This is a genomic window from Amycolatopsis sp. NPDC004625 (genome assembly GCF_040609695.1).
Taxonomy (GTDB): domain Bacteria; phylum Actinomycetota; class Actinomycetes; order Mycobacteriales; family Pseudonocardiaceae; genus Amycolatopsis.
Map to the genome: position 1 here is coordinate 1 of NZ_JBEXKX010000063.1, position 42,728 is coordinate 42,728.

41 protein-coding genes and 1 pseudogene are annotated in these 42,728 nt (G+C 69.1%); 20 read left to right on the plus strand and 22 right to left on the minus strand.

The genetic code is table 11. The features are described from left to right. Window positions 1-112 precede the first annotated feature (112 nt). The gene (locus ABZW17_RS41155; RefSeq protein WP_354826714.1) at window positions 113-952 is read right to left on the minus strand and encodes a hypothetical protein; all 840 of its coding nucleotides are present in this window, start codon (window positions 950-952) and stop codon (window positions 113-115) included. Between the two features lie 13 nt (window positions 953-965). Continuing rightward, window positions 966-1,625, minus strand: coding sequence for a hypothetical protein (locus ABZW17_RS41160; RefSeq protein ID WP_354826717.1), 660 nt, complete (start codon window positions 1,623-1,625; stop codon window positions 966-968). A gap of 902 nt (window positions 1,626-2,527) precedes the next feature. Here ABZW17_RS41160 and ABZW17_RS41165 point away from each other — a divergent pair. The 3 genes from ABZW17_RS41165 to ABZW17_RS41175 all read left to right on the plus strand — a co-directional run bounded on the left by ABZW17_RS41165 (window position 2,528) and on the right by ABZW17_RS41175 (window position 4,168). Further along, window positions 2,528-2,878 carry a response regulator transcription factor gene (locus ABZW17_RS41165; protein ID WP_354826720.1) on the plus strand — a complete coding sequence of 117 codons (351 nt, stop codon included), beginning with the start codon at window positions 2,528-2,530 and terminating at the stop codon, window positions 2,876-2,878. Window positions 2,879-2,926: 48 nt separating this feature from the next. Next, the gene (locus ABZW17_RS41170; RefSeq protein ID WP_354826723.1) at window positions 2,927-3,457 is read left to right on the plus strand and encodes a YrhB domain-containing protein; all 531 of its coding nucleotides are present in this window, start codon (window positions 2,927-2,929) and stop codon (window positions 3,455-3,457) included. A 234-nt stretch (window positions 3,458-3,691) separates the two neighbouring features. Further along, window positions 3,692-4,168 carry a hypothetical protein gene (locus ABZW17_RS41175; protein ID WP_354826726.1) on the plus strand — a complete coding sequence of 159 codons (477 nt, stop codon included), beginning with the start codon at window positions 3,692-3,694 and terminating at the stop codon, window positions 4,166-4,168. 176 nt (window positions 4,169-4,344) lie between these two features. Here the strand turns inward: ABZW17_RS41175 and ABZW17_RS41180 are convergent, their stop codons facing one another. Continuing rightward, window positions 4,345-5,091, minus strand: a complete 747-nt coding sequence (locus ABZW17_RS41180) for a helix-turn-helix domain-containing protein (protein ID WP_354826729.1) — start codon at window positions 5,089-5,091, stop codon at window positions 4,345-4,347. A gap of 184 nt (window positions 5,092-5,275) precedes the next feature. On the opposite strand from ABZW17_RS41180, the gene ABZW17_RS41185 reads away from it, so the two are divergent. Further along, entirely contained in the window at window positions 5,276-6,277 is a 1,002-nt protein-coding gene (locus ABZW17_RS41185; RefSeq protein WP_354826732.1) for a hypothetical protein, read from the plus strand. 143 nt (window positions 6,278-6,420) lie between these two features. After that, window positions 6,421-7,728: an acetylhydrolase gene (locus tag ABZW17_RS41190; RefSeq protein ID WP_354826735.1), complete on the plus strand. Its 1,308-nt coding sequence runs from the start codon at window positions 6,421-6,423 to the stop codon at window positions 7,726-7,728. 69 nt (window positions 7,729-7,797) lie between these two features. Here ABZW17_RS41190 and ABZW17_RS41195 read toward each other — a convergent pair whose 3' ends face one another. After that, a complete protein-coding gene (locus ABZW17_RS41195) occupies window positions 7,798-8,946 on the minus strand; it encodes a hypothetical protein (protein ID WP_354826738.1) in 1,149 nt (382 codons plus the stop codon). A 170-nt stretch (window positions 8,947-9,116) separates the two neighbouring features. Then, a complete protein-coding gene (locus tag ABZW17_RS41200; RefSeq protein ID WP_354826740.1) occupies window positions 9,117-9,791 on the minus strand; it encodes a hypothetical protein in 675 nt (224 codons plus the stop codon). Window positions 9,792-9,893: 102 nt separating this feature from the next. Between ABZW17_RS41200 and ABZW17_RS41205 the strand changes: the two genes are divergently transcribed. Then, window positions 9,894-10,520, plus strand: a complete 627-nt coding sequence (locus ABZW17_RS41205; protein WP_354826743.1) for a TetR/AcrR family transcriptional regulator — start codon at window positions 9,894-9,896, stop codon at window positions 10,518-10,520. A gap of 114 nt (window positions 10,521-10,634) precedes the next feature. Continuing rightward, complete coding sequence (locus ABZW17_RS41210) at window positions 10,635-11,195, plus strand: EF-hand domain-containing protein (RefSeq protein WP_354826746.1); 561 nt, start codon at window positions 10,635-10,637, stop codon at window positions 11,193-11,195. Between the two features lie 21 nt (window positions 11,196-11,216). Here the strand turns inward: ABZW17_RS41210 and ABZW17_RS41215 are convergent, their stop codons facing one another. The 3 genes from ABZW17_RS41215 to ABZW17_RS41225 form a co-directional block, all read right to left on the minus strand. After that, window positions 11,217-12,740 (minus strand): catalase, encoded by a 1,524-nt coding sequence (locus ABZW17_RS41215; RefSeq protein ID WP_354826749.1) that lies wholly within the window; start codon window positions 12,738-12,740, stop codon window positions 11,217-11,219. Window positions 12,741-12,908: 168 nt separating this feature from the next. Continuing rightward, window positions 12,909-13,949, minus strand: a complete 1,041-nt coding sequence (locus ABZW17_RS41220) for a hypothetical protein (protein WP_354826752.1) — start codon at window positions 13,947-13,949, stop codon at window positions 12,909-12,911. After that, a complete protein-coding gene (locus tag ABZW17_RS41225; protein ID WP_354826756.1) occupies window positions 13,949-14,449 on the minus strand; it encodes a SigE family RNA polymerase sigma factor in 501 nt (166 codons plus the stop codon). Before ABZW17_RS41225 ends, ABZW17_RS41220 begins: the two co-directional genes overlap by 1 nt. Window positions 14,450-14,617: 168 nt before the next feature. On the opposite strand from ABZW17_RS41225, the gene ABZW17_RS41230 reads away from it, so the two are divergent. Beyond that, on the plus strand, window positions 14,618-17,920 hold the full coding sequence (locus ABZW17_RS41230) for a hypothetical protein (RefSeq protein WP_354826760.1): 3,303 nt from the start codon (window positions 14,618-14,620) through the stop codon (window positions 17,918-17,920). A 78-nt stretch (window positions 17,921-17,998) separates the two neighbouring features. Here ABZW17_RS41230 and ABZW17_RS41235 read toward each other — a convergent pair whose 3' ends face one another. Continuing rightward, window positions 17,999-21,250 (minus strand): CHAT domain-containing protein, encoded by a 3,252-nt coding sequence (locus tag ABZW17_RS41235; RefSeq protein ID WP_354826763.1) that lies wholly within the window; start codon window positions 21,248-21,250, stop codon window positions 17,999-18,001. A 77-nt stretch (window positions 21,251-21,327) separates the two neighbouring features. Here ABZW17_RS41235 and ABZW17_RS41240 point away from each other — a divergent pair, with 77 nt between their 5' ends. The 3 genes from ABZW17_RS41240 to ABZW17_RS41250 all read left to right on the plus strand — a co-directional run bounded on the left by ABZW17_RS41240 (window position 21,328) and on the right by ABZW17_RS41250 (window position 23,066). Beyond that, the gene (locus tag ABZW17_RS41240) at window positions 21,328-21,678 is read left to right on the plus strand and encodes a hypothetical protein (protein ID WP_354826765.1); all 351 of its coding nucleotides are present in this window, start codon (window positions 21,328-21,330) and stop codon (window positions 21,676-21,678) included. After that, window positions 21,675-22,568, plus strand: coding sequence for a hypothetical protein (locus ABZW17_RS41245; protein WP_354826767.1), 894 nt, complete (start codon window positions 21,675-21,677; stop codon window positions 22,566-22,568). Before ABZW17_RS41240 ends, ABZW17_RS41245 begins: the two co-directional genes overlap by 4 nt. 81 nt (window positions 22,569-22,649) lie before the next feature. Beyond that, complete coding sequence (locus ABZW17_RS41250; protein WP_354826770.1) at window positions 22,650-23,066, plus strand: hypothetical protein; 417 nt, start codon at window positions 22,650-22,652, stop codon at window positions 23,064-23,066. A gap of 122 nt (window positions 23,067-23,188) precedes the next feature. On the opposite strand, the gene ABZW17_RS41255 is transcribed toward ABZW17_RS41250, so the two are convergent. The 8 genes from ABZW17_RS41255 to ABZW17_RS41290 all read right to left on the minus strand — a co-directional run bounded on the left by ABZW17_RS41255 (window position 23,189) and on the right by ABZW17_RS41290 (window position 29,142). Continuing rightward, window positions 23,189-23,965, minus strand: a complete 777-nt coding sequence (locus tag ABZW17_RS41255) for an SDR family oxidoreductase (protein WP_354826773.1) — start codon at window positions 23,963-23,965, stop codon at window positions 23,189-23,191. Window positions 23,966-24,043: 78 nt separating this feature from the next. Beyond that, window positions 24,044-24,616 carry a TetR/AcrR family transcriptional regulator gene (locus tag ABZW17_RS41260; RefSeq protein ID WP_354826777.1) on the minus strand — a complete coding sequence of 191 codons (573 nt, stop codon included), beginning with the start codon at window positions 24,614-24,616 and terminating at the stop codon, window positions 24,044-24,046. A gap of 552 nt (window positions 24,617-25,168) precedes the next feature. Continuing rightward, on the minus strand, window positions 25,169-25,564 hold the full coding sequence (locus ABZW17_RS41265) for a hypothetical protein (protein WP_354826781.1): 396 nt from the start codon (window positions 25,562-25,564) through the stop codon (window positions 25,169-25,171). A gap of 27 nt (window positions 25,565-25,591) precedes the next feature. Further along, window positions 25,592-26,110 (minus strand): hypothetical protein, encoded by a 519-nt coding sequence (locus tag ABZW17_RS41270; RefSeq protein WP_354826783.1) that lies wholly within the window; start codon window positions 26,108-26,110, stop codon window positions 25,592-25,594. A gap of 2 nt (window positions 26,111-26,112) precedes the next feature. Next, window positions 26,113-26,274, minus strand: a complete 162-nt coding sequence (locus tag ABZW17_RS41275; RefSeq protein WP_354826786.1) for a hypothetical protein — start codon at window positions 26,272-26,274, stop codon at window positions 26,113-26,115. After that, window positions 26,271-26,504: a hypothetical protein gene (locus ABZW17_RS41280; RefSeq protein ID WP_354826788.1), complete on the minus strand. Its 234-nt coding sequence runs from the start codon at window positions 26,502-26,504 to the stop codon at window positions 26,271-26,273. The genes ABZW17_RS41275 and ABZW17_RS41280 overlap by 4 nt, the downstream gene beginning before the upstream one ends. Window positions 26,505-26,818: 314 nt before the next feature. Then, a complete protein-coding gene (locus ABZW17_RS41285) occupies window positions 26,819-27,052 on the minus strand; it encodes a hypothetical protein (RefSeq protein WP_354826790.1) in 234 nt (77 codons plus the stop codon). 932 nt (window positions 27,053-27,984) lie between these two features. Beyond that, the gene (locus ABZW17_RS41290) at window positions 27,985-29,142 is read right to left on the minus strand and encodes a serine hydrolase domain-containing protein (RefSeq protein ID WP_354826791.1); all 1,158 of its coding nucleotides are present in this window, start codon (window positions 29,140-29,142) and stop codon (window positions 27,985-27,987) included. A gap of 86 nt (window positions 29,143-29,228) precedes the next feature. Here ABZW17_RS41290 and ABZW17_RS41295 point away from each other — a divergent pair, with 86 nt between their 5' ends. From ABZW17_RS41295 to ABZW17_RS41325, 7 genes are all read left to right on the plus strand, one after another. Further along, complete coding sequence (locus ABZW17_RS41295; protein ID WP_354826792.1) at window positions 29,229-29,885, plus strand: response regulator transcription factor; 657 nt, start codon at window positions 29,229-29,231, stop codon at window positions 29,883-29,885. Further along, window positions 29,882-30,991 carry an ATP-binding protein gene (locus tag ABZW17_RS41300; protein WP_354826794.1) on the plus strand — a complete coding sequence of 370 codons (1,110 nt, stop codon included), beginning with the start codon at window positions 29,882-29,884 and terminating at the stop codon, window positions 30,989-30,991. The genes ABZW17_RS41295 and ABZW17_RS41300 overlap by 4 nt, the downstream gene beginning before the upstream one ends. 130 nt (window positions 30,992-31,121) lie before the next feature. Further along, a protein-coding gene (locus tag ABZW17_RS41305) for an IS5 family transposase (RefSeq protein WP_354826795.1) occupies window positions 31,122-32,023 on the plus strand; the annotation gives its coding sequence in 2 pieces (ribosomal slippage) (window positions 31,122-31,707 and window positions 31,707-32,023; 903 coding nt in all). Window positions 32,024-32,294: 271 nt separating this feature from the next. Further along, a complete protein-coding gene (locus ABZW17_RS41310; protein ID WP_354826796.1) occupies window positions 32,295-33,038 on the plus strand; it encodes an SDR family oxidoreductase in 744 nt (247 codons plus the stop codon). Window positions 33,039-33,549: 511 nt separating this feature from the next. Continuing rightward, window positions 33,550-35,124, plus strand: coding sequence for an alpha-L-rhamnosidase C-terminal domain-containing protein (locus ABZW17_RS41315; protein WP_354826798.1), 1,575 nt, complete (start codon window positions 33,550-33,552; stop codon window positions 35,122-35,124). A 110-nt stretch (window positions 35,125-35,234) separates the two neighbouring features. Then, window positions 35,235-36,269 carry a hypothetical protein gene (locus ABZW17_RS41320; RefSeq protein ID WP_354826800.1) on the plus strand — a complete coding sequence of 345 codons (1,035 nt, stop codon included), beginning with the start codon at window positions 35,235-35,237 and terminating at the stop codon, window positions 36,267-36,269. A gap of 11 nt (window positions 36,270-36,280) precedes the next feature. Then, complete coding sequence (locus ABZW17_RS41325) at window positions 36,281-36,928, plus strand: hypothetical protein (RefSeq protein WP_354826802.1); 648 nt, start codon at window positions 36,281-36,283, stop codon at window positions 36,926-36,928. Between the two features lie 66 nt (window positions 36,929-36,994). On the opposite strand, the gene ABZW17_RS41330 is transcribed toward ABZW17_RS41325, so the two are convergent. Both ABZW17_RS41330 and ABZW17_RS41335 read right to left on the minus strand, forming a co-directional pair. Further along, entirely contained in the window at window positions 36,995-37,489 is a 495-nt protein-coding gene (locus ABZW17_RS41330) for an NUDIX domain-containing protein (protein WP_354826804.1), read from the minus strand. Between the two features lie 54 nt (window positions 37,490-37,543). Next, window positions 37,544-37,849 carry a hypothetical protein gene (locus tag ABZW17_RS41335; RefSeq protein WP_354826806.1) on the minus strand — a complete coding sequence of 102 codons (306 nt, stop codon included), beginning with the start codon at window positions 37,847-37,849 and terminating at the stop codon, window positions 37,544-37,546. Window positions 37,850-38,017: 168 nt separating this feature from the next. On the opposite strand from ABZW17_RS41335, the gene ABZW17_RS41340 reads away from it, so the two are divergent. Then, a complete protein-coding gene (locus ABZW17_RS41340; protein ID WP_354826808.1) occupies window positions 38,018-40,459 on the plus strand; it encodes a tetratricopeptide repeat protein in 2,442 nt (813 codons plus the stop codon). Window positions 40,460-40,929: 470 nt separating this feature from the next. Further along, window positions 40,930-41,123, plus strand: a pseudogene (locus ABZW17_RS41345) (hypothetical protein); the annotation flags it as partial. Between the two features lie 129 nt (window positions 41,124-41,252). On the opposite strand, the gene ABZW17_RS41350 reads toward ABZW17_RS41345, so the two are convergent. The 3 genes from ABZW17_RS41350 to ABZW17_RS41360 all read right to left on the minus strand — a co-directional run bounded on the left by ABZW17_RS41350 (window position 41,253) and on the right by ABZW17_RS41360 (window position 42,475). Next, window positions 41,253-41,411 (minus strand): hypothetical protein, encoded by a 159-nt coding sequence (locus tag ABZW17_RS41350; RefSeq protein WP_354826809.1) that lies wholly within the window; start codon window positions 41,409-41,411, stop codon window positions 41,253-41,255. Window positions 41,412-41,583: 172 nt separating this feature from the next. Further along, window positions 41,584-42,057, minus strand: coding sequence for a hypothetical protein (locus ABZW17_RS41355; protein WP_354826810.1), 474 nt, complete (start codon window positions 42,055-42,057; stop codon window positions 41,584-41,586). Between the two features lie 85 nt (window positions 42,058-42,142). Then, window positions 42,143-42,475, minus strand: a complete 333-nt coding sequence (locus ABZW17_RS41360) for a hypothetical protein (RefSeq protein ID WP_354826812.1) — start codon at window positions 42,473-42,475, stop codon at window positions 42,143-42,145. Window positions 42,476-42,728 lie beyond the last annotated feature (253 nt).

The following is a 42,728-nucleotide window of genomic DNA, read 5'->3' on the forward strand; positions in this document are numbered from 1 at the left end:
CCCCAACCCGTCGGGTTGCAATGTTTCGGGACCCCCCAACCCCACTGTGGCGGGGGGGGGCACCGGGCGTGGGGCCCCGCGTTTCCGGCCCCCCCACGGCCGGGCCTGCCGATCACTCGGCGATCGGCAGGTTTTCGATGTACTTCTTCGCCGCCTCCTCCGTCTTGGCTTCGACCGTCGCCTTGACCTTCGCGTAGTGGCTCATGTCGAGGGTCTGGTCGGAAGTCGCGTAGAACACCGACGTCTGGCTGGACTTCAGGGTGGCGAACAGGATGTTCACCGTCTCGGACTCGGCCGCGATCGCGAAGAACACCGGTTTGAACGTCGGCCAGCCGTGGTTGTCCTCGCCGACGACGCCGAGGTCGAAGTTGACCTCCTTGTCCGCCGCCTTGTCCTTGCCGAGCAGGCGGATCTGCTCGTTCGACGAGTAGGCCGTCTTCAGCACCGTCAGCGCCGTCTCCAGCAGCTCCAGCTGCGGGCCGACCAGCAGGCCCGTCAGCAGGTCGATGAGCACCCGGCTGATCTCGAGGCTGGAGTTCGACGACGTGTACTGCCGCCACTTGCTGTAGTTCTGCACCCAGCCGCAGTAGCCGAGGATTTCGATGTACTTCTGGTAGTACTTGTCGGTTTCGCGGTTGACGTCGAACGCGGTGCGCGCGCCCATCTGCGCCAGCAGTTTCGTGCGCATGACGGCCGTGTAGTTGGCGTCGCCCATCGCGTCGGGTACCAAGACCGTGTCCTGGGCTGCCGAGTTGCCGTTCACCGGGGTCACCTTCGAGGTACCGAATGTGTCACCGGTCGGCAGGTACAGGCCGCCCCGGCCGGGCTGGGATTCGACGTCGGAGGTGGCGAGCGGGAGGTTCTCCAGGTAGTCCACTGCGCGGTCGCGCTGGCCGGGGAGGGACGAGACGGCGTCGCTCAGGGGCGCGAAGGAAGCTTCCTTGGTGATCATCGGTTTCCTCGTTTCACTTGATCGGTGTGCGGTAGAGGTATTTCTCGACCCGGTCGCCGAGCGCTTTCGCGATCCGCTGCTGGATCGCGTTGTATCCCGCCTCCGTGGTATCGATCGTGTATTTCGACAGCCGCAGGAATGCGTCGTCCACTTCGGCCCAGGGGCGCGACGCAAGCGGATTGTCGACGCTCAGGTCGGATTTGAAGCGGTAGGCGACGGCACCCAGCACGACGGACAGCGCACCCGGCCGCGGCGTCACGTCCGCCACCGCGCACAGCACGGCGACGTCGGCGCTCGCCACGGCCCCGAACCGCAGCGCACCGCGCAGCGGGTAGTGCTCCGAGCGCACGGCGACCAGCGCCCGCTCGGTGTCCGCGGTGCCGTCCGGCAGGATCACGGCCAGGTCGAACGGGCTATCCGACCGGGTCACGCGCTTCCAGGTGCCCGCGTCGACGACCCACTCCGCGCCGGTCTGGATCGTGTCGTCGAACGTGCTGAACCACTCATCGCTCTGCAGGCCGATGTTGTACTTCGCGCCGGCGGCCAGCACCGCCAGCAGCAGCACGTTGTCGATCTGACCGCGGTTTTCCGCCGGCACGGCGACGGTGTGCCGGACCGCCGCCACGGACGCCACCACGGTCAACGTTTCGCCATCGATTCCGGTGTTCGTCACGATTCACCAGCTCCTGACAATGGTCTTCGGAACGTGACTGCTGGTGCGCACCAAGCGAACCGATGGTACCGAGGCGGCTACCTCGGACCGGCGCGATGACCTGAAGGTGTGGGAACGTGCGGAAACGGCGAAGAAAACCCGCTGGAGTGAACCCGGGAAACATCCAGGAAAATTCTTCAGGAATGACGGATCGTGTGGGCCTGCCGTATCGAGCGAACGCACTAGGCCGGGACGGTGAACGACCTCGCCGTCCATGATCACACACGGAAAGCCCGGCGGCGATCCGGAACCGTTCGGCGGCGCCGCCTGCCCCGTCGGAGGGCGGCGCATCGAAGACGTACGTGGTGATTGCCGCCTCGCACGATTGCCTCGACAGGTGGGCCGCACGAGCTCGAGGATGGGCGGGCCGTCCCTGGGAACGCCGCCTTTCGGGTGATCGAAGGGGCCGCGGGGCGGGAAACGCCGTTGGTCGAGCCGGAAGGCGGCGACGGCCACGGCCACGGTCGGCCCGCCCGCTTGACGGTTCGCGCATGCACTTGTGTGTGCGCGAAGGCTGAGCGAAATCGGGCGACAGACCTTCCGTCGGTTACTTCCGGGAGGTCGGTCGTGCGCATCTTTCCCACCTTGCGAAGGCTGGTCCTCCTGTCAGGGATCGTCGTGTTGTTGTGGTCGCTGGCGGTGCCGGTCGCGGTAACGACGGCTTCGGCGCGAACAGCGGGACGTCACACTGGGAGATGTTCGCGGTGGACTCGACCCCCGCGTCCGGCGCCATCGCCTGGTGGGCCGCCAACTCCGGCGGTTCGGGAGCCTCGGGACCACCTTCGATCTCGACGAGTGCGTGTACGGCGCGTTGCGCGGCGACCGGAGACGCGCTGATCTCCCCGTCCATCACCCTGCGGCTGTTGCGCCACGTCACCGCCACCGTGCCCCGCAGGGCCGGTGCTACGAAGTCGCTGTCCGAGCGGGAGATCGAAGTGGTCCGCGCTCTCGCACAGGGCCGTACCAACCAGGAAATCGCTGCGGAGCTGTTCATCTCCCTCAGCACCGTCAAGAGCCACCTGACCGGCATCCAGCACAAGCTCGGCCTGCGCAACCGCGTCGAAATAGTCACCTGGGCCTGGGAAAACCAGGTCGTGGCGACCCCGTGGCCGAACTCGGAGGCCGAGTCCTCTCCTCGGCAAGAGCGAGCACCAGACGCGATTCTGGGTGGATGCGCGCACGCCCGGCGTCCGCCAGTTGAGCCTCGGGGTTGATCGTGGCCGGGGCCGCGTCGCCCACAGTCTGTCTCATAGCCTGCTGCCATGGTGTCGAAAGCGTGGGCCGTCCAGATCGTGGAGCGGCATCTGGCCGGGTGGCCGGCACGGGGTCAGCCGAGGATGGTGATCATGGACGTCCGTCCACACCGGCTTGGCTGGCTGATCAGCAGCCAAAGTGAGCGCTATGTACGCACCCGCGAGTTCATTGACATGGTGGTGGGCCACGGGCCCTTCCTGGTCGACGGGGTGGACGGCAGCCTGCACACGGTGCATGCGACCGCTGACCTGGAGGGCGGTGAGTGGATCGAGGACTATCTCGAGCAGGTTCGCGGGCTCGAACGCGATGACTCCCTACGGTCTCGGATCACTGAGCTGCTCGGTTCCGGTCAGCGCCTCGACGCACTCCGGCTTGTGCGTGCGTCCGCACCCGACCTCGGAGCACAAGGCGCCAAGGCGTACATCGAGGCTGCCGCAGCCGGCGCGCAGGTCCCCGAGCACGTGCGCGCTCGCTTACCGCAACCGGCAGTCAGGCGCCGGGTGTGGTGGCGTCTGTCGGACCCGAACCCGGAGCCATGACTGCCTCGCGTGTGGGTCCAACAGGCGGGGGCGGGTGCTCATCGGCAGACCGGCCACGCTCAGCGATGCGACCGGCTGCGTCACTGAGCGGGTCAGCGGCATGAGCGGATGCCAGGCATCGACTCCTCCGGAGCGATAGTCCGTCTGGCTGAGCTCGTTCGTCCACAGTTGTCCGCGCGGCGCACACTGGGATATGCCCAGAGAGTCCGCTGAAGGTGAAGTCAAGGGAGCCAGGTGGCCGACGAAGGAAACGATCGCATCACCCGAACGCTGGAACTGGATCTGGAGTACCTTCATCGCACGATCGACAAGTTTGATAATCAGCCCTTCACAATTAGAAGCTGGTCGATTACCACCAGTGGGGCTTTGCTTGCGCTTGCAGTAACATCCAAGAACGGTTTGGTGCCGGCGGTCGGCTTCTTTGCCGTGCTTTTCTTTGCGTATCTGGAAATTGTATACATGGACATGCAGGCGCGAGTAATGCGCCGATGTATGGAGATAGGGGCGTTATTTCAATCGTCCATGCTGCATTCTCTGGCGACGCTGGACGAGGGATACACATTCGGCATCAAGGCGGCATTTGGGCCAGAACCTTTTCGGTGGTCGAGAGTGCGGCATATTCTTTCGTCTCGCCCTGAATTATACATGTTCTACATAGGGCTAGCGGCGATCATGTCCATCTCGACCTTGTTGATATGGCTGCTGAAGTAGCCGTTTATGCTGCATTGTGTCGATTCTCCCGGCGACTCCGCTGTGGAGGTACGCACGGAAGTCGTGCGGCTCGTCCAGGGCCGCGTGCCCGAACCGATGTCCGCTCGTCGGCATGAGCGCGCGTCAGGCGCTCGCCTCGCGGCATGACCGGATGTTCGGGTGCGGGTTGGCGGGGTTCATCGCGTGGGCGTTGTGTGGGTTGTCCGGTTGCGCTCGGGGCCGGCGGCTGGGGTGGCGCGTGCGTGCTTTTCGGCCGCGCGGAGGATGTCGTTGCCGAGTCGTTCGAGGAATTGGCCGGCGGTGGCGAGGCGGGTTCCGACAGTGGTGTCGGTGCCGAAGAGGCCGGCGCCGCGCAGCACGGTGCCGGCGAGTCGCTGGTTGGCGCGGACACCGGCCACCGCGGAGCGGACGCCCGCGTTCTCGTCGAGGAAGTACCGGTGGCGCCGGCTGTGCCCGTCGCGGCCGCGGCGGATCAGTCCGTGCTGGTGCAGCAGGGCGACCGCGTGCGAGATGGTCGCCGCGCTGACCCGCAGGTGCCTTGCCAGCTCGACGGCCGTGTGGCTGCCCGTCTCGGAGGTGAACAGCAAGGCCAGCACTCCGGCGGCGGTGCGCGGCATGCCGGTCTCGACGAGAGCCACGGTGAGGTCGGTGACGAACGCCGCTGTCGTGCCGGGACCGGGGCCGGCGGGCTCGCTGATTTCCGCCTTCGCGGGCGGGCGAGGCCGGCGCCGGGCGCGGTGGGTGGTCGCGAGCTGCGCCAGCTCCGCTCGGTAGCGGCCCGGCCCGCCGTTGCGGTTGACCTCGCGGCTCACCGTCGAGGTGGGACGGCCGAGGCGGCGGGCGATGACCGCGAAATCCAGGTCCCGCGCCAGGCCTTCGGCGATTCGTTGCCGGTCGGCGCCGGTCAGCCTGCGTCCTGGCATCCGGCCGGCTCCTCGGTTCGGTGGTGGGCCGCCAGTATGTGAGCCGGTCGCCGGTCTTTGCAATCCGGGTGCATTAGCTCGCAGTGTCATTGCAATGATCGTTGCGATGCTGAGCTGCAGAAACACCAGCGCCACCCGGCCTTCTCGTTGACCGGGGTTTCGCCTCGTTCCTAACGTTCCGGCCATGAGAGCTCGAGGCATCACGTACGACACCGGCTTCACGCCCGGCGGGCGGTGTTCGCGGCCCGTCTTCGACACCGACGCGGTGCGCCGGGAGATCCAGGTCATCGCCGAGGAACTGCACTGCGACGCGGTGCGGATCACCGGCGGCGACCTCGAGCGGCTGACCGTCGCGGCCCGGCACGCCGCCGATGCCGGGCTGGAGGTCTGGTTCTCCCCGTTCCCCTGCGAACTGCCTGCCGCAGAGCTGGTGCCGTACTTCGCCCGATGCGCGGACCGTGCCGAGGAAGCAGGGGCGGAGGTGTTCGTCACCGGCTGCGAACTGAGCCTGTTCATCCCCGGTTTCTTCCCCGGGCACGACAGCCTGGTCCGGATCGGCACCCTGGTGGGCGGCGCCCCCGAGGCGTTGGCCAAGGTCGCCGAGGTACCCGCGAAGCTGGACCCGCTGCTGGCGGACATCGCGGCCGCGGTGCGCACCCGCTTCCGCGGCAGAATCACCTACGCCTCCGGCACCTGGGAACAGATCGACTGGACACCGTTCGACATCGTCAGCGCCGACGCCTACGGCGATCCCGGGGACGCCCTTCGCCAGGGCCTGCGGGAGTACTCCCGGCACGGAAAGCCGCTCGCGGCGACCGAGTTCGGCTGCTGCACCTACCGGGGCGCCGCCGAGCGCGGCGGCGTGGGCTGGCTGGGCGTCGTCGACCACGACGCCGATCCGCCCCACGTCACGGCCGATTACGTCCGCGACGAGGAGGAACAGGCCCGCTACTTGCGCGAAATGCTCGCGGTCTTCGACGAGGAAGGGGTGGACACGGCGTTCTGGTTCACCTTCGCCGGCTACGAATACCCGCACAGCGCCGACCCGCGCTTCGACCTCGACCTGGCTTCCTACGGGGTCTGCAAGCTGATGCCCGACGGCAGCCTCACCCCCAAGCGGTCCTTCCACGCCATGGCCGGCGCGTACCGATCAAGCCCCGCACAGCGACCCGGCCGACAGCCATGACCGGGACACAAGCATGTTCGGTATCAAGTACCGGAGGCCGGCTCCGCAGCCGGCGGAGTCGTCGGCACGGCGTGGATGGCCGGGCAACGCCGGACGGGGGACCGCACCAGCGGCGTGCCACTCGTGCCGCCGTCGCGTCGAGCATGGCCTTCCCGGCGACCGCACCGCCCATCACCATCGACGGCCGCCGCTACCTCGACGGCGGCCTGTGGGAACTCGCCGCGGCCGCCGTCGTGGCGATCAACCCGGACCCGGCGGCGATGGCCGCTTTCGGGCCCGGCCTTTGCGACCGGGCGGCCTGCACACGCCGGCGGTGCCCGGCCCCTGACGAAAGCCGGGGGTGGTGCAGGCCGGACGGGCGATGTGCGGCCGACGGCTCGGTCACGACACTGTCCACCATGATCATGTCTCGCCTTTTGACCGTCGTGGCGGTGTTGTTGCTGGGACTGTCCGCACCGGCATCGGCCGCCGAGCCCACCGCGTTGCTCAGCCCTGATGGCAAGTACCCCATCGGGTTGCGCACCCTCCACCTGACCGACACCGGCCGGGCCGACCCCTGGGTCCCGTCCGAACGCCGGGAACTCATGGTTTCCCTGTGGTATCCCGCGTTTCCGGCCGGTGAACGGGCCGATTACCTGACCGCCGCCGAGTCCGCGGCGACGGTCAAGGGCCGTGGCCTGGACCTCCCGGCGGACACCCTGCAACGGATCGGCGTGCACGCGCGGAAGGACGCTCCCGCGCTGCCGTCCGCGGGCCGCGGCCGGCCGCTGGTGCTGCTGTCACCCGGCGCGGGCAACAGCCGCACGACGCTCACGACGCTGGCCGAGAACCTGGCCGCCAACGGGTTCGTCGTCGCGGCGGTCGACCACGCGTACGAGGCGTACAACGTCGAGTTCCCGGGCGGCCGGCTGCTGCCGTGCCTCGCGTGCCAGGCCCCCGGCGAGCCGTGGCCCGCGGCGGTGGAGAACCGTGCGGAGGACATGTCTTTCGTGGTGGACACGGTGCTCGGGCAACGCTCGCCGCGGATCGACCCGGCTCGCATCGGCATGGCCGGGCACTCCGCGGGCGGCGCGGCGACCGCGTTCACGATGGCCGCGGACCGGCGGGTCAAGGCGGGTGTTTCCCTGGACGGACCGCTCTACCGGCCGGTCGCCCTGGACCGGCCGTTCGCGCTGCTCACCAGCCCGGTCGGGGAACAGCAGTTCGGCGCGGGCTGGGACGCGGGCTGGCCGGCCCTGACCGGCTGGAAGGAACGCAGGCACCTGCCGCAGACCGGGCACTCGTCGTCGACCGACAACGGTTACCTGACGGTTGCGTTGCACCAGAAGGACAAGGTGCCGCCCGCCACCTGGGAACGGCAGTACGGCAGCGGGGACCCGACCGCGTCGCTCGAGTTCTTCCGTGACTACCTGGTCGGGTTCTTCCAGGCACGGCTCAACCCCGCCGGATGACCTCCGCCGACCCCGTGGCTTTCACCCGAAGATCGGGGGCCGGCGTGCGGCCGGCCCCCGAGGTGCGGATCACCGTGTGTCACACGCCGGGTAGCCGGTGGGGCAGGCCGTGAACCGGATCGGGTGGGCGTCGATCATCGCGGCGATCGTCGGCCAGTTGTTGGTCGGCCGTCCGATCAGGTAGGTCCATTCGAGGTGGCCCGCGTGCAGGTAGTCCTCGCCGTTGTTGTAGATGTCGAGCGGGGTGAAGGGAGCGCCGGCGCCCTGGAACTGGGTGCCGAGCAGTTCGGGCTCGTCGACGTTCTGGATGACGGCGATGCTGCCGGTGAGGTTGGCGCACCCGGTGCCGGGGTAGCCCGTCACGCACTGCTGGCCCCAGGTCAGCTCCTTGGGCGGTGAGGTCTTGTCCGCGGCGGTCTTGCCGAGCAGGTCCGGCCCGCCTTCGGCGACCCGGTGCGCGTTCTCGAACTGCACCAGCGCGCTGGTGTTGGCCTGGTTGCCGAGGAAGTTGTTCTGGATGGTGACGTTGGTGTTCGGGAACGCGGCGGTGGCGGCGGTCAGCATTCGTTCGAGCTGGCTCAGTTGCGTGTTGTCGTTGTAGCCGCCGCCGTCGGCGACCTGGGACGCGGTTTCGGTGAGCTCGATGCCTTCGACGTCGGGATTGCTGTTGTAGCGGGCCCCGAGGGCCTGCAGCAGCGCGATCAGGCGGTCGTTGACGGCGGGCCGCCACACGGCCGCGGTGATGGAGAAGCCGCTGCCGCCGTACCACCAGCCGCTGGTGCCGGTTTTGGGTGCGGAGCCGTAGGTGGCGGTGTCGGTGGTCAGGTAGCCGGGGAGCACGGTGCCGAGGAACCCGCCGGGGTCCTGGTGGGAGGTCCGCTGGAACCCGCTCGAGGAGACTTCGATGACCAGTTTCTTGCGGGGCACGGGGTTGCCCTGGTTGAGCTGCGCCAGTTCGGCGTCGATGGTCGAGAAGTTGTAGACGCCCTTCCCGGTTTCCAGGGCCGCCCAGTAGTAGTTGCCCTTCCAGCCGCGAACATTCGGCGAGGTGTTGACGACGTGGAGTTCACTGCTCGCCATGCTCGCCGGTGTACCGGCGGAGTGCCACCAGTCACTGGTCAGGTAGTGCCCCGGATGCCACTTGATGGCCGGCCCGGCGGCGGCCGACGGCCCGGCGGCCAGCAGACCGAGTGAAACGAGGATGCGTCCTGCTCTCATGAGCTCTCCCAACAGATCGGCTCGCGGGGTGCTGGTGATCGGCAGAATCGGCGTTCCACACGCCGTCGGGAGATAGGAGCGGGGGTTACACGCGGCCGGTCGGCTCGGCGGCGGCCAGGACCCGGTCTCGCGTCAGACCTTCTTGCTGCGGCCGGGGAGCACGCTCATCGTCAGCCGGGCGGGCCGGACGAGGTCGCGGTCGGGGTGGATCCACCGGTGTCCCACCGCCCAGGCGAGGGCGCCGACGGCGAACCCGTAGACCGAGACGAGGCCGTGGCCGTTCTCCTGAACGAACCACAGCGCCAAGCCGAGCGGACGACCGCGGTCGCGGTCAGCCGTTCCTTCACGATGTGGGTGCGGATCAGGAGCGGGGCGGCGAGGGTGGCGCCGAGGAAGTAGGTTGCGCCGGAGCTGCCCGCGAAGTTGCGGGGGTCGACCGGGCCGGCGGCGAGCCCGAGCAGCGTGTCGATGTGCTGCGGCAGCAGGATGCCCGTGAGGAACAGCGCGAGGGTCAGCGGGCGACCCCAGAACCATTCGGCGAGGGCCGCGACGAGCGCGAGGGTCGCGATGTTCCAGGCGGCGCCGCTCACGCCACCGTTCTGCATGAACACCGAGGTGATCACCCGCCACCACCCGGACTTGGCGGGGTCGCTGTCGAGTGCGTCCATCGCCCCGGTCCAGCACAGCTGGAGCACCACGCCGGCCACCGCCAGCGCGGTCAGCGTGATCGCGAGCCAGGGCAGCCGCCGCCGGGGGAGGGTGTCCCGGCCGACCAGGGCCAGGCCGGCCGCGGCGATCAGGATGAGCAGCAGTGCCGTGGTCAGGTTGAAGATGATCGCGTCCATCGAAAGCCCCAGTTTTGAACAGTGTTCGAATCTGTCGAGACTGGAGCCTAGCCGGAGCGTGACCAGATTCAAACAGTGTTTGAATCACGGTAGGCTTTCATGATGAAGCTCACTCCGGCCCGGATCGTGGAGGCGAGCATGGTGGTGTTCCACGAGGTCGGCGCCGCGGGCTTGTCGATGCGCCGGGTGGCCGACCGGCTCGGCGTGCACGCGGGAAGCCTCTACTACCACGTCCGTGACAAGAACGCCCTGCTGTGCCTCATGGCCGATCGGGTCGCCCAGCAGGCCTATGACGACGGCACCACGGCGCTGGACTCGCTGCCCCCCGAGGCGGGCTGGCAGGAGCAGGTCGTCGCGCAAGCCGAGGCGCTGCGGCACACCCTGCTGCGTCACCCCGGCGGTGCGGCGCTGCTGGCCGGGAGCCCCCGCACCCTCAGCCCGGCCGCGCTGGGCCTGATGGAGCGGCTGCTGCGCACGTTGAGCCACGCCGGGGTGCCCGCCACGCACCGAAGCGTTGCGGCGGACGCGGTGCTGAGCCACGTCACCGGTTTCGTGCTGCAGGAGCAAAGTGAGCCGGGGGTCCCGGACCCGCGCGAGGAAGACGTGGCCGCGCTGGCCGCGCGGTTCCCGTTGACCTTCGCCGAAGCGGGGGCCGGTGATCAGGACGAGAAGTTCCGCCGCGCCGTCCGGTTCCTGTGTGCGGCTGTCCAGGCGGCCATGGCGGAGTGATTTCCGCCATCACCCGCTCGTGGCAGCTCCGGACCCGTTCGGCGCTTGTCCGGCGACTCGCGACGGCGGCACCCTGGATGCCGTCCGCCGCCACCGACCACGCCGGGAGTGCTCGTGCCGGTCAACGACCTGCTGAAAGCCAAGATCGAGCACGGGTTTTCGCACCTGGACGTCGATGGAGACGGGCTGCTCACCGCCCAGGACCACGTCCTGATGGGCCGGCGTGCCGCCGAAGCCCTCGGTCACGCCCCCGGCTCGCCGCAGGAGCAGGCCATCATCGACGCTTACCTGCGCATCTGGCGCGAGCTGCACCTGCCCCTCATCCCCGGCGGGGGCGACGCCATCTCCCGCGAGCAGTTCGTCGCCTCGACCGGTTCGCTGGCCGACGATCCCGACGTCGCGCAGGCCGGGCTCGGCGCGCTCGCCGAGGCGTTCCTCGCCATCGCCGACACCGACGCCGACGGCCGTGTGAGCCCCGCCGAGTTCCTGGTGTTCCAGCGCGGGCACTTTCCCGGGCTGACCGAGGCCGAGGTCGGCGAGGCGTTCGCGCACCTGGACGCCGACGGCGACGGCCACCTCACCGCCGAGGAGTTCACCCGCGCCTGCGTGGAGTTCTGGTCGAGCACCGATCCCGACGCCCCCGGCAACTGGTGGATGGGCCGCTCCTTCACCTGACGTCCCTCGTGGCGACGGGGGTCAGGCTTTGTCCTGCATGCTCGACCGGGCCGGGTTGCCCTGGTCGGCGGCTTTCGGGTCCTTCTCGTCCCGCTTCGCCCGGACGCCGGACTCGACCCGGTCGCCGAGGTCCTTGTCCACGTTGCGCCAGTAGCCGAACGCCCGCGCCAGTACCGGCTCGGACACGCCGTTGAGCAGGTGCCCGACGACGTTGTCGGCCAGCCGGTCGCGCTGGTCGTCGTCCAGCCCTTCGCGGACCATCGTGCCGGCCTGGCCCCAGTCGTCGTCGTCCTCGCGCAGCGTGTACGCCGTCCGGACCATGTCGCCGTCGGTGTGCCAGCCCGCGGGGGTCCCGTACCGGGCCGTGTCGGCGTGCGGGCCGCCCTTCGAATTCGGTGCGTACACCGGGTCGGAGACCTTGGTGTAGCGCATCGCGCCGTCCTTGCTGTAGCTGTGCACGGGTGCGACGGGGGCGTTGACCGGCAGCTGCTTGTAGTTCGCGCCGATCCGGTAGCGGTGGGCGTCCGGGTAGGAGAACAGCCGGCCGAGCAGCATCTTGTCTGGGCTCGCACCGATCCCGGGCACCAGGTTGCTGGGTTCGAACGCGGCCTGTTCGATCTCGGCGTGGTGGTCGGTCGGGTTGCGGTCGAGCGTCATCCGGCCGACGTCGATCAGCGGGTAGTCGCCGTGCGGCCACACCTTCGTCAGGTCGAACGGGTTGAAGCGGTACGTCTTGGCATCCTCGAACGGCATGACCTGCACCTTCAACGTCCAGCTCGGGTGGTCGCCGCGCTCGATCGACTCGTACAGGTCGCGCGTGTGGTAGTCGGTGTCGGCCGAAGCCATCTGGTCGGCTTCGTCCTGGGTGAAGCACTCGACGCCCTGGTCGGTCTTGAAGTGGTACTTCACCCAGAAGCGTTCACCAGCGTCGTTGACCCACATGTAGGTGTGCGAACTGTAGCCGTTCATGTGCCGCCACGTGCGCGGGATCCCGCGGTCGCCCATCAGCCACGTCACCTGGTGCGCCGACTCCGGCGACAGCGTCCAGAAGTCCCACTGCATGTCGTGGTCGCGCAGGTTGTTGTCGGCCCGGCGTTTCTGCGACCGGATGAAGTGCTGGAACTTCAGCGGGTCCCGGACGAAGAAGACCGGGGTGTTGTTGCCGACCATGTCGTAGTTGCCTTCGCTGGTGTAGAACTTCACCGCGAAGCCGCGCGGATCGCGCCAGGTGTCGGGGCTGCCGCGCTCCCCGGCGACGGTGGAGAACCGCACCAGCAGGTCGGTCTTCGTGCCCGGCTGGAACACCGCCGCCTTGGTGTACGGGCTGACGTCGCCGGTCGTTTCGAACCGCCCGAACGCGCCGCTGCCCTTGGCGTGTGGTTGACGTTCGGGGACGCGTTCGCGGTTGAACTGCGCCATCTGTTCGATGAGGTAGCTGTCGTGCAACAGGATCGGGCCGTCGGGACCGACGGTGAGGGAGTGCTCGTCGCTCTCGACGGGGATGCCCGCGTCGTCGGTGGTCGGTTCGGGGCGACTCTGCGTCACTGTGCTCCTCTTTCGCGACAGTCATAGGCGCCCGGTTGGTGAGCTGCCCGTTCGATCGCGTACCCGGACCCTTCCGGGCCGAAACCCACTCGACGTTGTGCGCGTGCCGGGAACCAGGCGCAGACCATGGGTCCTCCTCGGCCGCGTCCGAGGAGGACCCACGGGACCTCAGCGGGGCAGGACGAGGTGGTCGGCGACGGCGTACAGCTCGGCCTGCGCGCCGGTGCCCGCGACGGCGATCGGCGTGTCGTGGACGGCCTTGAGGATCCAGAGCGTGTGGTAACCGTTCTCGTCCAGGTAGCGGGTCGCGTGTCCCTGGACCGGTTGCCCCGCGGTGCCGCGCACCTGGCCGGCCTCGGCACTGTGCACCTGGACCGCCGGGCGGGTGCTGCACGTGCCCACCGAGTAGCTCGTGCGCGGACCGCTCAGGCCCTTCTCGACGTCGAACGCGCACATCCGCAGGCCGTCGGGCAGCTTGCCGAGGCCGAACGCCGGGGTGACGGTGGTGGTGCCCGGGAAGGCGACGTTCTCCGCGACGCGGCGGCCCGCGTCGACCAGCTGCTGGGCCGACGCCGTGCTGCCGTGCTGCGCGGCCACGTTGACGTACAGCGAGCCGCCCTCGGGGTGGGTCAGGTACACCTCGTAACCGCCGGGGCCGCCGGAGTTCGAGCTCTCCACACCGGCCCGGCCGCCGATGGTGACGGGCCGGCCCGGACCGGACTTGAAGCTAGCCTGCTCGACCGGCATCATCCGCATTTCCTGCACGTCGACGAGCAGGGTCTGACGCCCGGACGTGACGGTCAGCAGGTACTCCCCGCCGTACACCGGCTTGTCGGGGTCGGAGGCGCTGCCCCCGACGTTGATCCGGCGCGCGAGGTAGTCGGCCTTGCCCGGCGGCAGCCAGCCGAGCGAGTAGGGCATGGTCAGCTCCGAGATGGCCGTCTTGGGCGCTTCCGCGACGGCGGCCGGACCGCCGGCCGGACCGGCGCCCGTCGCCACCTGGTTGTCGGGCGCGGGCCGGTTCAGCGCAACGACGGCGACCGCCGCCAAGGCGAGCAGGACCACCCCGGCGCCGGCCGCAAGCGGAGGGCTCACCACGGCGCGCCTGCGGTCGAGGCGCTGCCGGGTGGCCGCCAGCACGTGGTCGCTGTCGGGGGCGTCGTGCTCGTGGGCGGTGAAGGTGTCCTTGATCAGGTTTTCGATGTCCATCAGCTCTCCTTCGCCCGGGCCATCTGGTCGATGTTCAGGCCGTGTCGCAGGGTCGTCAGGGCTTTGCGGGCGTGGGCCCGCACCGTGGCCTGGGCGCAGCCGAGCAGGTCGGCGATGTCGGCGTCGGCGAGCTGCTCGTAGTACCGGAGCACCACGACCGCGCGCTGACGCCGGGGCAGCCGCGCCAGGCGCTGCCACATGTCCTCGCGTGTCGCGTGGTCCGACGCGAAGTCGTCCGGCCGCGCCTCGTCCGGCGGGTCGCCCACCGCGATCAGCCGCGCCGACCGGCTGCGCCGCCACGACAGGTAGTCGTTGGTCACCATCCGCAGGACATAGCGGTCGGGGTGCTCGGCGTCGCTGACCCGCGTCCACCGTCGGTACGCCTTGACCAGCACGTCCTGCACCAGGTCGGCGGCCTGCTCCCGCTCCCCGGTCAGCATCGTCGCGTAGCGCAGCAACCGCGGCAGGTGCGCCCGGACGAAGTCTTCGTAGTCGGCCATCACTATGAAGACTGCCGCCGCGCGCGATCCGTGTACCGCCGCGCAGAACTTCCTTGCGAAGCCACGCACGAAGAAGGGCCGCGAGGACGGACGGTCGTCGGGTCCTCCGTTCGGGGTATACCGGGGTGATGCTCTCGGATGTGCGGTGTGGTGGCGGATACTGACCCGATGCCTGACGATGCGGACACGCCGCCGGATGGAGTGGCGAACTCCGTGGGCGGTGAGGTCGGTGGATCGGTGGTGCAGGCGGGCAGTGTCACCGGTGGAGTGCACATCGGTGACATCAACCTGCGGACCGGTGTGCCCGTGCGTACCCGGTACCGCGAGCAGGTCAAGCAGATTGCGCCCAGGGAGCTGGTCGGCCGCGAGGCCGAGCGGGCCGAGCTCGCCGCATTCGCCGTCGACCCGGCCTGCGCGGGCAGCTACGCCTTGTGGCGAGCTCCGGCCTGGGCGGGCAAGTCCGCCCTGCTGTCGTGGTTCGCCCTCCACCCTCCGGCCGGGGTGCGAGTGGTGTCCTTCTTCGTCACCGCACGGATGGCAAGCCAGAACGACCGCGGGGCGTTCGTGGAGAACGTGCTCGAGCAGCTCGTCACGCTGCTGGACGATCCCCTGCCGGCGTTGCTCACCGTGCACACCCGCGAGGCGCACATGCTCGGGCTGCTCACCGACGCCGCGCACGCCTGCGAAGACCGCGGGGAACCGCTGGTTCTGGTCGTCGACGGGCTCGACGAGGACCGCGGGGTCACCACCGGTCCGGACGCCCACAGCATCGCCGCCCTGCTGCCCGCCGAGCTGCCGCCCGGACTGCGGGTGATCGTCTCCAGCAGGCCGCAACCGCCGATCCCACCGGACGTGCCTGATCACCACCCGCTGCGTGACGCCGGTATCGCCCGCACGCTGACCATCTCCGAGAAGGCGACGGCCATCCGCGCGGAGATGGAACGCGAGCTCAAGGAACTGATCACCGGCACGGAGATGCAGCAGGACCTGCTGGGGCTGCTCGCTGCGGCAGGTGGTGGGCTGGGCCCCCGGGAACTGGCCGAGCTGACGGGCCGGTCGCAGTGGGAGGTCGACGACCACCTGCGCACCGTCACCGGCCGCAGCTTCGCCCTCCGGGATGCGCACTGGCACCCGGACTCCGTGAGCTACGTCCTGGGCCACGAGGAACTGCAGACAGCCGCGATCGCCATGCTCGGCGACACCCGGATCGCGGGCTACCGCGACCGGTTGCACCGGATGTACGCGCGGTACCGCGCGACGGGGTGGTCGCCGTCCTCGCCGGAATATCTGTTCAGTGGCTACTTCAACATGCTCAAGGCGGCCGGCGACCTCCCGAGGATGGTCGTTTGCGGCACTGATCCGGCTCGCCACGACCGGATGCTGGACGTCTCCGGCGGCGACGTGACAGCCATCGCCGAGATCATCAGCACCCAGGAAGCCATCGCGGACGGAGGGCTTGCGGGAACCGCCGCGGTGTCGGCCATGGTCAGGCTGGCCGTGCACCGCGACCACCTCCGCAAGCGCAACTCCTCCATCCCGTGGGAGCTGCCCGCGGTCTGGGCGGCGCTCAGCCACGTCAACCGTGCGGAGGCCCTCGCGCAGTCCATCACCAGCCCGTACTGGCGGCGCAGAGCGCAGGTGGCACTGGTCGGAGCGCTCGTCGACACCCGGGAACTCGGCCGGGCCGAGTCGGTGGCACATTCCATCACCAACGTGGTCGAGAAGCACGAGTCCCTCGTGATCGTGATCGAAGCACTGGCCAAGGCCGGGGCGCACGACAGGGCGCGCGCCCTGACCAGCATGATCACCAATCCGGTGGCGCGAAGCCAGGCGCTGGCCGCGGTGGCGGGGGCGCTCGCGGTCGCCGGGGACACCGACCACGCCGAGGCCTGCGCCAGGTCGATCACCAACCGGTCCTGGCTGGTTCGCGCACTCACCTCGGTTGCCGTGGCCACCGCGGACAACGGCGATGGCCGGCGGGCGTGCGTGCTCGCCATGGAGGGCGCTTCCCTCGCCAGGAGGTTGTCCAGCTACGAGGACGAACGCGCAGCCCTGGACGCCTTGGCCAAGGCGCTGACCGTTGCCGGTCACGAGGATCAAGTGCGCAGGCTGACACGGCGGACCCACAACGCACCGCAGGGCCGTTCGCCGGCCGCACAGCCGGATGAGGAGAACCCGGGGTACGACGGGGTACCTCTCGAAGAGGTCGGCAACTGCGAAGAGCTGGTTCTTCTCGCGAAGAAAGCCATTGCCGACGGCAGGCCGGAAACCGCACGTGCCGCGGCTGCCGAGGCCGAGGCACTCGCCAGGAGGATGAGCGATCCGGTCGGGGACGGCCTCGCGCTGCTCACGCTGATCAAAGCCGCGGCCGCCACGGACAACTTCGACCGGCTGCTCGCGCTCACCGAGCGGATCACCCGTCACTACAAGCGATGCCAGGCGCTGGTCGTGCTGATGAACCTGGTGATGGAGCAGGACCCGGCCAGGGCGCGCGCACTCGGAACCACCGCCGAGAAGCATGCCCTGTCGATCCAGGCCGGTTTCGAGCGAAGGCAGGCTCTGCTCTCCCTGGTGAAAGCCGCGGTGTCGATCGGCGACTTCGGCTGGGCGGAAGCACTGACGCAGACACTTCCCGCGTCCGTCGAACACATCGAGGCGCTCCACATCCTGACCAAGGCACGGGCTGCCAACGGGAGCGCGGATCGGGCGCTGCAACTGGCCCACGTCCGGGATCCCGACGAACGATGCCGGATGCTCATCGGCATCGCGTGGGCGATGCTGAGCGCCGGTGACCACGACCGCGCCGGCGAACTGGTCACCCGGGCCGCCATTCTCGTCCGCACGATCGCTGTTCTCTCCAAACGGTTCCAGACCTTGGCCAGGCTCGTCGAGCTGACGAGCGCCGTGGGCCGTCCGGAATGGGCTGAGCTCCTGCGGAAGGAGGCCCAGGCGCTGGCCGGGCAAATCGAAGACCGCATCCTGGTCTCGTCCGGGTTGATCGGAACAGTCGCCACACTCGGCGATTTCGCGCGTGCCGAGAGGCTCGCCCTGACCATCCGCGATCCGGTCAGGCGACGGGCGGAGCTGATCGCGTTGAGAACGGTTGTGGTCGATCACCCCGATCGCGTGGCCGCGTTGACGATCGCCATCGACGAACTCCTCCTGCAATCCCGCGAAATCAGGGGAGTGCCCTCGTTGCTGGATGCGCTGATCGCCAAGGGCGACCTCGACCAAGCCGCCCGATTCATCCGCTCGATGTCCGACCCCGACAAGCAATGCGCCGCGTGGGCGGCGTTGGCCGCCCATCTCGGACCCGCGCACCGGGTGGGCCCGATCGTGGCGATTCTCGCCTGTCAGCCGTGGGAAAAAGCGCTGGGGGCGCTGGCCGAACACCAGCCGGCGGCGCTGGCTGCGCTCATCGACGAACTGCTGGCCATTTCGGATCCCACAACGAAACCATCGGAGATTTGACGATTTGCTGCGTCATTTCTTGACCTTCGCGTAGTCGTTGCAGGCGAAGCCGAGCCGGCTGGTGATGAACTGCGCAGTTCAGGGTCCGTTGTGGATCAGCGACGCCCACAGGTCCGGGCGGTCGGGGTACTCGGCGCGCAGGTCGAGCGTGGCGCGCCGGACCGCGAGAGCGGCGTCGCCGGCTGATGGCGTCCCGTCCAGGTGCCGGTAGATCCTGCGCGCGGCGGTGGCCGCGCTGTCGTCGGCGATCGGCCACAAGGTGGCGATGACGTGGCGGAAGCCGGCCAGCTGGAAGGCCGACGCGAGGTGCAGTGACTCGTCGGCCTGGGTGATGCCCGGGTTCGCGGTCGAGCAGGCGGACAGGTACGCGAGTTCGGCGTCCGCCAGCCGCAGCCGGCTGATCGCGGCCAGCGACAGGACGCCGTCGTGGAGCCGGATTCCGCTGCGGGAGGGCACGAGCAGGTCGGCGTCCGCGTGGCACGCGAAATGTGCCCACGTCGATTCGCGCAGCGCGGCGAGGACGGCGTCGGTCGTGGCGTGCTCGCCGGCCAGTGGTGGCAGGCCGGGATGGGCAACGTGGAGCTGTTCGGCTTCGCCGGCGGTGGCCGGCAGCGGCGGCGAGCCCGGGGCATCGGGGACGGCGACGACCAGCTGCCTGCGTCCGGCCGTCGAGGGGCGGGACCGTGCGTGGGTCAACGTGCGCAGGGTCGCCGTGTAGGAGGAGACCACAGCGTCCAGGGCGCCCGGTTCGCCCGGATGCCCGGCGGCGTGCCACGGGAACAGGCTGAGCAGATCGGTGGGCATCCACCACACGCGGGACGTGGCCGGCAGGGCGGCCAGGATCGGGGCGACCGCGACGTCCCACAGCCAGCCGGCGATCTCCGGGATGACCCGCCGCCGGCGCAGGGCGGCGGCGAACCCGCTTTGCTGGTTGACGTCGATGAGTTCCTGGATCCGCCGGTGCAGCTCGGCGCCGCCGAGCTCGGGCAGGCGGACGAGGTGCGGCTCGCCGCCGGCGGTGACGATGATCGCCGCACCCTGCCGGAGGTCCGTGTTGACCAGGACCACCGCGCCGTCGGCCGCCGCCGCTCGCAGCTCCGGGAACGCCGGCGCGGCAACGGGTTCGGCGTCGACGTCGAGTTCGGCGGCCAGCAGGATGCCCCGGCTGAGTTCGGCCACTTCGACGGCGCCTTCGGGATCGTCGATCGCGCAGTGCGCGGCGATGCTTTCCCGCACCAGCCCCGTGTACCGGCCGATCCGGTACTCGCGGTCCCGCCAGTTCGCGCCCGGCGGCGGGATCGACGGCAACAGCGCGGCGGCCGAGTCCAGCAGTGTCGTGGCACGGACGTGGTCGCCGAGCACCGTCGCCAGCCGGCCGGCCACGTGGTACGAGCGCACCTGCTGCGTCGCCGTCGCCGTGGCGGCCGAGCCGGCGATCACGTCGATGAGCGAACCGAGGCGCTCTTCGTCCAGCGGACGACCCGTGGTGGTGGCGAACTGGTGGTGCGCCTGGCCGAGATTCGCGGCCACCAGAGCCAGGTCGGGATGGCCGGGTGACAGGCAGGCGAGCGCCTGTTCCTGGAAGTCGATACCGCGTCGCATGTCGGCTGCCTCGCCGGAATACCGGGCCCGGCGCTGGTAGCCGATGTTGAGCTCGGACAGGTAGCGGTACCGGTCCGGGCGGTCGGCGGGCAGCGTGTCCAGTGCCAGGTGGGCGAGTTCGATGGCCCGGTCCAGGTCGGCGAGGTCGCGGTGGTGTTCGAAGCGCTCCCGATGAGCGGCACTCACCATCCGGATGGTGACGCCTCGGGTCGGATCTTCGGCCGGGATGGCGGCCAGCGCCTGCTCGCCCAGTTCGATGGCGTGCGTCCGATCGGCGGCCGCCTCGGTGTGTTTCGCCCGGCTCCGGTAGGCGACGCAGAGGTTGGACAGCGACGTCACGCGCACCGGATGGCCGTCGGGCAGCAGCGCGAGCGCCTCCTCGTCCACGTCGATGGCCTGCTGGAGATCCGACAGGAGGCCGGTGTGCCCGTAGAGCCGTTGCAGCGCGGGGCCGAGATTGCCCAGCGCGCTCGCCCGGTCCAGCGAACCGGCCTGGTACGTCGCCACCGCCAGCCGGCCGTAACCGATCGCGCGCCGCAGGTGGACCAGGTCTTCCGTGGCCTCGTACAGGTGGCGGCAGGCCAGGTTGAGCATGGACGCCGGCGTGGCCCGGCGCACGTCGTCCTCGGGCAGCATCGCCAGTGCCCGCTCGCCCGACTCGATGGCCCGGTGCAGGTCGGCGACATCGCCGAACCGCTGGTACCGCTCGCGGTACAGCACGCACAGGTCGGTCGGCGGCCGGTGCAGGTCCGGGTCCGCGGTGCGCGCCCGTTCCTCGGACTCGATCGCCCGCCGCAGATCGGCGACGTCGCCGAGGCGCTCGTACCGGCGGAAGCAGGCCGCGCCGGCTTTGGCCAGATAGCCGGCGTGGTCGGGGTGGCCGGCCGGGGTGCAGGCCAGCGCCTGCTCGGCGCAGTCGATCGCGGCGGCCAGGTCGGCGAGGTCGCCGGTTCTGCTCGACCGGTCGAGGTAGCCGTCGGCGAGGTTGGACAAGCACGCCGCGCGCCTCGGATCGTCGGCGGCGTGCGCGGCCAGCGCTGTCGCGGTGAGTTCGATCGAGCGGGTCAGGTCGGGCATCGCCCCGGTTCGCGTGTACCGGGCCCGATGGGCCACCCCGAGGTTCGACAGGATGCCGGCGAACTCCGGGTGGTCCGCCCCGAGGACGCGCATCGCGCGTTCCCCCGTTTCGATGGTCCGCTCCAGGTCCTCGGCGCGGTGGGTGCGCTGGTAACGCCACTGGTGGCCCACGATGAGCAGCGCCATCCGGGCGCCGGCGCGGGGGTCGTCGTCGGCGGTCGCGGCGACCGCGGCCGCCGTCAGCGTGATTCCGGCGCCGAGCAGGTACGGGTCGGGGGTGCGGAAGGCGGCACGCAGCAGGTCGGTCCCGACCCGGTCCTGGGCGGTCGCGTTCGCCGTCGGGCCGAGGAGTGCGCGCAGCGGATCGGGCAGCACGGCCGGATCGCCGGCCAGCGGCGCGAGAAAAGTCAGTGCCTTGGCCAGTTCCGCGTGCTTGGCCTCCTCGGCCACCGCGGTGGCGCGGAAGAAGTGCAGCCAGCCGAGCACCGCGCACGCCGTCGTCTGACGGTCGTCGGTGTCGGACGACGCGATCGACGTCACCTCGTCCGCGTCGGCGGTGGTCGCTTCCGCGAACAACGCCTCCGGCCGGCCCGATCGCCGGAAGCCGGCCAGCCGCCCGGACAACCGAGCCAGCGCCTCGTCAGCTGCCACCGGCCGATACCATACCCAACCGGGGTCGTCGGCCGCCATACGATCCAGGCAGCGGAAATCGAGCTGGGGGAAACCGGATGGATGACGCCGAACGGCAGGTGCTGGCGCAGTTCTGCCTCGATCTGCCGGATCTGCGCGCCGAGGTCGCGCGGCTCGACGAGACGAAGCACGGTCAGCTGGCCCGGATCGAACGGGCGGCGGCCGAGGGCCGGCCGATTTCCGGTCTGCTCAAGCGGTACTTCGACATCGACCCGGCCACCGGGCACCGTTCGCTGCACCGGGGACTGCCCGGCGCCGGCGCCGGGCGGGCGCACGAGGAACTCTTCGGCTGTCCGCACGGCCACTGTGCGCGCGAGGAACGGCCGGTCCCCGCCGGGCCGGTGCCGCGGTGCCAAGTGACCGATTCGGTGATGAAGCGTATTCGATGAGCGGATTCTTCCAGGAACTGGCGAAAACCCTCGCGCAGCGGTGGGTCGGCCTGCTGCTCGTACCCGGCGCGCTGTTCGTCGCCGGCGCGGTTGTCGGCGTCCGGTCGGGGCACGAGCACGCGCTGGACCTCTCGATGGCGACGCACGCGCTCACCGCGGCGACGACGTCGGTCGCCGGCCGGCCGGGCACCGTGCAGGCGGTGGTGCTCGTCGCGGCACTGCTCGCGTCGGCCGGCGTCGGTCTGGTGGTCCAGGCCATGACGGGCGTCACCCGGGCTCTGTGGCTGGGCCGGTGGCCGGGAGCGTTCCTGACGGCCCGGCGGGTCCGACGGTGGGAACGGCACCTGCGCCGCCGCCACGAATTGGAGGCCGCACAGCCGTCGGCGACGCGAAGTGCTTCCGCACAGGGCGAGATCGATCGCGCCGCGGCGCGGATGAACGCGGTCGCGTTGGCGCGACCGGGCCGGCCGACCTGGATGGGCGACCGGATCCACGCCGTGGAAAGGATCGCGGCCGACCGGTACGGCCTGGATCTCCCGTTCGCGTGGTCCCGCTTCTGGCTCACCATGCCGGAGACCGCGCGGGCCGAGATCACCGCCGCGAACAGGGCGTTCGCGGCGGCGGTCACCGTCGCCAGCTGGGCCTGGCCGGCGCTCGCGCTCGGCGCGCTGTGGTGGCCGGCCGTCGTGGCGGCGGTGGTGGCCGGCACAACGGGCTGGGTCCGCGGCCGGGCCGCGATCACCGACCTCACCGCACTGGTCGAGTCCACGCTCGATCTGTACGGCTGCACGTTGGCAGCCGCGGTCGGCGTCGCGACGCAACGGCCGGCCGGGCCGTTGGAGGTCGGCGAAGGCGAACAGGTGACCGCGATCGTGCGCAAGGGCCGCTGACGGGCGAGGTTTACTTCTCCGGTGGCCGGAACTTCGCTCAGCGTCTTGACACCGTGCACTGCCGAACGTGCAGAGCGGGTCGTGATCGCGGAAATGGCCGCCGAGGGTATGGGTCGCAACGCAGCCGCGCCGGGGTACTGGCACTCCGCTGACGGACTTCCCTACGGCTATTCCCTCGACGAGCCCGCCCAGGAGACCGATCCTGCCGAACTCGACGTTGTCGAGCGCGCTGCTGGTAGGACGATGCGTTGCGACATCGGACTGCACGTCTTCGTCAGCGACCCCGCTGGACGTTCCGTGCTGGGCCGGCTGGCGCAGCGGGTCGCGGAGCGAACCGAGGGCTGGGTGTTCGTCGAATTCCGCACGCCACCTGCCGAAGACCTGATCGAAGATCTGGCGAGAACCGGCCGATGCATCCGCGTCGAGGACTACGTCTACCTGGACGCCCCGGCGATGGCGACGTGGTACGCCCATCCGGCGTTCCACCTCGTCAAGTAGGCGTCCGTACCCCGGCGGCGCGACCGCAGCGCACACGCACGGTTCGGCGGAGTGCTGAGCACCCAAGGGGGGCGAGGGCCTGTACGGGCTCCGAACCGAGAAACCCGTACAGGCCTCGGTGGTTACTGGTTTCGGCCTGCCGTGACGCCGCCGTCGACGTCCCAGATCGCGCCGGTGACCCAGCCGGCCTGGTCGGAAAGGAGGAAGGTGGCCACGGCGGAGACATCCTCGGTGGTGCCGATCCGGCCGATCGGGTGGAAGGCGTTGAATCCCTCCAGGACGGTGTCAACCTCGGCCGGTGGGATGAAGCCCTCGTAGATGGGGGTGGCGACGACGGCCGGGGAGATGGCGTTGACCCGGATCTTGTGGGCGGCCAGTTCCAGGGCGAGGTGCTGGGTCAGGGCGTGCAGGCCGGCCTTGGCCATCGAGTACGCCGACGACGGGGTCGCGGCGATGGCCTGCTTCGCCCACATGCTGCCGATGGTGACGATCGCGCCACCGCGGCCGCCGTTCACCATGTCCTGCGCCACGGTCTGGGTGATCAGGAAGGTGGCCTTGTTCAGGTCCAGGTAGGCGTCGTAGTCGGCCGGGGTGTGGTCGAGGAACGGCAGCGGCTTGAACACGCCTGCGGCGTTGACCAGCAACGTCGTGTCGGCGTGCCGGCCGGCCAGTTCCTCGCGCACCCGCGTCACCTCAGCGGGATCGCGCAGGTCGGCGGTGATGCCCCATGCCTGTCCGCGGGTGGCCAGGTCGGCCACGGTCTTCTCGACCCGCTCGAGGTTGGAACCGATGACGACCGCGCTGCCACCGCGGCTGACGACGTCCTCGGCGATCTGACGGCCCATGCCGCTGCTCCCGCCGACGACGACGAGCTTGCGACCGGTGAAGTCCTGTCCCATGGTGGTTCTCCTCATCTGACTACCTACTAGTTGGAAGGTTGCTTGGTCATGTGAAACGCAGCCACGCGTGGCTGCGTTTCAGAGCAGGGCGTCGACCAAGGTCGAGGCCACCGACCGGACCACGTCTCGATCCTGTCTGGCGGAGCCGTCCGGCTGCCCGTGAGCGCGGGCCAGGAGCAGTGCGCCCTCCAGGGACGCCAGGTAAGCCTCGGCCGCCGCACCGGTCCGGTTGGCGGGCATGCCCGCCTCGGCCAGCACGCCTGCCACCCAGTGCCGCTGATCGGCGAAGAACGCGTCCGTCGCCTGCCGTACCTGGACGGGCAGGCTCTCGGCATCCACCGCGAAGACGCCACAGAGGCAGATGCGGCCGCCTTGGGCAAAGGTCTCGGCGTACAGCCCGGCATAACCCACCAGCCGCTGCCGCGCGCCCGCCGCGTCGTCGTCGACTTCCTTTCGCGCTGCGGCGAACCGTTCCCGATAGCGCGCGATCAGCGCCTCGGCCAGCGCGGCTTTGGTGGGGAAGTGGTGGTGGATGCTCGGCTTCGTGATGGACAGCTCGGCACTGATGTCGGCGTAGGAGAAGCCGTTGTACCCCCGAACCTGCACCAGCGTCTGAGCGCTGTCCAGGATCCGATCCGCTGTCGTGGTCACGCGGTATTTCTACCTTCTAGTTGGTAGGTAGTCAAGGGGGCCCACGATGAACATCCGAGTCATGGCTGGCCGCGACGAGGGGGCCAGTCGCAGGACCTGGCGCGCGCGTTGAGATGGGTGCGGACAGGCACGGTGGTGATTCGTCAGCCGACGGCGCTGGGGCTGGCGAGGTGGCGCTGGACGTGCTTGCTGTCGGCGAGGCGCTGGAGTTGTTGGTCCAGGGTTATGCGGCCACAGCCGAGTCGAGTCCGTGCCGGCGACCGCGCTCGCCGGTCGCTGGTACATACAACGTCCGATACCGACTTCACCCAGACCAGCCGGCTGCTCAACGAACGGGGCCCGCTGCCTCGATGGGCAGGACGACCTCGGCCCCGCAATCGTCTGCGAGGCGGTGGGTGGTTTGGGGGCGGGTGATCCTGGAGCCGTCATAGTGCGGTTGGTGCGCGCAACCGGCGGACGATAGCGCCCAACGTCCGCTCGTCGGCATGACCGGATATGGGCGCCCGGCTGACGGCGTGAGGTTCGCAGGGCTGGTGAATTGCGCGATGGGCGTTATCCGGATGGCGGTGGGGGCGGGGAGGGTGCCAGGTGCTGGGTGAGGGCGTCGCCGGTTTTGTGGCTGAGCGGACTGGTGGGTCCGAGGCCGAGGTGTTCGGCCAGGTTGTGGGTGTGGAGGCGGGTGGTGGCTTCCAGGAGGAGGGCGTAGGTGTCGGTGGCGGCGCGAGTGCGTACCCAGCCGGTGAGCGCGAGCGCGATGGTGATGAGGATGGCGGGCCACCACCAGGTGGCGAGGGGAAGGTAGAGCACGGCCCAGGCAGTCAGAGTTGTAGCGCGGGTGAGGTTCCGGCGGGCCGTGGTGACCTGGGTGCGAGCTTCTTCGGGAAGGATCAGCCACAGATGCGGCCAGAGCGTGACCAGGTCGAGGTGGTGGTCACGCGCTAGGTGCACGGCTACCGCGTTGAGCCGGTCCCCGCACTACGTGGGGCGCTCAGGTGCCTCGGGTGCAATGCGGGTCATGGCACGTTCGGCGGCGTGCCGTCTGGTTGCGTCCGGGCGTCGACCGTCGAGGGCCAGAGCTCGGGCGTCCTGCTCGCGATGGTGGTGCCAGGTGCGAGCGACGGTGGTCCAACGTCCGTGGCGCCGGGTGGTTCGTTGGGCAGCGAGCTGGCGGAACGGGGGTGGCCAAGTGGCCCAGTCGGTGGCCAGGTAGAGCCGTTCGGCCAATGAGCCGAGGGCTTGGGCGACCAGTCCCGCCGCGGCAGCGCCGGCTAGTAACGCGGCCAACACCACCACTTGACCGCCGATCGTGCTCGTTGCGGGGCGGTTGGCCCAGGTGGTGATCTGGTGGGTGAGGCGGACCAGGTCGAACGGGTGTATCTGGCCGAGAGTGTGCGCGGCCGCAGCGACGGCCAGGTAAAGAGCGCCGGGCAAGACCAGCAGGGACAGCCACCGCTCGGCAAGTTTGTTGCCCAGCTGGGACAGCAGGCCGCCCACCGCTAGAGCCGTTCCTGGTGCAGTGCGGTGTTGCTGATCACGCAGTGCGGTACCGCGGTGTCGGCGCTGGGCAACCAGCAGCGCGCGCATCGGCCGGTCGGGATCAGCCGCCGGGCCAGGTCCTTGCCGACCGCGGCGGCGGGCCGGGCCCGCGCCACGGTCACCGACGGCCGGACCATTCCGGTGGGCTGATGGGGACTGAGTTCGGAGTCCAGCAAGCTTCCAGCACCAGCCGGCTCCGTTCGGCGCGGGAGGAGACGGTCACGCTGATCCACCCGCCGTCCGGGCCGATGAGCGCGGCGTCCTCACCGACACGGCGGGACGTGACGGCGCGCCACGGCTCGCCGAGAACCTCCGCGACCGCACGCAGATACGACATCAAGTCGTCCGACATCTCCTGGGTTCCTTACCATTCGCAAGGTGTGCCGGTCCGGTGCCGTGGTCACGGCGGGACGGCGCCTGAGATGGCCACGTCGTGGAGTCGGTGACAGCGCGGACCGGGGCCACGGCGGCGTTGCGCCTGGGTCGCACTGCCGAGCAGCGAGCGGCCGCCGTGGTCCCGGGCGGCGCTACCGTGGGTCGCCGGACGCGCCCGACCGGTCGCCGGCCGCTGTGGTGGGCTGGGTGCCGGTGCGGCGAGCGGCGCGTGCGGCCTCGACACCGGCCTGCCAGCGGCTTCACCGAACGTGTGTCGTCCGGCTGAGTCGGTTAGGGAGTGGGGCACAAGTACCGGCGCACTACAGCCAGGATGCGTGTCGACTTCTCCGGTCCGAACCCCTCCGGGTGATCCGGCGAGATGAACCGCTGCTGCGCCAGACCAACGAGCTTGGCTTGATCGTCGGGCCACTGTGCCACGCTGGTGCACTGATCGCGTCCACGGCTGACGGCCTTGTCCGGCTTGCCGTGCACGATGTCCGGATCGATCACCTCAAGATCGGCCATGTGCGCCGCCGCTGTCGCCGCGGTCCGGCCAGCTCACGGGCCGGTGACTACCTCACAGAACGGTGACGGCAACCGTGACGGCAACGCACACAAACACCCAGGCCCTCGAGCGCATCGCGCTCTCACTCCCCGTAACGGCCCTCGCGATTCCCAGGCCGATGACCACTACTTGCGGGTGCCAGATAGGCGGCCTTCGCCAGATATCACCAGCTGTGGCCAGCAGTGCGCGGTCGTAGTACGTGCGGTAGCCCGATCCGGGTTCGCCGCCGTTGTAGTTGCGCACCATGCCTCGGCCGGAGAAGGCGTTGATCTGGTAGTCGGCGTTCGGCGTTCAGGCGGTGTGCGGTCAACGCGCCGAAACCGAGATCGGCGTTGGTGGTTCGGTTGACCTGGTCGCTCGTGCGGTCTCGCGTGTCGGACATGTCGTCGTAGTCAGCCGTGTACGAGTCGCCGATGAACTCGACCTGGCGGTGCCTGGCTACCGGGCGGCCCAGCAGAACACCGCCCTGGCCGACCACGAAGCCGCCGAACTCGCTTGTGGCCCATGGGTTTTCGGAACGTTCACCTGACTGACGGTGTGCATGCGGTTGGTGAGGCCCTTGACCCAGTAGGTGGTCTGGCCGGGAGTCACGAGGGTGTCGACGATCGTCCCGTCGATCTGTACGTCGTAGTCGGCCGCGGCGTCGTTGAGGACTGCTCCGCCGGCTGTGCATCAGAAGCGGCTTCGAAGTAGACGCCCGGCCAGCTGTACCGCAACACACCGCCGGCCTGCTCTGTGCAGCCGGCGGTGTGCACCGAAATCAGGACTGTCGTTTCGGTGGTCTGCGGTGGGAGCGGCGCTATCAGGAGGGCGGCAACAGCCGCGGTCACGCGTAAAGATTGCACGAGCGCTCTTTTCCGTGCCATGAAAGCTGGCATGGAACGCTCCAAAGTCACGCCATGATGAGGTCCCGCGCCTTTGCCGGGAACGGCGGCGGTGTTCTTCCGTCGCCGTAGTCGCGGTTGCTCAGGATCACCGACACCCAGTCGCGGTCCGGGTACAGCTGGAAGTCGGTCGACGTGCCGGGGGCGCCACCGGTGTGGCCCGTCACCCACTGGTTGTTGACCAGCATTGTCACGGGGCCGTAGCACTGGAAGCCGACGGGCGCCACGCCGCCGGACCCCGAGCCGGGCGGCGGGCCGAGTGGCAGCTTGCCGCCCAGTGTGATGGCCGTGAAGGCCGGGTTGAGCAGCTTCGAACCCTGCAGCGCACGGGCGAAACGTGCCATGTCGGCGCACGTTGAGAACGCGTCGCCGGCGGGAGTTCCGATGAACCCTCTTCGGTCGATGGCGTCGACGTACTCGCCGGAGGGCTCCACCGCATAGGGGTGGGCCATGCGGGGATCGGTGCGCCACTGTGGCGCGGTGTAGAAGTCCGTGCTGGTCATGCCGGCCGCGCGGAAGACGTGTTCACGAACGTAGTCGTAGTAGGACTTGTCGGACACCTTTGCCACGATCTCGCCGAGCATGTGGTAGCCGGCGTTGCTGTACCGGAACCCGACCCCTGGCGAGAACTCCAGGGAGGATCGTCGGATGTAATCGGTCCAGCCGTTCATCACCTGCTCGGCACTGGTCCAGGTAGCCGACTCCTCCTCGAACCCGGGCCAGGTGAAGGGATCGCCGAAGCCGGAGGTGTGGGTGAGGAGGTGGTGGACGGTCACGGTGTCGGCGATGCTGGCCGGGAAACCGCTGACATAGGTACCCAGCGTGGCCCGGTACGAGACCTTCCCGGCCTGTGCGAGTTGGGCGATGGCGGTCGCCGTGAAGAGCTTCGTCACCGAGGCCATCGCGAACAGGGTGTCCGGGCCGTTGAGAGCGGCGTCGTTGGCCCTGCCGTAGGACCGGGCCAGCGCCGGGCGTCCTCGGTGGACCAGCAGCAGGCTGCCGGAGAACCCCTGGTCCTTGAGGAACTGGTCGAACGCGCGCACGTCAGCGGGTGTCGCGGCGGCGCCGGAGGAGGCACCGGAGGCGGTGGCGGCGACGGCACCCGTGGCGAGCACCGCGCCGGAGGCGCCGATCATGCCGAGTACGGCTCGTCGTGTCGTGGTCATGGGAGAAGGTCTACCGATCATGAACGATCAGGGACCGATGGCCGGTCCATACGTGATCCATATGTCGCGGGCAGGACACTGGTCGGGTGCGGGTGCTGCTGGTCGAGGATGAGCTACCGCTGGCCAAGTACGTCGCGGCCGGCCTGCGTAAGCACGGGTTCGCCGTCGACGTCACATTCGACGGACGTACGGCGCTGGACAAGTGCGTGGTCACGCCCTACGACGTCGTCGTCCTGGACCGGGATCTGCCCGTGCTGCACGGGGACACGGTGTGCCGGGAGCTAGCCGAGCACGGCTCGGCGCGGATCCTGATGCTCACCGCGTCCGGCACCGTCGAGGACCGGGTCGAGGGACTCACCCTGGGCGCCGACGACTACCTCGGCAAGCCGTTCGCGTTCTCCGAGCTCGTCGCCAGGGTGCGGGCGCTGTCCCGGCGCAGTGCGCCCGCGACGCCACCGGTGCTGCGGGCCGGCGACGTGGTGCTCGACCCCGTACGGCGTACGGCGGAGCGCGCGGGCCGGTTCCTCCACCTGACGCCCAAGGAGTTCGGCGTGCTCGAGCAGTTGCTCGCCGCGGGTGGCGCGGTGGTCAGCGCGGAGACGTTGCTAGACAAGGTGTGGGACGAGCACGCCGACCCGTTCACCAACGCGGTCCGGATCGCCGTCGGCACACTACGGCGCAAGCTCGGCGACCCGCCGCTCATCGAGACGGTGCCAAGCGCAGGCTACCGGATCGTCACATGACCGCCCGCGGTCGGCTAACGGTCCTGTACACCGCGCTGGTTCTCGCCGCCGGCAGCCTCCTGACCGGCCTCACCTACCTGCTGATGCGCCGGAACGCCGGCCACCGGATATCCGTCATCACCCTCACCCCGTCACCGGCGCCCGGTGAGCTGCCGCCCATGCCGCCAGGAGCCGTCAAGGAGGTGACCTTCGCCGATTTCGTCACCCAGGCCGCGATCGCGCTCGCGGTGGTGACCGTGCTCGCCACGGTCCTAGGGTGGCTGGTGGCCGGGCGGGTGCTGCGGCCCATCCGCACGATCTCCGCCACCGCGCGACGCCTCTCGGCGGAGAACCTGTCCGAGCGGGTGCCGGTCACCACGCCCACCGACGAGCTCGCCGCGCTGGCCAGCACCATCAACGGGATGCTGGACCGCATCCAGGAGGGCGTCACCGAACGCGACCGGGTGCTCGCGAGCCAGCGAATGTTCACCGCCAACGCCGCCCACGAGCTGCGCACCCCGCTGACCACAATGCGCACCGCCATAGACGTCACCCTCGACAGCCAACCCGGTACCGAGGAACTGCTGGCCATGACCGGCGACGTCCGGACCGCGGTTGAGCAGAGCCAGCGCACGCTCGACGGGCTCCTGGCGCTGGCCCGCAGCCAGACGGGCACAGGTCATCGGCACCGCGTGGACCTCGCCGATCTCATGGAGAGCAGCCTCGATGGCGGCACCCTCACCGTGCGGGCCGACCTGCTGCCGGCGCCGGTCCGTGGTGAACCGGTTCTGCTGGAACGCATGTGCGGCAACCTGGTTGACAACGCCGTCCGCCACAACCATGCCGGCGGCCACATCGAGATCGCCACAGGCGTCGCGGGCGGGCGGGCGTTCCTCCGTATCGGGAACAGCGGCGCGCGGATCGCGGCGGAGACCGTCGACCAGCTGCGGGAGCCGTTCGTCCGCGGCGACGGCGCACGGATCCACACCGACCGGGGCACCGGTCTCGGCCTGTCCATCGTGGACGCCGTGGTCGCCGCTCACCGGGGCGAGATGGTCATCGCCGCCCGGCCCGCCGGCGGGCTGGACATCACCGTCCACCTGCCCGCTGAGGCGCAGGTCACCTAGAGCCTGTTTCGATGTGCTGACCAGCGGAGCTTCTGGCCGGCGTGGTGGGTGCGGCGTGTCTTGGATCGAATAGACGAGGTCTCCGGTAGACCGATCAACGACCAAGCTGATCAAGAACACCGGAGACCTCGTGCCCAGCCTAGCGGCGACAGGGCGAGCCGACCTGACCGACGCGCAGTGGGCGATCCTGGAACCACTGCTGCCCGTCGGCAAGAAGCCCGGCCGCTCACCCTTGTGGAGTAAACGCCAGCTCCTGGACGGCATCCGCTGGCGGGTCCGTGTCGGTTCGCCGTGGCGTGACGTCCCACCCACCTACGGCTGCTGGCAAACCGTCTACGGCCTGTTCCGGCGCTGGCAGCGCACCGGTGTATGGGCACTGATCCTGGCCCGGCTGCAGACCCGGGCCGACGCCGCCGGACTGATCACCTGGGAGGTGAGCGTGGATTCCACGATCAACCGGGCGCACCAGCACGCCGCGGGCGCCCGCATCGAGGGTGGGCTGCAGAAAGAACCGCCCGGCGGTATCGGCGAGCCCGAACCGGCCGATCACGCGCTGGGCCGGTCGCGGGGAGGCTTCACGACCACGCTGCACCTGGCCACCGAGCAAGGCCAGAAACCATTGTCGTTGTTGGTGACCGCCGGTCAACGCGGTGATTCACCGCAGTTCGAGGCGGTGCTGGCCCGGGTCCGGGTCGCCCGGGTTGGTGGTGGGCGAGCCGGAGCAGGCCGGATCGTGTTCTGGCGGACAAGGCCTACAGTTCCCGCGCCAACCGGGCCTATCTGCGGCGGCGCGGGATCGCGTGCACCATTCCCCAGCCTGCTGATCAGGTCCGGCATCGCCGCAACCGCGGCCATGCTGGTGGCCGGCCACCAGCGTTCGACCCAGAGATCTACAAGCAACGTCACGCGGTCGAGTGCGGCATCAACCGGCTCAAACGCAACCGAGGTGTGGCTACACGGTTCGACAAACTCGCGGTTCACTACGAGGCAACCGTGCACATCGCGGCGATCAACGAGTGGCTACGACATTGAAACAGGCTCTAGGCGCCCTGCGGGCGCTTCCCGGTGGCCTGCCGGCCTACGTCCGTGCCGTCGTTGGCCTCACCTTGGCAGTCGTCATGGTCGCGCTCACCACGATCCGCGCGTTCGGCGCGCACGCGCTCACCGACACCACCACCGACTGGCCGGGTCCCCGGAACCCAGTCCTCGGCGGGGAGGTGGCGGGTTCCCAGCCCCACTCTCATCGGCATGTGATGTCGTTCACATGTGGTCACAGCCGAGTGGAGAGCGGTGTCTGGTGGTCATGACGAACCAAGAGAAGACCTCGGTGTTGATCACCGGAGGCAACAAGGGACTCGGTTTTGAATCGGCTCGGCGGCTCGGTGAGCTGGGCTGGACGATCTTCCTCGGCTCACGAGACGAAGGCCGGGGTCAGGCGGCTGTCGACAAGCTGGCTGCCGGTGGTGCGAACGTGGTCATGGTTCCGCTCGACGTGACCTCGGACGAGTCGGTGGCCGGCGCCGTGCATCTCGTGCGACAGCACACCGACCGGCTGGACGCGTTGATCAACAACGCCGGCGCGCCGGGAAACGCTGTCCCGCCCGCGGACGCGACGGCCGAGGAGATCCGTTCGGTCTACGACACCAACGTGTATGGGCCGGTCCGGGTCACGCACGCGTTCCTTCCCCTGCTGGCTGCGGCGGACCATGCACGGGTGGTGATGGTGTCCAGCGCCGGCGGTTCTTTCACGGTCATGGCCGATCCGACGCAGGCCGTCTCGAAAATGCACGAGCTCGCCTACAGCTCGTCGAAAGCGGCGCTGAACATGATCACCGTCCGGTACGCCCAGGCGCTCCCGAACATCAAGTTCAACGCCATCACCCCCGGCGAGGTCGTCAACCGCAAGTACACCGCCACCGACATGAACAACCACACCGGCCAGTTGACGGTCACCGAGGGCACCGACCCGATCATTGAGCTCGCGACCCTCGGCGCCGACGGGCCGACCGGGATCTTCGTCGATCGCCTCGGCCCCGTTGGTTGGTGACCGCAAACCGTAGAAAGAGAAGTTTGACGATTTGTCGGCCGCCTGCGGCGATGCGATGACTGGTTCCCCGGTCGACCGCACGATCCGGGGTGCTGTCACAGAACCGCTGAAGGGAGACACGGCCACCGTCGGGCGTGGCGAAGTCGGGGACTGACTATTCGCCACCCGCCTCGCGGTGGGTTTGAGCGCGATCAGGTCGTGAGGTTGTCGACGACGACTTCGGCGATTTTCTGCGTGGCGCCGCAGGGGGCGTGTTGCCAGGGCCGGTCTCGGGTGTGTCGTAGGTAGCTGCGGTGATGTAGTCGAGGGTGGATGGTGTCGACGGCGACGGGTTCCCGCTGGTTTCTGCGGCGTCCAGGACTGCGGCCAGGCCGGCCAGGCTTGCGTCGAGAGTGGACACGGGAGTGATCGCACGCCCAGTGGTTCTCCGTCGTCGGTGGCGCCGAGTTCGTCCTCGTCGCCGCCTTTCCCGCGAACGATGTGCTGGCGGTGTACACAGATTCTGCTCTCGATGCGATGTTGCTCGCGTACCACGAAGCGCTTCGGGCCGAGAGTCGGATCCCACGATGAGCGCCGAGGTCGAAGCTGCTCGGCTCGTCCTCGCGAGCCTGGGTGTCACTCCCGAGCAACTGCTTGCGGTGGGCCGCCACAGTGGTCCTTTGCCGACCATCGGCGACTATATTTCGCAGGCGACCTCAACGCGTTCGCGCCGACCGCGGTCCGCCTCTACGACGTCGCCGATTTCCTGCGCTCGTGGCTCGACGACCTGGCCGCCGAACAGCGTGATTGCGGATTCGTGCCGTACGTGATCCCCGACGTGCAGCACACCTACAAAGCGCCCACGGCCCTGTGGAGCGACGTCGCGGTCAGCCTCCCCTGGACCCTCTACTGGGAGTACGGGGACGTCGGGATCCTGCGGCGCTGCTACGAATCCATGGCCGCCTTCACCCGGAGCGTCGAGGCGCTTCTCGACGACCGTGGCCTGTGGAGTGCCGGCTTCCAGTTCGGGGACTGGCTCGATCCCGCTGCGCCGCCGAACGACCCGAAGCGCGGGAAGACCGATCCCCACCTGGTCGCCACCGCGTACCTCGCCAAGGTCGCCGGGGAAATGGCGGCCACCGCGTCCACCCTGGAGCGCCGGGAAGACGCGCGGCACTTCACCGCACTCGCCGAGCGCGTTCGCGCCGCCTTCCGCGCCGAGTACGTGACCCCGAACGGCCGGATCACGAACGAGAGCGCGACCGCGTACGCACTCGCGATCCAGTTCGAGCTTCTCGACGCTGACCAGCTGAGGACCGCGGGGCAGCGGCTGGCGGACATCGTCCGCCGGGACCGGTTCCGGATCTCGACCGGTTTCGCCGGCACGCCGCACGTCGCTCCGGCACTGACCCGCACCGGCCACACGGACGTGGCGTACGCACTACTGCTACAACAGGAGGCGCCCTCGTTCCTGTATCCCGTCACCGGCGGCGCGACGACGATCTGGGAGCGCTGGGACAGGATCCTACCCGACGGCACCGTCAACCCCTCCGGAATGACGTCCCTCAACCACTACGCCCTCGGCTCCGTCGCGCACTGGCTGCACACCGTCGTCGCGGGCATCGAGCCGACGAGCCCCGGCTACCGCATCGTACGACTGGCACCCCAGCCTGGCGGTGACCTCACGTTCGCGAGAGCGGCACACGAGCCCCCTCGTGGCCGCATCGCGGTCGAATGGCAGCGCAAGGACGAAACGATGACGCTCAGGGTGGTCGTGCCGCCCGGGACGACCGCGACCGTCGAACTCCCGCTGCACCCGGCCGACGACTCGCACCGGGTGGGTCCGGGGGAGCACAGCTGGACCTACGCGGCATCGCGGCGGACGGACGAACTCACCCTCGACACCCCGGTCGAAGCCCTCGCCGGCGATGCTGCGGACTGGGGCAGGATCATCGCCATCCTGCAGCGCCACCTGCCTGATGTTCCTCTCGACGCCGTGGTGGAGAGCCACGGAGCCATGCCGCTGTCGGCAGTGCTGGACATCTTCTCCGCGCTGCCGACGGACGCCCGCGGGGAACTCGTTGCCGCGATAGCGGCTTCGCGTTGATTGTCCGAGCCTGGCTGCCCGAAGGCGGCGTTCAACGAAGGTGACAAGCCGATCTCGGTCGGCGACGGTGGCACTTCGTCCGGCAAGTTGCTCTGGCGATGTGGCCGGACGTGATCGCCCGAATCAACCGCGGAGAACTGGCCGAGAGACTGAGCTGCTCAGCGCCCACGGTCTCAGGACAGCTGACGAACTCGCGCGACTGGAAGGCTTCCGACAGCCGACTGGCCTGGGCTTTGAAGATCATCGAAGTCTGCGGAGGGGCGGCGAGCGACGTCAAAGCGTGGAAGGAATACCACTACCGGGTCAAGGACTACGAGTCGGGAGGCGTACGGGGCGAGCTGCCGACGCCTCCACCTCCTGCGGGCACGCCGGGAAAACCTCCACGGCCCCGTAGAAAAGTCCTGGTCTACCTTGCGGTCGGTACTGTCGTGATCCTCATCGCAGCCGGCGTGACCTGGTTTGCCGTGTCGGCCTCCGGGGGTCCCTTGGTCAGGATCGATGTCCAGTCCGATCCGGACGAACTGGTATCCACTCCCCCTTTGCGCGACGCCATGGGCAACTACGCCACAGCCCTGCCCATCACCCAGGTGCCACCGCCTCCGGGAGGGCAGGACACCTGCACGAACCGGCACCACTGGGCACACGATGCCCCCATCAACGGCTTGGACGCCGGCACGTCGGTGGCCAAGGTGGACATCACGGCGCTCGCGTCGGATGTGAAGGTCGATCGCGCGAGGTTGGACCAGGTCCTGGTCGCCGGCGGCGCGTCGAAGCTGAACCTGCTCGCGTGTCCGGGGCGTGGCGGGCCGGTGCCGCCCCACCTGCTGAATCTCGACCTTGATGCGGGGTCCCCGGCCTTTTTCCCCAACGGCGGTAACGTGGCGGCGACCATGGACCTGCGGATAGCGAAAGGCACGACCGAATCGCTCATCGTCGTCGGAAGCATCCTGAAGTCTCATTCGCGTTGGCGCCTCGAACTCGGCGGGGACGACGGCGAGAGGAGTTTCGAGTACACGGTCGGCCCGGACGGGGCGGCGGAAGGACGGGCGTCGGCCAACCCAAGCCAGCGCCCGTTCGACACCATCGGTGAGCTGATCACGGAGCCGTACCGGTTTTTGGACGGCGCGTGGCGACCCGGAAGATGAGGTGAACGAAGATGTCCTCCGCGACCTCGCGACTTCGCCGCTCCACCCGTTCGATCAGCACGGTGGTTCCCTGGTTGCTGGTTCTTGCCGGGTGCCGCGCGAGCCCGCCGGACGGCGGCGGGATCCCCAAACTGACCGTGCCGCCGACCGCGTCCGTCGCGAGTTCGGAAGCCACCCCGTCCGGCATCACCCCGCCGACCCTGCCGACGGCGCCGTCCTGCAATCTGTTGACGGTGGAGGAAGTGCGGGCCGCTTTGGGGGGCGGGCAGGTGCAGGCGCCGTTCGGCAATCTCTTCCGGGCGACCAACGGGTTCGCCGGAACGACCGTGGACGTCGACATGTGCACCTGGCAGCAGAATGCAGGTCCGGATCCCGGCCGGTCGGTCCAGGCCGAGGTGCACACCGCCGCCTCGAACTCGGCGGCGCTTGAGGAGTACCAGGCTGCCTTTCGGCAGCTCAACGAGCACTCGACGCCCGGCGTCCTGGTGCCGGTGAGTGCGATCGGCGAGCGGGCGGGTCGGCTGCCGGAGTGGTTGGTGGCGATGAAAGGCCCGTCGGTCTTCGCCGTCACCGTGACACCGACGGCGGACGGCAAGGCACCGGCGTCAGCTGTAATCGAGAATTTGGCACGCCAGGCCACCGCTAGGCTCGGTTGGTAACCCGGCGCCTGCTGGAGCCGCCGGGTGAGGGTTCGGTGCGCCGCACCCACGCCGGCGCGGTCGACATCACGCGGTGAGGGCCACGGGAGCGAGCGGGAAGCGATCGTCGAGGAGTGCCCCCAGGAGGTCGGGCAACTCCGCAGGCAGGAGCTTGTCGCGGCAGGCCGAGACCGCGGCGGCCGACCACCAGCGACGCTCGATCAGACCGACGCGTTCGTTGGCGGTATGGCGGAGCGCGACCTGCGGTGCGTCCCGGTCGGTGCGGGCGAGGTAGACGTGGTCGAGGCGGTGATGCTCGCGGCCGCGGTAAGTGAAGCGGCTTTCGCGGGTCCAGAGCTTGCGGCCGATCTCGTCGACGACGAGGCCGGTTTCCTCGGCGATCTCCCGGCGGGCGGTATCCTCGAGCTCCTCGCCCGGGTCCCGGCCGCCGCCGGGGAGCTCCCACCAGTGGTGGTCAGGATCGTCGGGGTCGCGGGCGTGGATGAGCAGCACTTCGTCGTCGCGGTTGAGGAGCAGGACGCGGGCGCCGACTCGCAGGGCCAGTTCGCTGGCGGCGGTCATCCGGTGGGTCCTCGTACTCGGCGGCTGATATGGCGGCCGGCACGAGCACCCTGGCTAGAACAGTGTTGCCTCGCGGTCCGCGGCCGGGTCGGACGTTATCAGCGGCGCGAGCGCGGTCAGCGTCAGCTGGACGGCGAGTCCCGAATGGTCCGTGAGGGCGGGGTTCCCGGCTCGAGTGTTGTGGACGTAGGCGCAGCTGGCGAGCCGGGGGAGAAGTGGGGTGGAGGCGTGGGCGTGGTCGTAGCGGTAGCCGAGTTCGGCGCGGCGGGTCCAGCTGTGTTCGACGGCGGTCGGGTGCAGGGCGCGGAAGAGGTCGGTGAGGCCGTGCCGTTGGGGTGAGTGCGGTGTAGAAGGCGCCAAGACGCGCGCTCATGCCAAGAATCTGACGATTCTCGGGGTGGTTGACGTTAAGTCAAGAATCGTGATCTTTGGCAGGCTGTCATCGGTTCGCGTAGTCGATATTCCGCCATCTAGGGCAGCATTTCGGTTCGCGCGCTCTATGGCGGGCCAGGTTGGGATACTAGATCGATGAGTGACCTCCCCAACGTGCCTCCGGAGGACGGCCCGGTTAACCACGTGGCCGGAGAGGTGTCCGGGAGTCTGGTTCAAGCTGGTGTCATCAAAGGCGACGTGCACGTTCACCAGCAGGGCCGCAAGGCGGTGTCGCTGCCGTATCGGGCTGGGATCCCACCTCAGCAGGCAGCTGCCTTTCAAAGTCGGACTGAGACGGCACGCCGGCTGGAGCATGCCTTGAAGCGCGGGAACGCTGCAGTGCTTACCGGCCAGCCGCCTGTGCACACGGGTGTGGTGTCCGGTTTGGGCGGAATTGGAAAGACGCAGGTCGCGCTGGATTACGCCCAGCGACTCTGGGCCGCCGAGGAGGTTGATCTGTGGGTGTGGGTGACGGCAAGCTCGCGGGAGGGGATCGTATCCAACTTTGCCCGGGTGGCCGCCGACCTGACCGGTATCGAGGACACCGACCCCGAACAGGGGGCGCGGCGGTTGCTGGAATGGCTGGGCGCAAGTTCAGCGCGGTGGCTGTTGGTGCTTGATGACGTGCAGAATCCGGCCGATCTGCGCGGCCTGTGGCCGCCGGCTGCTCCTGCTGGGCGGGTGGTGGTGACTACTCGGCGCCGTGACGCTGCGCTACGCGGACACGGTCGTTGCCTGATCGAGGTCGACGTATTCACCCCAGGGGAAGCCGAGGCGTACCTAAGTGCCGCGCTGGCAGGCCAGCCGCACCTGGCTGAGGGGGCGGCCGAACTGGCGACTGAGCTGGGGTGCCTGCCGTTGGCGTTGGCGCAGTCCGCTGCGTACATGCTCGACCGGGGCCTGTGCTGCACCGACTACCTAGCACGATGGACCAGCCGCCGACGGAGCTTGTCGTCGCTGCTACCAGAGCCCGACGAGCTGCCTGACGAGCATCGCGCGACCGTGGCCACGACATGGTCGTTGTCGGTCGAGCAGGCCAACCGGTTGCAACCGGCCGGGACCGCGGGGGCGTTGCTGGAGGTGGCCAGCGTCCTAGACCCCAACGGCATCCCCGCCGCAGTGTTCACCACCCCGGCAGTCACCGGCCTGCTCGCTCGCCACACCGGACGAGAGGTCGATGTCGAAAATGCCCGTGATGGGCTGGGATGCCTGCACCGGTTGAACCTGATCACTCTGGATCCGCGTTCGGATACTCGGACGGTACGGGTACACGCGCTGGTACAGCGCGCCACCCGCGACCCCCTGCCCGGTCCACGGCTCGCGGAGCTGACGAACGCGGTGGGAGAAGCACTGCTGGGCATCTGGCCACACCCAGAACGCGACACCACGCTGGGACAGGTGCTGCGCGCCAACACCGAGGCGCTGGCGGAGGCCGCCGGAGACCACATGTGGAAGCCCAGCGGGCATGCCGTGTTGTTCCAAATGGGGAACAGCCTCGGGAACAAAGGGTTGGTTGCCGAGGCTAGAAACTATTTTCACCAGCTCCACGCTATCGCGACGGAGCAGCTGGGTTCGGACCATCCCGACACCCTGATTGCGCGCGGCAACCTCGCCCGTTGGCAGGGCGAGGCGGGCGACCCGGCCGGCGCAGCCGCCGCCTTCGAAAGGCTACTTACCGACACTGTACGAGTGCTCGGCCCTGACCACCCTCATACCTTGACCGCCCGCAGCGACCTCGCGCACTGGCGAGGCAGGGCCGGCGACCCAGCCGGTGCAGCTTCGGCTTGCGAAAGGCTTCTTACCGACAGTGTACGAGTGCTCGGCCCTGACCACCCTCATACCCTGACCGCCCGCAGCGACCTCGCGCACTGGCGAGGCAGGGCTGGTGACATGGCTGGCGCAGCCTCAGCCTGCGAGAAGTTGCTCACCGACAGCATGCGAGTGCTCAGCCCGGACCATCCCGACACCTTGACCGCGCGCAACAACCTCGCGCACTGGCGAGGCAGGGCCGGTGACCCGGCCGGCGCAGCCGCCGCCTTCGAAAGGCTACTCACCGACAGCGTGCGGGTGCTCGGCCCCGACCACCCTCATACCTTGACCGCCCGCAGCAATCTCGCCCGTTGGCGAGGTGAGGCGGGTGACCCGGCTGGTGCAGCCTCAGCCTGCGAAGAGTTGCTCACCGACCGCACGCGGGTGCTCGGCCCCGACCATCCCCACACCCTGACCGCCCGCAGCAACCTCGCCCACTGGCGAGGTAAAGCAGGTGACCCGGCAGGCGCAGCCGCCGCCTACGAAGAGTTGGTCACCGACAGCGTGCGGGTGCTCGGCCCCGACCACCCTCATACCCTGACCGCTCGCAGCAACCTCGCCCGTTGGCGAGGTCAGGCGGGTGACCCGGCAGGCGCAGCCGCCGCCTACGGAAAGTTGCTCACCGACAGCATGCGGGTGCTCGGTCCAGATCATCCCGACACCTTGACCGTCCGCAGCAACCTCGCCCGTTGGCGAGATCAATGCAACAGAGACCCCCGGTCTCGATAGCTCAGTTGCTTGCTCGTCGGCCACCGCTTGGTGTCCTCCTTCGTGATCTTCAGCTAGCAGCTGTCCAGGAAGGGACCACCCCGTCGCACACTCTGGATCACCATCCGGACGCGAAGACAACGATGGGACGTCGCCGGTAGTGTGCCCGTCGGCATGTGAGCGCGTACCAGGCGGATCGTCCTCGGCTGCAGCGCGGAAGTGGAACAGGTTATCGCGCGAGTGGCTGGCGAACACTGTGTTCCTGAACGACCGACAATTGGCATCAGCACGCGTTGGTCTTTGGGCTGTCTGGGTGATACGCGGCGGGTGGAGCAGGTCCCACCATGGGAGCTTCGCGGCCGAAGCTGAGGCGGCCATCTCAGTCGAATCGCCCGGATGGCAAAGTCCGCGATCTGCTAATCCGCCTTGAAGGTCATCGGCAATTGAGCGCGACCTGCGGGGACGAGAGCGAGCCGGAAACCAAGTTCAACTTCGCCGGTGCGTTGCTGGTCGGCGGTTCGAAGACGGTGATCGCGCCGACGAGCCGAGTCGGTGACTTCGCATCGGCAGCGATGGACGACTACCACCATGCCATCGCAGGCCGCGAAAGCCCCGCATCGGCGTTGGCCGGCACCGTCGCCGTCGATCCGTTTCTGCGCCCTTCATCTGCCTCGGCGCAGGCTGACCGGTAGACGGCGAACATCGTCGGACGCGGAGGGTCGGCGGCCCCAGGCCATGCGTGGCCGGCGTCCATGAGGTGCTGCCAGATGATCGCCTTGGTCGACGACTTCGACGCCGAGCTTATCGGCCTTGGTCAGCGTCGCGGCGGTCTTCTCGCAGAGCCGCCGAAGTGCGGGGCGGGGACGTTCTCGCTGGAGCGAGAGTCGCTGATCCCGCCGGTGATCACCACCACCGTCTTGCTGACCCGCGGCGCGCCCGCGGCGACGACCCGGGGCAGGGCCTCCTCGCGCACGTTGGGAAAGTTCACCGAGAAGCGACTCGACGACCGGCACACGGGATTCTGCTCGGCGGTCCGGTTCGGTCCTTGGCTACCGAACCGGAAGTTCTCGGACTCCTGTGCGGCGGCGTTGCGCCCTCGGCCGCGGAGGAATTCCGCGGCCGAGGGCGCGCACTGGCCCGGTGGATCACCACCAACCGAGGCAGTCCATGTTGCCGTCGGTCCCGGTGATCGACGCGCAGGTGCGGAAGCGTCGGCCCGGTGCCGCACTCGTCGGGTAGGCGGCTGTCGTGAGAGTGCCGCTCAGGTACCTGCTGAACGGGCCGCATTGGATCCAGGTCGCGCCGCCGTCGTTGCTGACGTCCATCCACACCCGGGCGATGGTGTACTCGCCCATGTGGCTGGTGAGGTAGCCCCAGCCCATCTGGGGGCCGCCTACCGTGCCGGTTTCCTGATAGTAGGCGGCGCTCTCACCGAAGGCGTTGGAAACAGACCCCGCGCCGACCGCCGTCCCGGTGAGGGTGTCCGGGATGTCGGTGAAGCCGTTGGCGCCGCCGCTGCAGTCGGCGCTGGTGGCGCTCGCCGTGCCGACCGGGCCGGCCACGAGGATGCCCGCGGCCACCATGAGGGCGGCCGCGCCGAGGCCGGCGATTCTCCGCATTCCGCGCATGGCGAAAGTTCTCGCTTTCGTGTCAGGGTTCTCCGCTGCCGGAGGCCGAGGATTCCGGGGTTTCGGACCCGGTCGGTCAGTACCAGCTGGTCTGGCCCACGACGCTGGGATTCCCTACTCCGGTGGTGCACACGACCGAGCCGCGGGCGAGGCGGCCGTTGAGGTCGTTGGCGATCCGCGTTTCGCCGTCTCCGGCGGACATGGCTTCGACTTCGTTGACCCAGGTGTTGCCGCCGTCGTCGGACCGGTCGATGTAGGCCGCGCAGCGCGGCGAGCCGGTTCCTCCGGGCGAGGTGAGGTCCTTGGTCTCGGCGATGGCGCCACACGCGTCGTCGTAGAGCAGGTTCACGTGCATCGAGTGCCAGAGACCGTCGACGCCGACGAACAGCCCGCCGCCCTGGGCGACCACGAAGAAGCTCCCGTGCGGGCACGAGCCGCTTGAGGGGAAGTCACCTTCATTGGCGTACGAGCCATACGGTGCGCTGGACAGCGGCTGGGCCTGCGCGGGTAGCGCGCAGAGGGACAGTGTGGTGGGGGGGGCGCGCCCCCCCCCCCCCCAAAAAAAAAAAAAAAAGAAAACGGGATATGTAGTGTTTTAAATGGGCCGGGCCCACCCGATATAAGACAACCACAAAAAAAACCCCACCAACCACGAAAAAAAC

What these genes read in the sequence shown, in the direction of transcription:
- ABZW17_RS41280 (WP_354826788.1), bottom strand. Translation starts at nt 26,504, where the DNA reads ATGTCGGACGACTTGATGTCGTATCTGCGTGCGGTCGCGGAGGTTCTC.
- ABZW17_RS41240 (WP_354826765.1), top strand. Translation starts at nt 21,328, where the DNA reads ATGGATGACGCCGAACGGCAGGTGCTGGCGCAGTTCTGCCTCGATCTG.
- ABZW17_RS41315 (WP_354826798.1), top strand. Translation starts at nt 33,550, where the DNA reads ATGCGATGTTGCTCGCGTACCACGAAGCGCTTCGGGCCGAGAGTCGGA.
- ABZW17_RS41200 (WP_354826740.1), bottom strand. Translation starts at nt 9,791, where the DNA reads ATGGACGCGATCATCTTCAACCTGACCACGGCACTGCTGCTCATCCTG.
- ABZW17_RS41225 (WP_354826756.1), bottom strand. Translation starts at nt 14,449, where the DNA reads ATGGCCGACTACGAAGACTTCGTCCGGGCGCACCTGCCGCGGTTGCTG.
- ABZW17_RS41325 (WP_354826802.1), top strand. Translation starts at nt 36,281, where the DNA reads ATGTCCTCCGCGACCTCGCGACTTCGCCGCTCCACCCGTTCGATCAGC.
- ABZW17_RS41170 (WP_354826723.1), top strand. Translation starts at nt 2,927, where the DNA reads ATGGTGTCGAAAGCGTGGGCCGTCCAGATCGTGGAGCGGCATCTGGCC.
- ABZW17_RS41245 (WP_354826767.1), top strand. Translation starts at nt 21,675, where the DNA reads ATGAGCGGATTCTTCCAGGAACTGGCGAAAACCCTCGCGCAGCGGTGG.
- ABZW17_RS41195 (WP_354826738.1), bottom strand. Translation starts at nt 8,946, where the DNA reads ATGAGAGCAGGACGCATCCTCGTTTCACTCGGTCTGCTGGCCGCCGGG.
- ABZW17_RS41185 (WP_354826732.1), top strand. Translation starts at nt 5,276, where the DNA reads ATGAGAGCTCGAGGCATCACGTACGACACCGGCTTCACGCCCGGCGGG.
- ABZW17_RS41285 (WP_354826790.1), bottom strand. Translation starts at nt 27,052, where the DNA reads ATGGCCGATCTTGAGGTGATCGATCCGGACATCGTGCACGGCAAGCCG.
- ABZW17_RS41355 (WP_354826810.1), bottom strand. Translation starts at nt 42,057, where the DNA reads ATGCGGAGAATCGCCGGCCTCGGCGCGGCCGCCCTCATGGTGGCCGCG.
- ABZW17_RS41220 (WP_354826752.1), bottom strand. Translation starts at nt 13,949, where the DNA reads ATGGACATCGAAAACCTGATCAAGGACACCTTCACCGCCCACGAGCAC.
- ABZW17_RS41340 (WP_354826808.1), top strand. Translation starts at nt 38,018, where the DNA reads ATGAGTGACCTCCCCAACGTGCCTCCGGAGGACGGCCCGGTTAACCAC.
- ABZW17_RS41205 (WP_354826743.1), top strand. Translation starts at nt 9,894, where the DNA reads ATGAAGCTCACTCCGGCCCGGATCGTGGAGGCGAGCATGGTGGTGTTC.
- ABZW17_RS41190 (WP_354826735.1), top strand. Translation starts at nt 6,421, where the DNA reads ATGGCCTTCCCGGCGACCGCACCGCCCATCACCATCGACGGCCGCCGC.
- ABZW17_RS41255 (WP_354826773.1), bottom strand. Translation starts at nt 23,965, where the DNA reads ATGGGACAGGACTTCACCGGTCGCAAGCTCGTCGTCGTCGGCGGGAGC.
- ABZW17_RS41300 (WP_354826794.1), top strand. Translation starts at nt 29,882, where the DNA reads ATGACCGCCCGCGGTCGGCTAACGGTCCTGTACACCGCGCTGGTTCTC.
- ABZW17_RS41310 (WP_354826796.1), top strand. Translation starts at nt 32,295, where the DNA reads ATGACGAACCAAGAGAAGACCTCGGTGTTGATCACCGGAGGCAACAAG.
- ABZW17_RS41290 (WP_354826791.1), bottom strand. Translation starts at nt 29,142, where the DNA reads ATGACCACGACACGACGAGCCGTACTCGGCATGATCGGCGCCTCCGGC.
- ABZW17_RS41330 (WP_354826804.1), bottom strand. Translation starts at nt 37,489, where the DNA reads ATGACCGCCGCCAGCGAACTGGCCCTGCGAGTCGGCGCCCGCGTCCTG.
- ABZW17_RS41155 (WP_354826714.1), bottom strand. Translation starts at nt 952, where the DNA reads ATGATCACCAAGGAAGCTTCCTTCGCGCCCCTGAGCGACGCCGTCTCG.
- ABZW17_RS41230 (WP_354826760.1), top strand. Translation starts at nt 14,618, where the DNA reads ATGCCTGACGATGCGGACACGCCGCCGGATGGAGTGGCGAACTCCGTG.
- ABZW17_RS41180 (WP_354826729.1), bottom strand. Translation starts at nt 5,091, where the DNA reads ATGCCAGGACGCAGGCTGACCGGCGCCGACCGGCAACGAATCGCCGAA.